We start from the raw sequence: 57671 nt of genomic DNA, 5'->3' as shown, positions 1-57671 counted from the left end.
ATCAAATTACTAATTCCGTGTGAACCTTCTGGGGTTTCAAATTCACCAAATGATTTTACTGCTTTTCCTTTATAATCATCATTATCAATTACAATGGAAAATAAATCCTTAACAGCAAAAAATTGATCTTTTACTGAAATTCCATCTTTTGAGAAAGTAAGTTTTCCATCAAAATTACCTTTTAATTCTGTTGATGGTTTTTTGAAATAACCATTCCAATAGGCCACAACTGTTGCCAAAAGTCCAATAAAAATGTAATAATACGTTTGATTTTTAAAAACTTTCAATTCTAAAAAAAGAAAGCTGATTACCGTAACAGCAAGAAAAGATAGAATCAATTTTACAATTTGCTTGTTGTTTTTTTTAGGTTTTTCGGGTACAAAAATTTCAAAACTATAATTATCCATGTGCAATTTCTTTACGAACTCTACTTAAACTCTCGGGCGTGATTCCTAAATAAGAGGCAATCATCCATTGGGGGATGCGAGAAAGTTGGTTGGGGTATAAACGCATAAACTCTAAATAGCGCGTTTTTGCTGAAGCACCAAGTAATAAATTGATGCGGTCTTGTAAACTACGTACATGATTCTGAATCAATTTGTTTTGTGCAGCTAAATAATTTGGGTTCAAACTAATAATTAGTTCATTCAATTTTTCATTTAACAATATCACTGTCGAGTCTTCAATTGCTTGAATGTAAAACTTAGATTTTTGTTTACAGAAAGCACTGTTTCGATCGCTTACAATCCAATTTTCTGTTCCAAATTGTAGTACATGTTCTTTCCCATTATCATCAATTGTGTAAGAACGAATAACACCCGATTCAACAAAATAATAGTCTTCAGAATATACACCTGGCTCTAAAATAAACTCATTTTTTTTATATTCTTTTACAACTAATTCATTTTCTATTTTTGACCATTGTTCTGTGGTCAAATCAATGATTGTTGATAAATGTTTTTTATAATTTTCCATACATATAGCAGTATGTTTACAAATTTAGCAGATTTTAATTAATAATAATGTATCAAAATTTGTTACATTTAAAATAAATGATTACTTTTGAAGTATTAAATCATTAAAATGAATAATTTAAGATTTGCAACAGCTATACATATTTTAGTTTTGGCTGAAAAATTTCAGGGGCAATTAATTACTTCTGATTTTATTGCAGGAAGTATCAATGTAAATCCAGTTGTTGTACGTCGTGAAATTAGGTTTTTGAAAGAAGCAGGTTATATCAATTCGAAGAAAGGGAAAGAAGGTGGAATTTTTTTGACGAAAAATGCAGCCGATATTTTACTTGGAGATGTTTATAAAATTGTAAATCACGAAAATATTTTCGGAAAAATGAATCAAACAAATCCTGAATGTCCAATTGGAAAACAAATGAACGCAAATCTTGAAGTTTTATTTAATAAAGCGGAATCTGACTTAATAAAAACATTAAATCATAAAACATTAAAAGAGTTTTCTGATGATTTTCAGTAAATTTTTTTTGAATTTAATTGTAACAATATTAATTACAATATATAATTAATCAAACAAATTATAAAAAATGAAAGTAGCAGTAATTGGAGCAACAGGTTTTGTAGGCTCACACATTGTAAAAGAGTTAGTGGATAGAAATCAATCTATTAAAGCATTTGCAAGAAATACAGATAAAGTTTTGGATAGCAAAAATGTAGCAAAAGTTGCCTTAGACGTAAATGATGTACAAGCTTTGTCTACAGACCTGAAAGGGGCGGATGTAGTTGTAAGTGCATTTAATGCTGGGTGGTCAAATCCATCTATTTATGAAGATTATATAAAAGGAGCAAAAGCAATTGAAGAGGCAACGAAGTTAGCAGGTGTAAAACGGTTGATAGTGATTGGTGGTGCAGGAAGTTTGTATGTGAATGACGAAAAAGAAGTACAAATTGTAGACGCTCCTGGTTTTCCAGAAGAAATCAAGCAAGGAGCTTTGGCTGCAAGAGATTATTACAATATCCTAAAACAAGATAATGAATTGGATTGGACGATGTTTTCTCCAGCACCAGAAATGCATCAGGGAACATCAGGAGAGCGAAAAGGAAAATATAGAGTTGGAAAAGATGTGCCTGTTTTTAATGAAGAAGGGCGTAGTGTTTTGTCTGTAGAAGATGTGGCGGTTGTCATTGCAGATGAAATAGAAAATGCGAAGTACATTAAAGAAAGATTTACTGCAGCCTACTAAGGGTGTGGTAAATGATAAATAATATCAAATTTTTAGGACAAAAAGATTGTTTTTGGTACGATTTGTGAAAAATACAAATCAAATGCAAGAATAATGAAATTGTCAATAGCAATAGGATGTTTACTCTTAAGTGTAGGTTTCGTTCTTTTATGCTCTTTCTTAAATCTTGAAATATTTTTTAACCTACTACTTGGAATAATATTTTTATTATGTAGTTTGTTAATGGGGTACTTAGGATTTAATTTTTTGTTCGATTATCTAAATCGCACAAGATTATTAAAAAAAGGTTTAAAAGTTAAAGCTCATATTATAGAAATTAAAAGAAGCTTATTAGGCGAAAATCATTTACCAGATTATGTTGTAGAAGTTTTTTACACACATCCTAACACAGAAAAAATTTATTATACAGAGTTCGAATATTTTGGTGATGTAAATGCGAACGAACGATTAAAAAAAGGAAAAGATGTTGATATTTTGATCGATCCGCAGAATCCAGAAAATATTTACTTCAAAAATGTCATATAAAAGGAACTAAATTTTTAGTTCCTTTTATTATTTTCTAATTTTTACTGATTAAAAATATTTTATTTTAAATGATCCAATAACATTTCGGCAGTAGCAGGGTTTGTAGCTAAAGGAATATTGTGTACATCACACAATCTCAATAACATATTAACGTCTGGTTCGTGAGGATGTTTTCCCATTGGATCTCTAAAAAAGAAAACCATATTTGTTTTTCCTTCTACAACACGAGCTGCAATTTGTGCATCACCACCTAAAGGTCCAGAAAGATAGCGTGTCACTTTCAATCCCGTTTGTTCAGCGTATTTACCTGTTGTTCCAGTTGCTATAAAAGCTATGTTGTTTTTATTTAACGCTTCTTTATGTTTCATTAAAAAATTTACCATTTCGGCTTTTTTACCGTCATGAGCGATCAATGCTATTTCCATATATTTTTTCTATTTAATCTAAAATCTTACTTTTGTACAAATTTAGCAGAACAATCTTAAATATTGAGTTGTTTTGAGAATTATAAATAGTAAAACGACTATGAAATTTAATTTATTAACGGTAAAAGAAATTGTAAAATTAACAGCAGATTCGGTTCAAATTACATTTGATGTTCCTGATGAATTGCAAGATCAATACAACTTTTTACCTGGACAATATATCACACTAAACATAAACGGAGAACGAAGAGATTACTCTTTATGTGCTTCTCCAAATGATAAAAAATGGAGTATAGGGGTAAAATCTCAACCAAACGGAAAAGTTTCGAATTATCTTTTCAATGATTTAAAAGTTGGAGATCAATTAGAAGTTTCGACACCAAGTGGTCGCTTTACAATTCCTACAAAACCCAACGAAAAACGTACATTATTGGCTTTTACTGCAGGTAGTGGAATTACACCAATTATGAGTATGTTAGAGTTTACGTTGCAAACAGAGGAGTGGGTGAACTTCCACATTTTTTATGTGAATAGAGACGAAAATTCGATTATGTTCAAAGAGCGTTTGACGGAATTGAAACAAAAGTATCCAAACAACGTTTTTATTCATCATTTTTTCACAAGACAAGAACAAGAAAATTTCATTTACAACGGACGAATTGATGAGAAAAAATTTGATTTAATCTTGAATCAAATCATCGATATCAATGAAGTTGATGAAGCAATGGTTTGTGGACCTGAGGAAATGATTTTGACTTTAGCTAAGAAAATAAACGAAGCGGGAATTATCGAAAAACATATTCATTTTGAAATGTTTAATCCATCTGTTAAAACAGAAGATATTTTTACTAAACACGATGAAGGTCCTCAAACGGTTCAAGTTACAGTAACACTCGATGGTGAAACATCTGAAGTGACTTGGGATAGAGGAAAAAATTTGGTTGATACCATGTTAGATGCTGGTATTGACGCACCTTATTCTTGTAAAGGAGGTGTTTGTTCTTCTTGTATGTGTAAGGTGATAGAAGGCGAAGTGCATATTGGAGACAACTATGTATTAACGGATTCTGATTACGAAGAAGGAATAACATTAGCGTGTATTTCTCGACCAAAATCGGCTACTTTATCAATTGATTTTGATGATGTTTAGAAATAAGATTAATAAAAAAATGGCGAACAGTAATGTTCGCCATTTTTTTTATGATTTGATTAATCTTCTTCATCAAACATTTCTTTGAATGTTATAATCTCTCTTCCTGGAAGGATTAAATTTAATGCAACACCAATGATAGACGCCAAAGCCATTCCTTCTAACGAAAATAAATCTCCAATATGAATTGCTGCTCCTCCAATTCCAATGATTAGAATAACAGAAGATATGATTAAGTTTCGTTTAACCTTGAAATCTACTTTATTTTCAATCAACATTCTCAAACCACTCGAAGCGATAATTCCGAATAATAAAATGGAAACTCCACCCATTACAGGTGTTGGAATTGTGCTTAATAGAGCTGAAATTTTTCCGCAAAATCCAAATAAAATAGCAAAACAGGCAGCGCCAACAAATACATAAATACTAAATGCTCTTGTTATAGCCAAAACGCCAATGTTTTCACCATATGTTGTATTAGGAGGTCCGCCCAAACACGCAGCAATCATCGTCGCAACTCCATCTCCTAACATCGATTTGTCTAAGCCAGGATCATCAATCAAATCTTTGTTAACTACTTTACTTAAGACTAATTGATGTCCAATGTGTTCAGCAATAGGTACAATTGTAACTGGAATCATCAGGAAAATAACATACCAAGATAGTGTAGGAGTATAATTGATAAATGGAATAGTAAAATCTGGAACCATAAACCATTTCGCTTGTAAAACAGGTTCTAAATTAACTACTCCCATTGCAATAGCAAAAAGATATCCACCAATAATCCCAACTAAAATAGGGATAACACTTAAAAATCCTCTACTAAAAATTGCGGTGATCACCGTAATAATCAATGTAACAAAACCAATGGTAACATATGTTAAATCATATTCTCCAGTAGGATTATTTGTCACCATTTTAATTGCTGTTGAAGCCAATCCCAGACCAATAACCATAATAACTGGACCTACGACAATTGGTGGTAAAAGTTTCATCAGCCACTTTGTACCTGCTGTTGCGATGATAAGCGAGACAATGGAATAAGTAACTCCGACTAAAAAACTTCCGACTAAAAAACTTCCGACTGCAATACCACTTTCAGGATTTGCTTCTAACGCTTTCATTGCTATAATTGGATTGATAAATGCGAATGAAGAACCCAAATAAGAAGGAACTTTTCCTCTTGTTATAAGGATGAAAACCAATGTTCCTATTCCGCTCGAAATTAATGCAATTGCAGGCGACATTCCTGTTAAGGCAGGAACTAATACTGTAGCTCCGAACATTGCAAAAAGATGCTGTATACTCAATAATATTCCTTGTCCTAACTTCGGTTTTTCGTTGATCGCTAAGACAATTTTTTGGTCATTTTGTTGACTCATTTTAAAAGAAATTGAAATTGTTTTTGTTTGAGTGCAAAAGTAGTTCAAAACGATTAATTAGTTGTGAAATCATATAACTATTTCACCTAATAATATAAATGGTATGCCGCAATTTAGTTCGAAATTTGTGAGTGTAAATCAATGAATGATGAAGACAAAAGAATTAAAATTCAAAACAAATATAAATTGCAACGGTTGTCTAAATAAAGTAAAGCCTTACTTAGATCAATTACAAGATTTAGAATCTTGGGAGGTTGACACGAATAATCCTGATAAAATTTTAACAGTTAAAGGTGTACGAATAACTAAAGAAGAAATTATTGATACAATCGAAGAAGTTGGTTTTAATGCAGAATTAATTAAAGAATAAAGGTTTTTAGGTAGAACGACTTATTTTTTGTGATAATTTAAGTCAATGTAATCCCAATCATTTACGAATGATTTGGGATTTTTAATACAAAATAATTAATAAAATTATTCTATTTTTCTCATAATGAGTCATTAACTTTGCAGCTTCAAAATTTGAAATGAACAGTAAACGCATCATAAAATTCGTTACCATTCTGATTATTTTTATTATTCAGTTTTTATTTCTATTCTCGATTATAAACGAGCGTATAGAACATGATCTTGTACCGTATATTATTGTTGCAATTTGTCTGCTTTTGCTGATTGTTTACCGCAAATTTCCTTTGCATCATCACGAATATTCCTTTGATCGAAAAACATTGGTTTTATGGATCCCAATCGCTGCAATAATTACCTATTTAATGAATAATAAATTAGGCTTAGGTGCAGTTTTTTCTGCGGGAATTATTGGTACTTTAGGTTCCTTTTTCACGAAGCTAAATCCACGTTCTGATTATTTAAAACAAGTTGCAGGACCTATTTATTGTGGAGCTTTTATTGGAATGACTTCCTTGGATGTTGAATATGTTTATTGGATGATTATTACAGCAGGAATTTTTACTGCGTTGTTATTTTTTGCCACAAAATCATTATTTGTTGGTGTAGGTGGAAAACTTGGTACTTTAGCTTTTATAGGCGTTTTATTGAGTATGTTATTGTTTAAATTAATCTTAGGCTAATGATTATTGAATTTTTAATATTAATGATGTGTTCAATTATTGCATCGTTGACAACTTTTGAATTAAACATTCGTTTTAAGCAAGGTCCAATTCGTTCATCTGCGGTGATAGCGATGATTATTGGTGGTTTTTTCTACTTTTTTCCAACCATTTTGCCTCAATTTTACACGGACAATATACCTCTTTACGTAATTGGTGGAACGTTCATCGGAATGGTTTCTTCGACAATTAATATCAGTTATTTTTCGTTGATTTTTTCGCCCATGTTATTTGCTATTTTATTGCATTACACGAGTCAGATTTTTAATGGTTATGGAGGTGCATTAGGCACAACAGCGTGTATTGCGTTGATGTGTACAATGGCTTTTCCTATCATCACAAAAAACAAAAAAGTAACCTATGGTTATCGCTTGTTACGTGTTATGTTTAAGAAGAGAAAACGTAAAAAAGTAATTAAATTAAAAGTTTAATATAATCCATTTAATTGCTTTATAATTAATAATATATATTTAAAATTATTTCATTGGTTTTTCTATTCTTCTGTCTGGGATTAACCAAATTAAAGCAATAATACCGTACACAACTATTCCAAATTCTGGTTGAATAAAAGCTAAAACAATACCTAAAATATAGCCAATACTTGATCCTTTTTCTTTTAGATTTTGACTTACCGATTTACCAATAATAGATTCTTTACCTTCTTGTTTTATAGCTGTTTTTTCGATGAGCATAAAGGCAAGGCTACTCATTAATAATACAAAACCATAAAATACAACTGGAAATCTTGAATGAAAGTTTTCGCCCATCCAACCCGTTGAAACAGGTAATAAAGATAGCCAAAAAAGTAAGTGTAAATTACTCCAAAGAATTCCACTATTCACTTTCTCGATTGCTTGAAAAAGATGGTGATGATTATTCCTATAGATTCCGACATAAATGAAACTAAATAAATAGTTTAAAAATTTAGGTAAATATGGTTTTAAACTCATTAAATCATCACCAATAGGAACTTTTAATCAAATACCATAATGCTAATAATGATAGCAAGAACGCCATCACTAAAGGCTTCTAATCGATTGGTTGTCATACTTTTTAATTTAATCTAATATATTAATTGTTAATCATAAAATAACATGTTTAATTTATTTTTTTGTAGTTGTAATTCTAAAATTTAGGTTTATTTTTAATCCTAAATGAACTAATTTAGTGTCAACAAAGTAGGTTATGAATACATTTATTGTGATTCTAAGAGGAATCAACGTTAGCGGAAAAAAAATCATCAAAATGGATGTTTTAACGAAGCTTTTAGAAGATTTATCTTTTGTGAATGTGACAACTTATGTTCAAAGTGGTAATGCGGTTTTTTCTTCAAAATTGACCAATCTCAAAGAAATAGCAGATTTAATTCATGATAAAATTGCTGAATCACTTGCTTTCGAAGTTCCAGTCTTAATTCTTACCATAGATAAATTAAAACGTATCATAGAGGAGAATCCTTTTCTTCACGATTCTACACTCGATAAAGAGTTTTTATATTACACTTTTTTGGGAAATCAACCAGCAGAATTTGATAAGGAGAAAATTGAACATATAAAAGCCGAAGATGAACAATACGAAATCAAGAATGAATTGGTTTATTTGTACTGTCCATTTGGATATGGAAAAACAAAATTGACCAATAATTTTTTCGAAAATTTACTACAAGTAAGTGCAACAACAAGAAATCATAATACCGCAACTTCTTTATTACAACTTGCTTCGATGAGAGAAAATTAGAAAAAGAATGACAATAAAAAAACGTCATTAATAATTAAATTAATGACGCTTTATATGTTTTTAGAATGAAATTATTCTGCAACTAATTGATCTAACAGATCATTAATTTCTTTATCGTTCCAATCTCTTGTTTTTGTTTCTTTTAATACAACTTCTCCTTTTTTATTTAAGATGTAAGTAGTTGGAAAAACTTTCGGTAACATATTATTTGATATTGGACTATTTGGCTCATAAACGGGCATTGTATAATTATTTTTTTCCAAAAATGGATTAAAAACTTTCGGTTTATCTTGAATTGTAACCAGTACAAATTTAACTTTTTGTCCTTTTGCCTCATATAATTTCTGAATAGTTGGCATTTCTGCAACACAAGGAGGGCACCAACTTCCCCAAAAGTTTAGAAAAACGACTTCCCCACTTTTTTTGAAATCAAGCAAGTTAGTATTTGTTGCTCCATTATATCCAATCAAATCAATATCATAATCACTTTCTGATAACTCTACATCAGCACCAGCAATGTGGCTATTATCTTCCATTTTATTTTTAAAAAATGTACCAACCGGTGTAAACATTATAGCAACTAAAGCAACTACTACAACGATAGCAAAAATAATTTGTTTATTTCCTTTCATATTTTTTTAAAAAAAATCTTACACAAAGATGCAAACAATTAACAAGTTGAACAAATTGAAAAACCTGATTAATTCGCGATATTTTCGTCGATTAAATCTAAAATTTCATTTACAATATCTTCTCCTTTGTTCTTGTTGTAAAAGTTTTGTAAATCTTCGTGAAATTCATCTGCTGAATATTTATCAGGATTATTTTTAAAACGAGCTAACATTTCCATTCCAGCTTTTGGACGAGGGCCAAAACGAAAAGCTTCTTCATTATCCTCATTTACACCAATAATAATTGGAATAGAAGCAGCTCCATTTGTTTTGTATTTTTCCATTAAATCCATATTCTCATCTCTGAAAATATAATGTGTAGAAACGTTTAAGGCATTTGCAAATCGCTCTACAACTGGTAAAATTTGAGAAGCGTCACCACACCATCCCTCTGTAATAATTAATAATTTAAAATTATTTGCAGTCGATTTTATACGTGTTTCTTGAGTAGGATTTAATTTAAACGTTTTATAAACTCTATTCATACGTTGTAATCCCAACGCATAATATTGCACATATTCTTTCGGATCATCGTTTTCGATTTCATTTTCTAATTCATCTTCTACACGTGTGATATAATCTTCGTACGTTAAACCTTTGTTGATGTATTCTTCTAATTTCATTTGTTTATTATTTTATACAAATATAAAGTAATTCTACGAGCTTATTTTGTAACATAGATGACATAGTTTGTCGTTAAAATTTGGTAAATTGCGACTTTCTAAAGTAGAAAAATGTATCAAAATCCATTAAAGAAAACCATAGAATATTTGAAGGGAGCTGGTCCTGAGCGTGCTAAAACACTGCAAAGTGAATTCAGAATTTTTAGATACGAAGATTTGATACAACATTTTCCTTTTCGTTATGTTGATAAATCGAAATTTTATAAAATTTCTGAAATTTCATCTACAGCTGCCGAAATTCAATTAAAAGGCAAAATTGTTCAGTTAGAAGAAATAAATCAAGGTAAAGTAAAGCGTTTAGTTGGGAAGTTTCAGGATGGAACAGGAACGTTGGAATTGGTTTGGTTCAAGGTTTCATCTTGGCAAAAAGAGAAACTAAAAAATGATCTTTTCAAAGAAGTTGTGCTTTATGGGAAACCAAATTTATTCAATAACAATCTTAGTATTACGCATCCTGAGATAGAATTAGTTGAAGATGCTAAGAATATTCCACTTGGTTTATTTCCTATTTATCCAAGCACAGAAAAATTAACGAAAAAAGGAATTACAAATCGAGTTCTTCAGAAAATGATGATGAACCTTTTTGCTGAAAAAATCGATATTCCTGAAAATTTACCTCAAAATGTAATTGATCATTATAAATTAGTTGGACGAAATGAAGCCTTAAAAGCGATTCATTTTCCAAAGGATTTAACAGAATTAAATGCTGCTATTCGACGTTTAAAATTTGAAGAATTTTTCTTTCTGAATTTAGCTAATCTTTCTCAAAAAGCAGTTAATAAACAAAAGAATAGAAGTAATTCTTTTCCAGAAATTGGTCATTATTTCAATAGGTTTTACAACGAATATTTACCTTTTGAACTGACAAATGCTCAAAAAAGAGTGGTTAAAGAAATTCGCTCTGATCTTCGTCAACCTGCACAAATGAATCGTTTATTGCAAGGAGATGTAGGTTCAGGAAAAACAATGGTTGCATTGTTAACGATGTTGATCGCAGTAGATAATGGCTATCAAGCTGCTTTAATTGCGCCAACCGAAATTTTGGCACAACAACATTATGAAAGTATTACAGAATTATTGAACGGCTTAGATGTTTCTGTTGAATTGTTAACAGGTTCGGTCACGAAAAAAAGACGTCAACCAATTCTTGAGAATTTAGAAAATGGAAATCTAAAAATCATTATCGGAACACATGCCTTATTAGAAGATAACGTTATTTTTCAGAATTTAGGATTAGCGATTATTGATGAACAACATCGTTTTGGTGTGGCTCAACGTGCTAAATTTTGGCGTAAAGCTAAACTTCCACCTCACATTCTAGTGATGACAGCAACGCCAATTCCTCGGACATTATCTATGACAATGTATGGCGATTTAGATGTTTCTGTGATCGATGAGTTACCAAAAGGTAGAAAGCCAATAAAGACTCTTCATAAAACAGATGCGCATCGGTTAAGTGTTTTTAAATTTATGAAAGATGAAATTGCCAAAGGTCGTCAAATATATGTTGTTTATCCGTTAATTGAAGAGTCTGCAAAATTAGAGTTAAAAGATTTGATGGATGGTTACGAAAGTATTTCGCGTGCTTTTCCTTTACCAGAATATGGAATTAGTATAGTACATGGAAGGCAAAAGCCTGCTGATAAAGAATTTGAAATGAATCGTTTCAAAAATCATGAAACACAAATTTTAGTTGCAACAACTGTGATAGAGGTGGGTGTTAATGTGCCTAATGCTTCGGTAATGATTATCGAAAACTCTGAACGATTTGGACTTTCTCAACTGCATCAACTTCGTGGACGTGTAGGGCGAGGTGCAGAGCAATCCTATTGTATTTTGATGACAGGAGGAAAATTGAATGACGTTTCGAAACGTCGCATTCAAACGATGTGTCAAACCAATGATGGATTTCAAGTTGCAGAGGTAGATTTGGAATTGCGAGGTCCAGGTGATATGATGGGAACGCAACAAAGTGGTGTTCTAAATCTTAAAATTGCTGATTTGTCAAAAGATAAAGAAGTGTTGTATGCAGCAAGAAAATGTGTTGAAATTATCTTAAATCAAGACGCAACTTTGTCATCACCAATTTATCAAAATACAAAAAAATATTTTATCGAAAATCATAAAGATAAAGTAGGTTGGAGTCAAATTTCTTAAAATTTAACATTAAATAAATAGGTAAAAATTTTTTTGGTATAATATGTGATGTTTTTAAATGAATTTATAAATATCGCGTATAATAGGAAACTTTTAATTTTATTAAGCATGTTAAAATGAATTAACAAAATAATTATTTTTTAACATAATATTAGCGTCAACCAAAAACACACACAGATTATGATGTACACAAATTTAGAACTTATTAGAACTCCGCAAGGGGTAGAGGTTGAAGGAAACTCATTATGGAAGTTTAATCAACATTTGAATGTAATGATTTTGATCGCTAATGAATCAATAAAAATAAAACCAACAGTTTCGTTTCAACGTTTCAGAAAATATTAATCCATATAATAGGTAAACCGCTGTATAGCGGTTTTTTTTATGAATTTTATAAATCAACAGTTCTGGTATAGTATTAATTTATTAATCTATTGTAAAATAATATATCTATGATTTGAGTTGACTAATTTGTTGAGACTTAATTATTATAAAAATTAATTATATCTAATAGATTTTATAGATTTGATTTATAGTTTGACTGGTTATAGTTTTGTGGTGTCTTAAAATAATAAATAAAGATTAAAACTATAATTATGATCAAAAGAAGTTTCGTACTAGGATTAGCTTTTCTATCTACTGTTGCATTTTCACAACAATTAACTACAAATACAGGGGCTCCTGTTGGAGATAATCAAAACTCTAAAACATTAGGCAATAACGGGCAAGTTTTATTAGAAGATATTCATCTCATTGAAAAATTAGCAGCTTTTGACCGAGAGCGTATTCCAGAACGTGTTGTTCATGCGAGAGGAGCTGGAGCTTTTGGTGAATTTGTAGCAGAGCAAGATTTTTCTGAGGTTACTATGGCTGATTTCTTATCACAAGCTGGAAAAAAAACACCATTATTTGTGCGTTTTTCAACAGTAACTCATCAACAAGGTTCACCAGAAACATACCGTGATCCACGTGGTTTTGCAGTGAAATTTTATACGGAGCAAGGTAACTACGATTTAGTTGGAAATAATTTACCAGTTTTCTTTATTCGTGATGCGATTAAATTTCCAGATATGGTTCATGCTTTCAAACCTTCTCCATTGACAAACGGTGCTTCTGACCCTAATCGCGTATTTGATTTCTTTTCTAATCTTCCAGAATCGACGCATATGTTAACGTGGTTATTTTCTGATTACGGAATACCTGCGAATTATCGTCAGATGGAAGGGAATGGTGTACATGCTTACAAATGGGTAAATAATAAAGGTGAAGTGACCTATGTAAAATACAAATGGAAGCCTCAACAAGAAGTGAAGAACTTAACACAGCAAGAAGCAAACGAAATTCAATCTACAGCTATTGAACATGCAACGTTGGATCTACATCAAGAAATCGAAAAAGGAAATTTTCCAAAATGGGATTTATATGTTCAAATGTTAAAAAGAGAAGATTTTGAACGTTTAGATTTCAATCCTGTTGATGTCACAAAAGTTTGGCCAGAATCTATAGCTAAATTAATTAAAGTTGGAACAATGACGCTGAAAGAGAATCCGACAAATTATTTTCAACAAGTGGAGCAAGCTGCTTTTGCGCCTGCTACATTAGTACCAGGTATCGAAGCATCAGAAGATAAATTGTTACAAGGTCGATTATTTTCTTACACAGATACACAGCGCCACCGTTTAACAGGGAATTTTCAACAAATTCCTGTAAATGCAGCAAAAACTCAAGTCAAAACATACAACCAAGATGGTTATATGTCATTACGTGAACAAAAAGGTGATGTAAATTATCAACCATCGACAAATGTTCCTGAAGTGGTAGATAACGCAAAATTCAATTATTCAAAATCAGTTTTTCCTGCAGGAACGACAACTACTCAGCATGTGATTGATAAAGAAAATAACTTTGCACAAGCAGGTGATTTGTATCAATCTTTTTCTAAGAAGGATCAAGAAAATTTAATTAAAAATTTATCAGGAGCATTAAATACAGTGAAAAATAAAGTTATCGTTCACAAAATGATTGCCCATTTTTATCAAGCAAATAATGAATATGGTACACGTTTAATGAAAGCAACCAATATTTCTATAAATGATGTAAAACAATACTTACCAAAATAATAAATTAATGGATTGGAGTCGATTGGTTTTGACTCCATGACTTTCTGAAAAATAAAATATATGAAAAAATTATTCTTAGCATTCGTCTTTTTTCTAACAACTTACACAGTAATTGCACAAGATTTATATACTGCGTCAAGAGAGAATGATATTGCATTAATCGAACAATTAATTACAAAAGGTGCAGATGTTAATCAGGCTAATGATAGAGGTTTTACTCCTTTGATTTTAGCGGTTTATAATGATAACAAGGAAGCGGTTTTGTCCTTGTTAAAAAATGGAGCGAATCCAAATGCTCAGGATAAATCGGGTAACAATGCCTTGATGGGAGCTGCGTTTAAAGGTTATCAAGAAATGGTAGATGTTTTATTAGCTCACCAAGCAGATGTAAACCAAGTTAATTTTAATGGAGCTACTTCATTAATTTTTGCAGTTACGTTTGGTAGAAATGATATTGCTAAAAAGTTGATTGAAAAAGGTGCAGATCTTAATATTAAAGACTTTAATGGAAAGACAGCAAAAGATCATGCGTTATTGCAAGAAAATAAAGAAATGATCGAATTGTTAACAACAATGTAATCAATAAGTTTAATTCATAAAAAAAAGCAGTAATCCAGAGATTACTGCTTTTTGAATAGTGAATGGAAAAAAAAATTATGAATTTGTAGAAGTAAAGGCTGCGCCGATACTTCTTCTTGTGAATTCATGTATTAGTTCGTCTAAAACAGACGCGTCTTCTATTGTAGAAGGAATTGTAAATGGTGTTCCATCTGCAATTTGAGTTAAAGTTTTACGCAAAATCTTACCACTTCGAGTTTTTGGTAAGCGATCAACTTTAATCGTTGTTTTATAGCATGCTATTCCTCCAATTTCTTTACGTAACAAAGCAATTAAATCTTTTTCAATTTCTTCTTCAGTTTTTGTTGCGTTTTCTTTTGTAACAATAAATCCGATTGGAACTTGACCTTTCAATTCATCTTTTATTCCAACAACAGCACATTCCGTTACATCAGGATGAGAAGAAACTAATTCTTCCATTGTAGCTGTGCTTAATCTGTGTCCTGCAACATTTATAATATCATCTGTTCGACCAGTGATAAAGACAAATCCATTTTCGTCTTTGTAACCACCATCTCCTGTTAGATAATGATCAGGAAATTGTTGAAAATATCCTTTAATAAATCGGTGTTCGTTTCGCCATAAACTTGCCATACATCCAGGAGGAAGTGGAAGTTTGATTACAATAGGCCCTTCTTCATTTATATCATTTTCGATTCCTTCCTCGTTTACGATTTTGATGTTGTATCCAAAAACAGGAAGTCCTGCAGCGCCAGGTTCTGGCATTATTTCTTGTAATCCTGTACATATACCTAACATTGGCCATCCACTTTCTGTTTGCCACCAATGATCAATAACGGGACGTTTCGAAATTTCTTTTAACCAATAATATGTAGAAGTATCGCATCGTTCTCCAGCTAAAAACAAACGTTTTAAACTCGTTGTATCATATTGTTGAAATAATTTTCCTTCTGGATCCTCTTTTCGTATTGCACGAATTGCTGTTGGAGCAGTAAATACATTTTTTATTTTGTATTCTTCAACCATTCGCCAAAACGCACCAGCATCTGGAGTTTTGATAGGTTTACCTTCATATATAACAGTTGTTACGCCATAAATCAAAGGAGCATATACAATATAAGAATGTCCAACAACCCATCCGATATCACTTGCTGTAAGAATCGTGTCACCAGGTTCTAAATCATAAAAATATTTCATGGTTGAATTTAGAGCGGTTGCGTAGCCACCTGTATCACGAACAACACCTTTAGGAGTTGAAGTTGTACCAGATGTATACAGAATATATAATGGATGTGTACTCGGAACTTCTATTGGTTCTACAGGTTCGTGTTTATACATTTCATCGTATGTATGTACATTAGCTGCAGATAAATCGTCGCTGTGATTTGGACGTTCGAAAATGATAATATCTTTTGGTTTATATATCGTTAAATTAATAGCTTCATCAATTAAAGGTTTGTAATTGATTTGACGGTTAACTTCTACACCATAAGAAGATGAAATAATGACATCTGGTTGAGCGTCATCAATTCTAATCGCTAATTCTGGAGCAGCAAAACCTCCAAATACCACCGAATGTATTACACCAATTCTTGAACATGCCAACATAGCTACAATAGCTTCAGGTATCATCGGCATATAAATAATGGCTGTATCGCCTTTCGTTAGTCCTAATGAAGTTAATCCACCTGCAAAACGACTAACTTTATCTAATAATTCGTTGTATGTTATTTTCTGTTTAACTCCAGTTACGGGTGAATCATATATTAACGCATTTTGTTCGCCACGACCAGCTTTAATATTTTCCTCTAAAGCCAAACGGCTCATGTTGATTTTTCCATCTACAAACCATGAATAATAGCCATTTTCATTTTTTCTTAAAATTTCTTCAGGGTAAGTTGACCAAGCCAATTTGTAAGCTTCCTCTTTCCAAAAGAGTTCGGGTTCTTCAATACTTTTTGAGTATAAAGTTTTGTAATCCATTTGTGTGTGTGTTGTGTTTTATTTGTTGCATTAAATTACGAATTGTTTTTATTTGATAAATTATTATTTGATTAATTATTTTAAGACAGCGAGGAAATTTATATTCTTAATAAATTTATAGACATTTGAATGAGTAAATGGGAAAAACGTCAGTTAAAAATCGTTAATTTTTGTCAAATTGATAGTATATGAAATACACATTAAAAATCTATTCATTGTTATTTTCTTAAATTTACAATTTAAATATGCAAAATAACAGATATATAAATAGAAAATATCGTATATTTATTTGAACAAAAGCAGATAAATAAAGGTTTGACTAACTTTTTTAAACAATAATATAAAATACTAACATTACCATAAATACAAATAAATGACGCCCCACGTTATTACAAATGAACAATTAGAAAAAGAGAACATCGAAATAACAAGACGTTATAAAGAGATGCTCCAAAATACATATGTTACGCTGTCCGATGACGATAAAAAATTAATTCGCAAAGCATTTGATTTGGCTGTTGATGCGCATAAAGACCAACGCAGGAAAACAGGTGAACCATATATTTATCATCCGATAGCTGTTGCAAAAATAGTTGCTGACGAAATTGGTCTTGGAGCAACCTCTATTGCTGCAGCCCTAATGCACGATGTAGTAGAAGATACAGATTATACTTTAGAGGATATTGAGAAACTTTTTGGGAAAAAGATTGCTAAAATTATTGATGGATTAACAAAAATTGCAATTTTAAATAAACAAGATGTTTCGATTCAATCAGAAAATTACAAAAAGCTTTTATTGACTTTGTCAGAAGATGTTCGTGTGATTTTGATTAAAATCGCAGATCGTCTTCACAATATGCGTACACTTGAGAGTATGCGAGAAGACAAACAATTGAAAATTGCTTCTGAAACCATTTTTATTTATGCACCTTTAGCTCATCGAATGGGATTATATAACATTAAATCTGAATTAGAAGATTTGAGTTTAAAATATACCAAACCAGATGCATACTACAACATTGAGCATAAGTTAACGGAAACTGAAGCAGAAAGAAAAAAATACATTGATGATTTCTGTAAATTAATCTCAGAAAAATTAGAAGCCGAAGGGCTGGAGTTTGAGATTAAAGGGCGTTCAAAATCGATTAATTCTATTTATAGAAAGACAATAAATCAAGGAATCCCTTTCGAAGAGGTGTTTGATTTATTTGCTATTCGTGTCATTTATCGTTCGGATAGAAAAAATGAAAAATTCTTAGCTTGGAAAATCTATTCTTTAATTACGGATATATTTATACCAAATCCTAAACGTATGCGCGATTGGATTTCTCAACCAAAAACAACAGGTTACGAATCGCTTCACGTGACTGTGATGGGACCACAAGCACGTTGGGTTGAAGTTCAGATTCGTTCCGAAAGAATGGATGAAGTAGCAGAGATGGGGATTGCTGCACATTATAAATACAAAGAAAATGTCTCAAACGATGAAACGAAAGTGGATGAATGGATTCACCAAGTTCGTGAAATGTTAGAGCAAGAAGATACAAAAGATGCAATTGAATTTATGGACAATTTCAAATTCAATTTGTATTCAAAAGAAATCTATGTTTTTACGCCAAAAGGAGATTTGCATTCGCTACCAAAAGGAGCAAGCTCGTTAGACTTCGCCTACTCAATTCACTCGAATGTTGGTGATCACTGTTTGGGAGCAAAAGTCAATGGAAAATTGTATCCTTTATCGCATCAATTACAAAGTGGAGATCAGGTAGAAATTATTACTTCGACGCAACAAAAACCAAAATTAGAATGGTTAGATTATGTCGTAACAAGTAAAGCGAGAAGTAAAATTAAAGCTTCTTTAAATTCGGATAAACGTAAAATTGCCGATGAAGGAAAAGAAATTATTCAACGTAAATTGAGACACTTAAAGGTTGATTTTAACGAAAATACAGTTAATCAGTTACAGCAATACTTTAAGTTAGGTTCAAGTATGGATGTATTTTATAATGTTGCTATGGGAATTATAGACAACAATGATTTACGTAAGTTTGCAGAACGCAATTCTGGTTTTACTGGTTTAATCAATCGATTTAGAAAATCAACATTCAATACAACGAAGAAAGAAGATATTCCTGTTGATAAAACAAAATTAGATAGTCTTGTTTTTGGAAATGATGAGGAACGTTTAGATTATGAATTAGCAAGCTGTTGTAATCCAATTGCAGGAGATAAAGTATATGGATTTATTACCGTTTCGAAAGGGATAAAAGTACATAAAGTTGATTGTCCTAACTCTGTTTCGTTACAAGCAAATTATGCTTATAGAATTATTAAGGCTAAATGGATTGATTCTTCTCAACAAGAATTTAAAGCACTGATTGAACTTCAAGGATTAGATCGTTCGGGAATGGTAAGTGATATTACATTGGTGATTTCGAAAAATAATTCCTTGAATATGCACAGTATTAATTTGTCTGAAGATGCAGGTATTTTTGATGGAAAAATTACAGTTTCTGTTAAAAATAAAGCAGAATTAGAAAAAATTATGATGGAATTAAAGAATATCGAGGGAATTCAATCTGTTAAGAGAACATATAAAAATTAGTTTTAGTCGAAATTAATCCAAATCGTTAAGATAGAAAGAGTAAAACAAAAAATCCAACTTAATGTTGGATTTTTTTATTTGCTGAGGTTACTAACAAAGGCACAAAGTTACACAAATCTTTTTGATAAAATCGCTTCATTTCTGTTGAATAATCTTGTTAATTTTACATCCCGAAAACAAACAACTCACGATGAACAGACAAAACTACAATCCGATCGAAGAAGTACTTGAAAGAATCAAAGAAAAAGGAGGTTGGGTTAATACACATTCACATTTAGACAGAGCTTATTCGTTAACTTCGGACACTTTCGCTTTATCAAATTCATATTTAAAAGAAAAATGGCACTTAGTTGATGACATGAAACGTAATTCATCTGTTGATGACATTTATTTCCGTATGGAAAAAGCAATTAACTTTATGTTAGAGCAAGGTTGTCAAGCAATTGGTTCTTTTATTGATGCAGATGAAGTGATCGAAGATCGTAGTATTCAAGCCGCTCAGCGCTTAAAAGATAACTACGGGAAAGACATCGAAATGCGTTTTGCAAATCAAGTGTTGAAAGGTGTTATTGAACCAAAAGCACGCGAATGGTTTGACATGTCTTCTGATTTTGTGGATATTATCGGTGGTTTACCAGCCAAGGATTTTGGTAGAGAAGAAGAGCATTTAGATATTTTATTATCTACAGCAAAGGCAAAAAACAAATTGGTACATGTGCATGTCGATCAGTTTAATACTGATGAAGAGATTGAAACAGAGCAATTAGCATTGAAAACAATAGAGCACGGAATGCAAGGAAAAGTTTCAGCAGTGCACTCTATATCTGTTGCGGCGCATCCCCGAAAATACCGTTATGAGTTATATGATTTAATCAAAAAAGCAGATATGCACATTGTATCTTGTCCAACTGCTTGGATAGATCACAATCGTACAGAGCGTTTAGCGCCCTCTCATAATTCAATTACGCCTGTTGATGAAATGATTCCAAGAGGAATTAATGTTGCATTTGGAACAGATAATATCAATGATATTTACAAACCTTTCTCTGACGGACATTTACTTACAGAATTGCGTGTAATGTTAGAATCTTGTCACTTCTATGATGTGGAACAACTTTCGAATATTGCAACTGTAAATGGCTTGAAAGCTTTAGGAATTAAAAAATAAAATGTATATTTATACAGAAATTAAATCTCGCTAATTGCGGGATTTTTTTTGAAAAAAAATAAAAAACCACAAAAAATATGCGATTAAATGTACAGAATGAAACGGCACAGCTACAAACTGTAGTTTTGGGTCGAGCAGAATCTAATGGAGTCAATCCAACACTTGATCAAACTTTCGATGCAAAATCTTATGAAACTGTAAAAAATAATGATTATCCCATAGAAGAAAAATTGATTGAGGAGATGTCAGAATTTGAACAAGTTTTAAAAAAATATGAAGTAGAAGTTTTACGTCCAACTTTAATAGAAAATTGTAATCAAGTTTTTTCTCGTGATGTCGGATTTGTGATTGAAGATGAATTTTTTATAGCGAATATTATTCCAGATCGTTTTGAAGAATTGCAAGCTTATCGCGATATTAAACGTTTGTTTAAAGGGAATAAAATCAATGCTTTACCTGAAGAAGTATATGTAGAAGGTGGAGATGTTATTTTGTACAACGATTATATTTTTGTCGGAACTTACAAACAAGCTGATTTTAAACAATTCAAAACTGGACGTACAAATGTTCAATTTGTAGAGTATATCAAAGCTAAATTTCCAAATAAGAAAGTCTTAGATTTCGAATTGAAAAAGAATGACCAAGATCCGTACGAAGGTATTTTGCATTTAGATTGCACGTTTAATCCTGTTGGAAAAGACAAAGCAATTATTTACAAAGAAGGATTCTTATTTGAACATGAATATCAGCAAATAGTTGGTATTTTTGGAAAAGAAAATCTTTTCGAAGTAACGAAAGAAGAAATGTATTGGATGAATCCAAATGTTTTTTCTATTTCTCCTGAAGTAGTCGTTTCTGAGAAAAATTTTACGCGTTTAAATGATCATTTAGAAAATGTATGGAATATAAAAGTTGAACGGATTAATTACCGAGAAGTCTCTAAAATGGGAGGTTTATTAAGATGTTCGACTATGCCTTTAATCCGAAAATAACATGAAACAAAAACAATATACATCAACTATTTTAATGGTTGAACCGACAGCTTTTTACTACAATCCAGAAACAGCTGTTAACAATTATTTTCAAACCGAAACAACAGAATCGCACGAAGATATTCAGAAAGAAGCTTTGTCAGAATTCCAAGGAATGGTTTCGGCTTTACGCTCAAAAGGTGTTAATGTCATTACGATAAAAGATACCGCTTCACCACATACGCCAGATTCGATTTTTCCAAACAATTGGATTTCTTTTCACGATAACGGAAATGTTGTCTTATACCCAATGTTTGCAAAAAATAGAAGAGAAGAACGTCGCGAAGAAGATGTATTGAGCTTATTAGAAGAGAAAGGATTTCACATCGAAGATGTGATTGATTTTACATCCGCTGAAGAGGATGAGATTTTCTTAGAAGGAACAGGAAGTATTATTCTTGATCGCGAAAATGAATTGGCTTATGCTTGTGTTTCTCAACGTACAGATGAGGATTTGTTAATTGAATTTTGTGAGGAATTAGAATATACACCAGTTATTTTTCAAGCCAATCAAACAGTTAACGGTGAGCGTAAACCTATTTATCACACTAATGTAATGATGTGTATAGCAGATAAATATGCGATTATTTGTTTGGATTCTATCGATGATAAGAAAGAAAAGAAAGCGGTTTGCGAGTATATTTTAGAATCTGGAAAAGAGATTATTCCAATTACAGAAACGCAAATGCATCAATTTGCTGGAAATATGTTGCAAGTTGGTGGTTTAGGACAATCATATTTGGTAATGTCGCAGACAGCTTATAATTCATTAACAGAAGATCAAATTTCTAAGATTGAAAACTATAATCCAATTTTACCTGTTAAGATTGATTTGATTGAAAAATTAGGAGGAGGAAGCGCTCGATGTATGATGGCAGAGGTATTCTTACCAAAAAAATAAATAGTTAAAAGGCTACAATTTGTAGCCTTTTTTAATTATACTCAGTTAAATTTTTCCAAAATCGCTTTGGCATCAATTGCATCTGTAATTTCGAGTTTTTTCTCGCCTCAATCGTTGTCGAATGAAAATAGGATTTCCATAATTCTTGGTACAAATTTTCATCCACATCAATGTATTCGGTAGGTAATGTTGTAGATTTTGGAGTGAAATTTAATTGTATTTGATGAACTTGTTTTGAATTTTTATCATAGTAAATTCCATATTTTCGAATACTATCGTAAATAATCCAATTTTGATCCGCATACCTTTTTCTAAAATGATGGATAATCAAAGGTAAAATATTGTATTTGGGTTCTGTTTTAGCAAAAAATAAATCTTGATTAATCTTTTCAAAACGGATAAATGCTTCATGATGATGCTTTTCGCGATGAACTGAACGATACATTTTCATTACATAAAGCACAAACTCATTTCCGTAATTTAATTGTATTGCAGTTGATTCATTAATTATTAAACAACAATAATGAAAGAGTTTTTCAAACGCTTCTTTTTCTTCTGACAAAAAAACGGCTTGTAAAGCTTTGTAACTTGTTGAATTTAATTTGTTTTTTAAGCTTTTATACACCCTTTCCGCTTTTTGTTCATCTGTAACTACTATATATTCATCGTCGAACATCGATGGTAAAAAATCCCTTTGCGAAACAATTTTTATTTGCTGAGGTTTTCGAACATAATAATCAAAAATTAATGTCAAAAATCCTTCGAAACTATTATCAAAAACATAGCGTTCCATTAGTCGAAAAGATTTAATTGATTAGGTTGATTTTTAAGGTATTTACTTTTACTCGTACTCAATATTCGATGTTTAATCTGAGATCCAAGTAAATCCTTTTGTTGGTATTGATCATCAGCGCATGTCATAAAAAATTTAACCCGGTTATAAGCAATTCCTAATTTTTTTAATTGATAAGCATAAATTTTTCCAAATCTTCGAGCAGTAATTATTTTCTTTGCTGATTGAACACCAATTCCTGGAATTCGTAGAATTAAATGATAATCTGCGGTATTAATATCAATCGGATAAAGATGTAAATTTCTTAAGGCATAACTTAATTTTGGATCAATATCCGTATCGAGATGTGGATTTTGTTGATTTAAAATTTCTTTGACATCAAACTGATAAAAACGCATCAACCAATCTGTTTGATAAAGTCGATTTTCTCTAAGTAATGGTGGTTGAGTACCAATAGAAGGTAGCATCTTATCATTGTGATTGATTGGAATGAATCCTGAATAATAGACACGTTTAAGTTTGAAATTATTGTAATATTGATTAGCCGTATACATAATTTCCATATCATTTTCGGGTGTCGCACCAATCACCATTTGTGTAGATTGTCCAGCGGGCACAAATGTTGGGGTTGACTTTATTAATTTTCGTTCTGCATTATATTCAGTCATTTGTTGTTGAATAAAGGCCAAAGGTTTTTTTACATCTTCGTGCGATTTTTCAGGTGCAACTAATTGAAGACCTTTTTCAGTTGGCATCTCCAAATTAATTGACATTCTATCAGCATACAATCCTGCTTCTTTTAATAACTCGTCACTTGCGCCAGGAATAGTTTTAAGATGAATGTAGCCATTAAAATTTTCTTCTAAACGTAATTTTTTTGCTATCAAAAGCAAACGTTCCATTGTGAAATCAGCATTTTTGAAGATTCCAGAACTTAAGAATAATCCTTCTATGTAATTTCGTCTATAAAAGTTAATAGTTAAATCTACCACTTCTTGTACAGTAAAAGCAGCTCGTTTTACATCATTACTTTTTCGTGATACACAAAATGCACAATCGTAAATACAGTGATTGGTCAACAGAATTTTTAATAATGATACACAGCGACCATCTTCTGTAAAAGAATGACAAATGCCAGATTGAGAAGCATTTCCTAATCCAATGCTTGTGTTTTTCCGTTTACTTCCACTCGATGAGCATGAAACATCATATTTTGCTGCATCAGCTAAAATACTCAACTTTTCATTAATCCGATCAAAATTCATTTTATTCAGCTTTTTGCAAAAAAAATAATTTAAACAGACATAAGATGTCGTTTATAAAAAAAATAACATCACGAATTATTCGTATTCCAAATTTATTAATAGTTCAGTTTTTAAACGGCTAATAAAATTGCAATCCAATTCGGATAAAAGAAAATCAATTAATTGAAACAAAAAATCTCGATGAATAAAGTTGAAAATAAACGTTTTTTCGTTGGTATAGAAATAAAAATCGTATCGTCTAAAATAACCTGAAATAGATATAACTTCAAGCGTTATCAATTCTTCAGGACGAAAATAGTCACTTAATTTAGCACGATAATCTTGAATTTTCCGCACTGAATTAGTTGTAGAATCGACATATTCTAAATTCAAATCTTCGATTTCGTCACTATAAAATTGTATTGCAAATTCATTTTTAGGATAATCATTTATGTACAAGTTGAAACGATTATCTTTTTGATACAATTGAAATAGTCGATTAAATTCTTGCACATTTTTTATCATAATAAAACGAGATAAATGGTTGATTAGAATAAAGTTAATAACATTTAGTTAAACAATCAAATAAAAAAGAGCCAAATTTATTGACTCTTTGTGTTATTCGTAACGAATTGTTCTTGTTGTGTTTGAAATTGGTTGATCAAAGTTTTTCACGTATTGTGTTCTTTTTGTCCAATTTTTGTGATTATCATATTGGTATTTGATTGTCGAAATATGCTTAACTTTTCCAGTTTCATCTAACATTACTTCTTCTGTCATGTTATTGTTGTCGTCAAATTTTCGGAGATATTTATTGACAGCTTTGTTATCTTTATCCAAATAAATTTCTTCAATCGGATTGCCTTTAGCATCGTTTTTATAATCTAATGTATAAGATCCTTGGTTATATTTTACCTGTGTTTTAACTAAAAAACCATTTTGATACAAATGATTTTTTTCGATAAAAATATCATTATCCTCCAATAAGTTCGATTCGTGTTCGTAAGTAATGTTTTGATTCTGATCTAATTTGTATTCTATTTTTACAACATTGACATCATTTTCACTTTTTGTCACAATGTAACCTTCGGGCGTATATTCGTAATCAAAGTTAAAAATCAAACTTTCATCCGTATTTTTTAATTCTCTCGAAGCTAATTTGTTGGTGTCGTTGTAATTAAAAGATTCTGAAAAAGATACATTTCCTTCTTCATCAAAATAATCACGTTTAGTTGGATTTCCTGCTGTATTGTAGGTTGATTTTGTATAATATTCTTGATCGTATCCTTCGATATGCATCATTCGAATTCGTGCTTTTTGCATAGATTCCTCAATGAAAATAGGATTTCCAAAGACGTCATTTTGTACTAATTCAGATTTTTGTGCAAAAGCAAAATTCGAAAATAGTAAAGCGATTAATGAAATATTTTTTAACATAATATTGTATTATTTAGTTCTTATTGATTAAAGTTGATTCAAAATTAATAGAAAAATCTTGATTTCTTGACCTATTTAAATGTCAACGTAAAAACAAGAACTTATATTTGAAAAAAAATATTAAATGAGCACAAAATTTAAATTATTAGGAAGTCAACCTGCTTTTATAGATGTATCCTTGTTATTCATTCGTTTGGCTGCTGGTGGATTTATGTTTACGCATGGTTTTGGAAAATTACAAAAATTAGTCAATGGAAATTTTGAATTTGGAGATCCAATAGGATTAGGTCCAGAAATTTCGTTAGGATTAACTGTTTTTGCAGAAATATTATGTGCATTTTTAGTTTTGGTTGGACTTTTTACACGTTTAGCATCAATTCCATTAATTATTACCATGTTGGTAGCTGTTTTTATTGTACATGCTGACGATGATTTTGGTAAAAAAGAATTAGGTTTATTCTATTTAATTAATTATTTCGTTTTATTTTTATCAGGTGCAGGAAAATATTCGTTGGATCGATTAATTCTAAAAAAATGATAAAAATAATTACGTTTGGTTTATTGATTTGTTCAACTGCATTATTTGCTCAATCTAAAAATATGAAGAATAAAACCTATAAACCTTTGACTGGAGCTGAAGTTACTTTAGTAAAAGAAAAAAAATCGTACGAAACATTTCGAGTTTTATTAACAACTTCTGATGAAGATCTTACTGTGTTGAAAGCCCAATCTATTGACATAGATACCAAAGATCCAAATATTAAACTATTGGCGGATCGTATGTATGCAACTGTGCAAGACGAGGCAAGTAAAGGTGTTGGGATTGCGGCACCACAAATTGGCATAAATAGAAATGCCGTTTGGGTACAACGTTTTGATAAAGAGGGTGAACCTTTTGAGTTTATCATCAATCCAAAAATTACGTGGTATTCGGATATTGTTCGTTATGGAAGAGAAGGTTGTTTGTCGATTCCAGATATTTTTGGAAAAGTACATAGAAGTTTAGTTCTTCGATTAGAATATTTTGATTTGGATGGGCATTTTCATGATGAAACAGTAGAAGGTTTTACTGCTGTAATTTTTCAACATGAATACGATCATTTAATCGGAACATTGTTTACAGATCGAATCAAAGAGCAAAAAAAGCTGAATTATGTAAAAGCAGAAGTCATGAACGATGTTTTTTATTTAAAGAAAACATCAACAGACGTTGACACAGAAGATGATGAAGATTAAAAATATCTTAAAGTTATCAAAAGTATTATGCTTAGCATAGTTTTTAGTTTAATTTTGCAGTTCTAAATTACGTATAAATTGTTAGCACACACTACATATACTCATCCCACAAGTGCAGAATGGGTCACTTTTGTTCATGGAGCAGGAGGAAGTTCAACGATTTGGTTTAAACAAATTCGTGAATTTCGTAAGCATTTTAATGTTGTTCTTTTGGATTTGAGAGGACATGGTCGTTCGAAAAATAACCTTAAATCGCTTTTTGAAAAACGCTATACGTTCGAATCTGTAGCGAAAGATGTGATTGATGTATTGGATCATTTAAAAATTAAACAAACACATTTTGTTGGAATGTCTTTGGGAACAATTGTTATTAGACAGTTGGCAGAAGATTATTCAGAACGTTTCAAATCGATGATTATGGGTGGAGCAATCATGAAGATGAATTATCAAAGTCGCTTTTTAATGACCGTTGGTAATATGTTCAAACATATGATTCCGTATTTAGTTTTGTACCGTATTTTCGCTTTTGCCATTATGCCGAGAAGTGCACACAAAGAATCGCGCAATTTATTTATTAATGAAGCGAAGAAACTCTATCAAAAAGAATTTCTAAAGTGGTTCAAACTAACAGCAGATATCAATCCGTTGTTAAAATGGTTTAGAGAAGTAGAGCTTAATATACCTACACTTTATATTATGGGTTCAGAAGATCATATGTTTTTACCGTCAATTGAAAACTTAATAAAATCACACACCAAAAATTCTGAATTGATTGTCATTGAGGATTGTGGACATGTTGTGAATGTTGATCAACCTCAGATTTTTAACGAAAAAGTTATTGCGTATATTAATACGATAAAATAAAAGCTTCAACTCAGTTGAAGCTTTTATTTATTTAACAACTTTTTATACTCCAATTTCAAAATCCAATTAATTTGTATTTAGTGTAAACTCAATAATTTATATATAAACACAATCATTTTATAATATGTTCATTTCTAATTGATTTGGTCTGTTTTTTGGTGAAGGAAAATAGTTAGGTTGTTTTTTAAAAATTTTAATTTATTGTTAAATTTTTTAAAAAAAACACAGTTAGTTCTGTTTTAACCGAACTAACTTGTATATATTTGCAGCGTTTTATAGACTAAACACATTATGAATATAGATAATCATGCAGGTAACATGGACTTATTCTGTAGTTTTAGTGCTTTTTTAGAGAAAACGTATAAGTTTCCTCCTTTAACAGCAAAATTGCAGGCATATATGGTTTTAGAATCAAATGAAGAAGGGTTTACTTTTGAAGAACTTTTAGAAGTTTTTAACGTAAGTAAGAGTTCTTTGTCTAATTCGATTAACTACTTGCTATCGATGAAACATATTGAATATATAAACAAGATTAATTCTCGTAAAAGATATTTTAGATTAAATTTTAATTATTTGATAGAGAAGTTAGATTTTTTATATGATATGATTTCACAGGATATTGTTTTTACAGATCGTATAAAAGAACATAAAATGTTAAATAACTCGCTTTCGAAAAATATTGAAAACAGGGTAATTGATATTTATTTAGATCATTTAAATCAGACGAAGTCTTTGTTAGGCGAAACAATAGAAAAAATTAATAAAATTCAACTAGAAAATAAGTAAAAGTAATATGAAAAACGTTAACGTTATGATGGTTGGTGCTTTGGCTATTGCGCTAAGTTCTTGTGGTAAAAAGGACAATGCAAGAGCACAAGCACAAGGTCCGACACCTTATCCAGTTGTTGATGTACCAACAAGAGTGGTGACAAGTTATGATGAATATCCGACAAATATTGAAGGAGTTGTGAATAACGAGGTCCGTGCGAAAATTCAAGGATACATTACAGAAGTTTATGTTGATGAAGGTCAATATGTACAAGCTGGTCAACCTTTGTTTAGATTAGAAACAAATGTATTAACTCAAAACGCTGATGCTGCAAGATCAGGAGTTGGAGCAGCGCAAGCGAGTGTAAAGTCAGCACAAGCAAATGTAAATGCAGCTAAAGCATCTGTTAATGCTGCGCAAGTGGAAGTGGATAAATTAACTCCTCTTGTTCAGAAAAATATTATAAGTAATGTACAATTAGAAACAGCAAAAGCAAATTTAGCAAAAGCTCAGGCAAGTTATAATCAGGCTTTGGCAGCTGTGGGACAAGCTCAAGCAGGTGTTACACAAGCTCAAGCAAATTATAAAGGTGCTCAAGCAAATGTAGATTATTCTGTTGTACGCGCTCCAATAAGTGGAGTATTAGGTTCTATTAACTTCCGTCAAGGAACATTAGTAGGTCCTACAGATCAAACTCCTATCACAACAGTATCAAAAACAAATCAAGTTTATGCTTACTTTTCGATGAATGAGAAAGAATATTTAAATTTTATTACAAAATCTGAAGGATCAACTTTAAAAGATAAATTAAACAAAATTCCAGCAGTTGAATTAGTATTAGCTAATGGGGATGTTTATCCTGAAAAAGGTAAAATACAAACTGTAACAGGTCAAATTAACCCAACAACAGGTACAATTGATTTCCGTGTTACGTTTAACAACGAGGCTAAACTTTTGGCAAATGGTAATTCAGGACGTATTCGTGTTCCAAAAACTTATGTTGATGTATTGGTTGTGCCAGAAGCTGCAACGTTTGAACAGCAAGGTATGACTTATGTTTACAAAGTAACAAAAGATACAGCTTACGCAACTCCAATTACTGTTGTAGAAAGAGCGAATAATATTGCAGTTGTAAAAGATGGAGTGAAAAAAGGTGATAAAGTTGTTGCACAAGGTGTAGGTAAATTGAGAGATAAGACTGCCGTTAAACCAATGCCAGCAAACTTTGATACAATCGTAAATTCTACAAAAACAGTATTCTAATTGGATAAATTATGTTAAAAACCTTTATTGAAAGACCCGTACTGTCTACGGTTATTTCTATTATCATACTTATATTGGGTATTCTGGGGCTTACTGCGCTACCAGTTACTCAATATCCAGACATTGCGCCAGCTACTGTAAAAATTTCTGCTTCATATCCTGGAGCGAATGCGAAAACAGTAATGGAGTCTGTAATTATTCCGATCGAGGAACAGGTGAATGGGGTTGAAGGAATGGATTATATTCAATCTACAGCTTCTAACAATGGATCTGCATCTATTGATGTAGTTTTCAAACCTGGTGTTGATGGGGATATCGCGCAAGTAAACGTTCAAAATCGTGTTGCACGTGCTACACCTTTATTACCTTCAGAGGTAACTCGTTCTGGTGTTGTTACACAAAAGCAACAAACTTCGGCATTGATGTTTACATCTTTCTATTCAACTAATCCTAAGTATGACGAAATATACTTACAAAATTACTTGAATATTAATATTATTCCTGCATTAAAACGTGTAAATGGTGTAGGTGATGCTCAAGTTTTTGGAGCGATGACTTATTCTATGCGTATTTGGTTAGACCCTTCTCGTATGGCAAGTTATGGCTTGATACCTTCAGATGTTTCTGCAGCATTATCTCAAGAATCTCTTGAAGCTGCTGCTGGATCTTTAGGTGAAAATTCTGGACAATCTTTCCAATATACGATTACCTATTCTGGACGTTATAAAACAGAAGATCAGTATCGTAATATCATCATTAAATCTTTACCTAATGGAGAAGTTTTAAAATTAAAAGATGTTGCGAATGTAGAATTTGGTGCTCAATCTTATGCTGGACGTTCGACTATGAATGGAGATCCTTCTGCAGTTTTTGCTGTATACCAAACGCCAGGATCGAATGCCCAAGAAATTATTGTTAACTTAAGAGAAGAGTTAAAGAAAGCTGAATCTCAATTACCAGAAGGAATAAGTTATACTATTTTGATGGATACTAATACATTCTTAGATGCGTCTATCGAGAAAGTAGTTACTACGATGATCGAGGCATTTATCTTAGTATTTATCGTGGTATATATTTTCTTACAAGATTTCCGTTCTACATTAGTTCCGTTAATTGCGGTTCCTGTGTCTATTATTGGTACATTCTTCTTCCTTAATGTAGCAGGATTCTCGTTAAACTTATTAACGTTATTCGCATTAACGCTCGCCATAGGTATTGTGGTGGATGACGCGATTGTAGTGGTGGAAGCCGTTCACGCTCGTATGGAAACACACCACGAAACTCCGATGGATGCTACTAAAAATGCGATGGATGAAATTTCTGGTGCCATTGTATCGATTACATTAGTTATGTGTGCCGTATTCGTTCCAGTAACATTTATATCCGGCCCTACAGGAGTTTTCTATAAACAGTTTGGTATAACCTTAATTGTAGCGATTTTAATTTCTGCCGTTAATGCCTTGACATTATCTCCAGCATTATGTGCGTTATTCTTAAAACCACATCAAGAAGGAGAAGTAAAACGTAATTTTGTTCAACGTTTCTTCGATGCATTTAATGCAGCGTTTAATCGTATGACACATAAATACGGAAATTCATTCAAGTTTTTAGTTAAACACAAATGGATTTCTTTTATCATTATTATTGCAAGTGCTGTAGGAATTTATGGCATAGGAAAAATGATGCCAACTGGATTCGTTCCTGCTGAGGATAATGGATTCATTATTGGTAATGTCGAATTACCTGCAGGAGCTTCTATGGACCGTGTGTATGAAGTTGAGAAACAATTCCAAGAAAAAATTAAAAATATTCCAGGAATTGATAAAGCGACTATTATTTCGGGTAACTCTATTATTTCAGGTGCAGGTTCTAACTACGGTATGATGTTCGTTAAATTGAAATCATTCGAAGAACGTACAACCCCAGATTTATCTATTCAAGCAATTATTGGGCAATTATTTGGTGCAGCTGCACAAATTCCTGATGCACAGATGATTTTCTTCCAACCACCAGCAATTCCAGGTTTTGGTATGTCTTCTGGTTTCGAATTAAAATTATTAGATAAAACAGGTGGAGATATTGCTGATTTTGATAAAGTTGCAAAAGAATACATTGGAGCATTAATGCAACGTCCAGAAATTCAGTATGCACAAACTTCATTCAATACGAACTTCCCTCAATATGAAATTGATGTTAATATTGAAAGAGCAAAACAATCAGGAGTTTCTGTAAGTTCAATTTTCTCAACATTACAAGGTTACATTGGAGGTTTATATGCAGCAGACTTTACACGTTTTGGTAAACAATACCGTGTGTATATTCAGTCTTCTCCAGATGATCGTATCAATGAAATGAGTTTAAATAAAATGTTTGTGAAAACATCAACAGGAGCTATGGCACCCGTATCACAATTTGTTTCATTGAAACGTGTATATGGTCCTAACTCTGTAAACCGTTACAATTTATTTACATCTGCTAACATTACAGGAGCTGTAAATCCAGGTTTCTCTACGGGAGATGCGATTTCAGCAATTAATCAAGTAACAGAACAAACATTGTCAACTTCTTATGGAACTGACTTTACAGGTTTAACACGTGAAGAGATTAATTCTGGTAATCAAACTGCAATGATTTTTGCATTATGTATTGTTTTCGTATACTTTATTTTATCTGCTCAATATGAGTCTTACGTTTTACCACTTTCAGTTTTATTATCTGTTCCATGTGGTGTGATGGGAGCTTATTTATCTCAATGGTTAGCGGGATTAGAAAATAATATTTATTTCCAAATTGCCTTAGTCATGTTGGTTGGTTTATTAGCCAAGAATGCCATTCTGATTGTAGAGTTCGCTTTACAAAGACGTGCGCATGGAATGACAATTGTACAAGCGGCAATTGATGGAGCAAAAGCTCGTTTACGTCCAATTTTAATGACATCTTTTGCCTTTATTTTAGGTTTAATGCCATTAGTATTTGCGACAGGAGTTTCTTCTGCAGGTAACCGTTCAGTTGCAACTGGTGCTGCATTCGGATTATTAATTGGTACAGTTTTAGGTATTTTCGTAATTCCTATTTTGTTTATTGTTTTCCAAACATTACAAGAAAAAATTAAGCCAATGAAATTTGATCGTCCACAAGAAGAAATTGAACATAATAATTCAATCTAATTATGAAAAAGTACAGAATTTTAAATATTACTTTAATCGCAGCTGGATTGTTTGCTGTTCAATCTTGTTTCGTAGCAAAAGACTATAACCGTCCTGAAGCTGTTGTAAATGAAGCAAACTTCAGAACAGATGTTATTGCAAAAGACAGTGCAAATGTTGCAACTGTTTCTTGGAAACAAATTTTTACAGATTCGCAATTACAAGCTTTGATTAATCAAGGTTTACAAAATAATTTAGACATACGTTCGGCTCTGCAAAATATTGCAGTAGCTGAGGCGTATGCCAAACAAGGTAAAGCGGGTTATTTACCAACTTTATCTGTTGGACCAAAATACTCTTTTACAGAAAGTTCTAAAAATACACCATTTGGTGCAATGATGACGGACAGAAGTCAAAATCAATACGAGCTTTCAGGTAATTTAAGTTGGGAAGCAGATATTTGGGGTAAAATCAGAAGTAATCAACGTGCATCTGCTGCAACTTATTTGCAAACTATAGAAGCACACAAAGCGGTTAAAACTCAAATTGTAGCATCTATTGCGAATGCTTATTATAATTTATTAGCATTAGATGAGCAAAAAAGAATTTTAGACAAAACGTTGATCAACCGCGAACAAAGTTTAGAAACAACAAAAGCTTTAAAAGAAGCTGGTAGTGTAACAGAAGTTGCTGTTAATCAAACAGAAGCTCAGTTGTATAGCGTGAAATCTATGTTGGTTGATGTTGAAAACGGAATTAAATTAAACGAAAATGTGATGAGTATTTTGTTAGGAACAAATCCTCAATCAATTAATCGTACAAATTTAGCTTCTCAACAAGTTAACCAAACTTTATCAGTTGGTGTGCCAGCGCAATTGTTAGAAAATCGTCCTGATATCAAAGCTGCAGAGTTTGGATTGATGAATGCTTTTGAGAATGTAAATATAGCAAACGCAAGTTTTTATCCTTCTTTAACTATATCAGCAACAGGTGGTGTACAAGGAATTGATATTGATAAATTATTTAATGCGCAATCATTATTTGCATCTGTTATTGGAGGCTTAACGCAACCACTTTTACAACAACGTAGATTACGTACACAAAAAGAAGTAGCTTTAGCGAATCAAGAAAATGCTTTAATTAATTATAAAAGTAAAATCTTGAACGCAAGTAAAGAGGTTTCTGATGCATTGTATACGTATGATGCGGCGACTAAGAAAGTTGAATATAAACAGAAAGAATATCAATTATATAATCAAGCAATTACCTATTCTGAAGAATTGTTAAACTACGGTATGGCAAATTATTTAGAAGTAATTACTGCAAGAGACAATGGATTGAATGCAGAGTTGAATGTAGTTGATGCGAAGTTAACGTCTTTATCATCAATGGTCGAGTTGTATCGTGCTGTTGGAGGTGGATGGCAATAAACTTATCTATCTAATCATAAAAAAACCACTTCAATCGAAGTGGTTTTTTTTGTACATTATATTTTTATTCTGTTTTTAATATCGAATCAAAAAATTCTTGTGAATCGTTATCAAAAGTTGGTTTTTGTAATAATAATTGAGAGATTTTTACAATCTTATCAAAATCTTGTTGTGTAAAGTATTCGCCAAAATGTTCGTTACAAAAATCACCTATATTTCCTAAAACAACATTTACTTCTCCTTCGCTTAACTCTCCTTTTTGTTTCCAACGTTCACGAAACAAACTTGCAGCTAAATAAGAAGAAATATCAATCAAATCATCTATTGAGATATTAGATCCATTACGCAATTTAGCCATAATCATGGTGTCCATATCACGATAAATCACTTCTCGTATTGTCAATTCTTTATTTTCCATTGTATATATTCTTTCACAAAATTAAATATTAAAATTTGGATCCACTTGGAATTTCATCACTTCTTTTGTTTTAGGATGTGTAAATTCTAATGTCTCGGCATGAAGATGCAATCGATTTGCTTTTTTCCCGTACAAATCATCCCCAATAATTGGAGCGTTTAGTCCTAAAATGTGCGAGGCATGCATGCGTAATTGATGTGTTCGTCCTGTAATTGGATAAAAATAAATCAACGTTTTGTTCGCTTTTCTTTCGATAACTTCATATTTCGTTTGTGCAGTTTTTCCATGTTCATAGCACACCATTTGACGTGGTCTATCATCCAGATCTACACGTAACGGTAAATCTAAATATCCAGAAGGATGCTCAACAATTCCATCTAAAAGTGCAATATATCGTTTTGCAACTTTACGTTTTATGAATTGTTGTTGTAAGTGTTTATGACTTTCTTTATTTAATGCTAACACCAAAATACCAGAAGTAGACATATCCAAACGATGTACAATTATCGGTCCTGTTGCATGTGGAAATTGTTGTTGAATTCTTATATAAACAGAATCTTTGATTTCTATTCCAGGAACAGAAAGAAATTCTTCAGGCTTATTAATGACAGCTATATCTTCGTCTTGGTACAAAATTTCTAATTCTTTAACAGTAGTATTTTGTTTTAATAATAAATTTTCGTTCAAATCAATTCCTGTTAACATATGTCCCAAAATAGGTTCGCATTTACCCGTGCAAGCAGGATAAAATTGACCATGTTTTCTCACTTCAGATTTAGGCGAATCTCCCCACCAAAATTCAGCCATACAAATTGGATCTAAATTATTTTGAAATGCATATTGCAATAATTTCGGTGCAGCGCATTCACCAGCCGCAGCAGGAGGTTGTTGAAAAACAGATGTAGAAAAGATATCCAATAAACTTTTTTCTTGCTTAAACTTATTCAAGAACTGATATTGGTTAAATAATTGATTTTGAAGAGAATTAGATTTTAATTTTCGTTCTTCTTTTAATGCGTTTATTTCCTCTTCAAATGTTTTAATTTGATTTGAAAATTGATTTCGTTCAAGTTCAATTTGTTCGTTTAGAACTCTAAATTCATATTTATCGCGCAAACTTTGTTTGATTAAATCATCTTCAAAAAGTTGTATTTCATCTTGAGATAAAGTTGAAGAAATATTTTCGCGTTGTTTTTTACGATCTTTTTTATTTGATTTTAAAAGTTGTTTTCCTTCATTAATTCTTGCTGTTGCATTCAATTCAAATTCATGAAAATCATCTTTCAATTGAAGAAATTTTTCATCTGATTCTAACTTTTCTAAAATTCGATTTATCTCATTTAAGCGTTCTTCTTGTTCCAAGAAAAATCCATTTTTGTTTAACATATCAAAAACTGGTGGAACGAAAAGTTTATGTTGATTGGTATTGGCTAATTTTCCTGAAACAGCAGCTATATAGCCAATTTCATCTTTACTATTTCGAACAACCAAAACACCAAACATTTTACCAATTGGAGTAGAAGAGTGGTTTTTTTCTTTTTCTAAACCAAAATTATGTTCAAAATCGGTTTGGTTTTTTAAATAGTCTTGAACTTCTTGACATGCTAATTTTGCAATTTCAGTAGGTTCATAATAAAATGGATAATCAAACTTAGTGGGTAGTTCGTAAGTTGAGATTGGTTGCTTAAAATATTGAAAGTAGTTGGACATTTTATTTTTTGAAATCCTTGCAAAGGTACATGATAAGCAATAAATTTTGAAATGATATTTATAAATCATAAAAGAGATTGAAAATCAAGCTCTTTTATTTAATCATCTATGGAATCTTTTTGAATAACTTTTGTGTTGTTAGGGACTTTTCCGTACAAAAAGTCGAGGTAAATTTTGCTGTATGAATTAAATAATTGAAGTAATTTAAAATAATTAACATCATTCAATTCTATTTTAGATTCAGTGTTTTTCAGTGCGTTATCTATGAAATCTCTGATTTTAAATTTCGGAATTTTTAAATCATTTATAAAATAATCTTCGCCAAAATAATTTTTTATTTTTGTGATTTTATCGTATTTACTTTCGTAATCTATCAATGCTTTTCGTTGTTTAGCTTTTCCTGTAAACACATCGTACAAACGACCAATATCCAAACGAGTTAGTGAAATATCACCATCTAATAGACCCGCTCTTAAAGCAGAAGTATCCTTTATTGGCTTGATATCTGGATTTACACCAAGACTTTTGTAAAGGTTTGTAACTACATCTTGTTTTTTTCCATTTTTGACATCTTTTTCAAGAATTCCAGTTAGTTTTTGACCGATAAAAGCAGTGTTTAATTGAATGGTTTGTACCGCCAAATGCACAACAATAGTGGGTTTACTAAATAGATTAGGTTTTAAAATAATCAATCGATTTTCATACCAATCAGATTGTATTTTCAAGGTGTCATTTACTTGTGCTTGAATAAGGAAAGTGCCTGTAAAATTGGAAATCGTAGTATGGTTTGTACGCAAATTCGTTACATAAATTCCTTCGGCAGTATCATCAGAATCATCGATAATAATATTTCCTTGTATCCATTTTTCTTGTCCAAAAATGAACTGTGAAAACAATAAAATTAGAATGGTAAATAGTGATTTCAATTGTTTATTATTATGTTTAATTATTTGCACGAATATAAGTCTAAAAAATATAGCGATTAACGTGTTAACATTTATTGGCGAAACTTTAATATGGTATTGTGAATATTTAGTTTTTAGATTGATTTAATTCAGTCAAATATTCTTTTGCATAAGATTCTAAATCAATCATAATTGTTCCGAATTGTCTGCTCAAAACTTTGTCTTGAAGTGGATAACGTGCGTTAACATAATATAAAAATTCTTCAATTTTGTAAGAAGGTATATTCAATTGATTGGTGTAGAATTCGGTTGGGTAATAGTTTTTAACCTCTTGAATTAGAGATAGTTTTGTTTCGTAATTACGAACACGACGTTGTTCGCGGTAAAAACCATTCATATGACCAATTAATCGTACAGGATTTAAAACATCCATCGGTTTGAATTTTGCAATATCTCTTTTAGGTTCTAAATCTCTTAATCGTTGATCAAGCCCCATTTTATCATATAGATCTGTTTTATTGTCTTTGTGATATTTAGGTTGCAAAGGTCCTTTACCGATAGTTGCACCTGTTAATTCGATTATTTCAATATCCAAATGAGCTTGTAAAAATCCTTTGTCGTAGATATTTTGATTGACAACGATTTTTCTTGGAACTAAAAAATTGGCTTCAAACAAAATTGTATCACCCACATTTGCTTGTATTGAATAATAACCTGAAGAACTTGTATAAGTTTTACTTTCAGATGTTACATTTTCGACACGAGCTCCAGAAATAGCAGAGAAATATTCGTTACCTTCATCAACCACGACCGAACCAGTAATCAGTTTGCTTTGTGCAAAATTGATCAAAGGCAAAGTGATAAGAAGATATGTAAACCAATAGCGCATTTTAGTTTTAAACTTTTATTTTTTGTTTCATTTTAGACCAACGATAATTTCGAATAAATTTTTCTTGTTCCCGATTGACCATTTTTTTTGTTCCATTAGATTTTGCTTCAAAAAAACCTTTCAAATAATAGAATATATAGGATGGTTTCTTTTTACGCAACGCCAATTTTGTACCAGCAATTGTGGTAATCCAAAAACCATAACCTAAAGCATAATAAGCTGCTCCTTGTTTGTAAAGTGCTGATTTGTTATAACTTGCGCCAGTAGGTTTTAGATGTTTTATATGTAATGATTCGTTTGTCACAACTTTCCAACCATAATATTTACACAATAGTTCGTCTACAGTGTCCCAACCCATATGTGCACGTAAACCTCCAATTTTTTCATAACATTTTTTTCGATAAGCTTTAAATGCACCGCGAATATGGTCTTTATCGGTTAGATTTTCTAAAACCCATTCTCCATTTTTTTCGATGTACGCAAACCCACCTGCCATTGCAACTTCATCATCTTGATTGAAATGGTGTAAAATTGTTTCGAAATAATGATTTGGAATATCTAAATCTGCATCCAATTTAACAATAATATCGTAATTCGGATCAATTTGTTCATAACCTTTTAGAAAAGCTTGAATGACTTTACTGCCTGGTTGATGTTCTCCTTTCGAAAGAATATTTCTTAATTTTATAAAAGGATACTTGGCTGTAAATTCTTCTACAATTTGTTGTGTTCTATCGGTTGAATGATCATTCACAACAATTACTTCGTACGGTAAAACTGTTTGATTAACGATAGATTGTAATGTTATTGCAATAAAATCTTCTTCGTTATGTGCAGGTATAACAATTGAGTAGTTAGAAAGTAAAGTCTTTTTTTCGTTCTGCGTAAACAGCATAATATCTTGGTGTAATTCTTCTTAATAAGGGTCTAATTCCCAGTTTATTTGATGGATGTGTCCATTTGTGACGATGAATAACTGTCCATCCAGCTTTTTCCATTAACATATCAAATTGCCAATCTTCAAACTCATGGTAATGCACATCTCTTGAGTCATTTTGACTACGATAAGCAGATGAAAACCATAAACGCATTGGGATAGATGCTAATAGTTTATCACCAGGTAAGTTTCTTAAAACTTCCATCGGATTAACCAAATGCTCTAAAATTTCTAAAGCTGTGACAAAGTTAGCATCATAATTTTGCAAATCCTTATAATAATAATCTAAATCATCGCCATTTGTATTTTTTACATCAAAACCATTTTCAAGCATTACTTCTGAAAAAGGATTTTTAATTCCTAAATCTAAGATTTTGTCAGTAGGTGCAGCAAACTGTTTCAGTAAAGCTAATGTCTCGTTATATCTTTTTTGCGGATAAACCTTATACATTGTGTTAGTTGTTTTCGGATGATAAATGTAATCATCTATTTTAATATTGTTCGTTTCTATTTTAAAATATTTTATTGCAAATTTGCCAAATGAAAACGATCGGATATTATCGATTACGAAATAAAAACAAAATAGAAGGTTATGCAAAAGAAATGAATGGAGTAACCTATTTTAAGGGATACAATGAATTTACTTGGCATGAAACATCTTTACCCTTTGATACAATTGATATCGGAATAGGTGTTAAGGATAAACGTAATCGACGATTATTTACAAATGATATTGTGTTGTATAAAGTTTCTTGTAAACCTTTTTTACGTTCGGGTTTTGTTGCGTACGAACCTAATAAAAGAGAGTTTGGAATTATAGATCAACAGAGTTTTCATTTTACCCCATTTTATATCGATAATTTTTGCCTATTCGACAAGGATAAATTAGAAGTAATCTCGCATTTGTTTACAAAAAAAGAAGTTAGTAAAGGTTTGTAAATTTTTTTTTGGAACGTTTTTAGATAGTTAAACGATAAAAACCATCTAAAAATCACAAATTATGGGAAATCTTGTTTATACAATTGCTATCATCCTACTTATACTTTGGGCAATTGGTTATTTCGGATTTGGTGAAGCAGTAGGAAGTTTTATCCATATTTTATTGGTTTTGGCCGTTATTGCAATCTTATATCGATTGATAACAGGTCGAAAACCTTAAAGTTTCTCCCGCAAGGGAGAAACTTTAGTTTTTAATTATATAGTACTATTTATACGTTTTCTATTTAAATATTTTCTAACATCAAGATAATTTCACTTTCGATACGTTGCATCATTTCAGTTGAAATCTCAATTTGATGTTTTACATTCTCAATTGTATGATAGTTTAATTCTCCAGTTTTCAAATTCAAAATATACTCAATTTGTCCTTCCCAAGAATTACTTGATTCGTAGAACGTGACGGTTTCAAAAGGTAATCGAGGCAAAAGTTCACCAAAATATTCTTCCAATTTTATTTTATTTTCCTGAGAAAATGTTAGTTTTTCCATGATTTAATGATCATTGCATTAGCAGAAGTTTCGTAAAATATAATTGCTAAAAGTTGTAAAAATTCAGCATGATTTAATTTCCCATTAACTACTTCATCTAAATTTGTTTCGTAATATTCTTCAATAGTTTTTGAAATCAGTGCTTTAAAATTATCCAACTTAATGTTTTGATCTTTTAATTCTTTCATCAAATAATTATCCGAAACTAAAAAGTCTGGACGAGTTGTAAAAATTGGAGATTTTCGGATATTCAATGCATTGTGCATCGTTTGCGAAATCAAAACACCTCGTTCTAATTCTTCAAATTCCCAACCTTTGCGAATTCGTCTCGGATTATTTTCGTAAAAAACATGGTTGTGAAAAGCATGTATGTGTTTCGCAATATCAGTATTCGTATGCAAATAAAGGAATTGTAAAATAGAACTAAACAAATGATTTGCATTCAGATTTGCAGGATAATAAGTGTACAACAAAGGATAATGAAATAATGTCGTATACAAAGGCGAAAAACTATCTATAATGTTAAGATTAAGAAGATTTATTCCTTCAAAATCTATTTTTTGATGAGTTTGATAATATGTAATTCCTGCCAAATAAATATCTTCATGACTTAATTCAAATTGATTTAAATATGCACCAATTTGTTTGAAGAAAGAAGTGTTTAAATTGTGATTCGTAATTAACTTATATGTTTTACCTTCAAATTTTTCAATGAAATCTAACTTAAATGTCGACTTTAAATTATCGTTTATAATTGATTCAAAATCAAATGATTTGTTTCTAATTTTGTTAACGTAAATTTCGTTGTATGTATAAATAATTTGTTTGATCGGTGTTATGTCTAATGCTTCAAATGGATTGATTTCAGCACTTGACGAAGCATACAATGTAAACAATCGACGGAATTCTTGTTGAATTTTTTCTTCTTCTACAAACATATTCATCAATTGATTGGTATTTGCAGCAATTATACTTTCTCCTAAAAAGAATAAAATACCAGCTTTTAAATCATCATCAAAACCACATCTTTCAAGGGTTTGATCAAAGTAAGTTTTGAATGGACTTTCAGTATTTTGGTTCATATCGACTTCTTTATTTTATTATTTAAAGGGTAAAAGTATTGAATTTTTGAGGATATAAACTTGTATTAACAAAAAAAACACTTCGTAAAGAAGTGCTTTTTTTAAAGTTTATAATTGATCACTTTAGTTACAAACTGCTGTTTTTCTAAAGTAGAAAGCAAATACTTTTGTTCAGCTATTGCTTGTTCTTTTTTCTGATAATTTTTTTCATAACCTGTCTGTATATCATTTAACGAATTAATTTCTTCATTTTCTAATAAATGATTCTGAAACTTTGTATATCTATCCGCTAATTTTCCAAAAACATCTTTGCTATTAATGTCTGCTTCATAAATATCTGTTACATAAACCTCATTATCTTGTCCATAAGCTATGGAAAAAAAATAATAAGTTTGATTACCCTTTGTTTGACTGAAAACCACCCCAGCAACAAAGAATAAAAATAAGACTAAACCTTTTCTCATTCTACCAAATTTTGAAGGCGCAATTTAACTAAAAATTTTATTGAAGTATGGTGTATTGTGTTATTTTATATTATTCGATATAATTTTTTTATATTTGCGTTCTAAAATTGACTCAAAATGTTTCAAAATCTTCAGGATAAATTAGATAAAGCATTACATACCTTAAAAGGAAAAGGACAAATTACAGAAATTAACGTTGCTGAAACTGTGAAAGAGGTGCGTAGAGCGCTTGTTGATGCTGACGTTAGCTACAAAGTTGCGAAAGACTTTACGAATGTTGTAAAAGAAAAAGCATTAGGAGAAAATGTAATTACTTCGTTAAATCCAGGACAATTAATGGTTAAAATCGTTCATGACGAATTAGCTAAATTAATGGGAGGAGAGGTAACAGAATTAAATATAGATGATAACCCTACGATTATTTTGATTGCAGGTTTGCAAGGTTCTGGTAAAACAACTTTTTCTGGTAAATTGGCAAACTTCCTTAAAACAAAGAAAAACAAAAAAGTATTATTAGTTGCTGGTGACGTTTATCGTCCTGCTGCAATTAATCAACTTCAAGTTTTAGGAGAGCAAATTGGTGTTGATGTCTATGCTGATTTAGAAAATAAAAATCCTGTAGAAATTGCACAGGCCGCAATTGTACAAGCAAAACAAAACGGAAACAATGTAATTATTGTCGATACAGCAGGTCGTTTAGCAATTGATGAACAAATGATGGATGAAATTCGTCGTGTACATCAAACAGTAAATCCTACAGAGACTTTATTTGTTGTAGATTCTATGACAGGGCAAGATGCTGTAAATACAGCAAAAGCTTTCAATGATGTATTGGATTATAACGGTGTTGTTTTAACAAAGTTAGATGGTGACACACGTGGTGGAGCTGCTTTAACGATTAGAACAGTTGTCGATAAACCAATTAAATTTATTTCTACAGGTGAAAAGATGGAAGCGTTAGACGTTTTCTATCCAGAACGTATGGCGGATCGTATTCTTGGAATGGGAGACGTTGTTTCGTTAGTAGAACGAGCTCAAGAGCAATTCGATGAAGAGGAAGCTAAACGTTTGCAAAAGAAAATTGCTAAAAACAGTTTTGATTTCGACGATTTCTTGAAACAAATTCAACAAATCAAACGTATGGGTAATATGAAAGATTTGGTTGGAATGATTCCTGGTGCTGGAAAAGCATTGAAGGATGTAGAGATTGATGATAACGCATTCAAAGGTGTTGAAGCGATTATTCATTCAATGACGAAAAAAGAACGTCAAAATCCAACGATTATTGATAACTCTCGTAAAAAAAGAATAGCAGCAGGGTCGGGGACTTCCTTACAAGAAGTGAATCAATTGTTGAAACAATTCTCTGAAATGGGAAAAATGATGAAATTTATGAATTCTGCGAATGGTAAAAAGATGATGGAAACAATGTCTAAAAATATGCCAGCAGGAGGATTCCCAGGAATGCCAAAAATGTAATTAGTTATATATTATAATATTTTAAACGTTTGAAAACGTAAAATGCTCCAAACTAAGATGTTTTTTTGGAGCATTTTTTTTCTAACTATAGTATAAAATACTAATTAACTCACTTTAAACAAAAAAATCTATATATCACAAATTTTATCAAAAAAATCAGATTATTCGTAATAATAACCCGTAAATTTGCAATCGATTTCAGACTTCGAAATCAATAGAATTTAAGCAATGATTATAGAAACAGAGGAAGAGTTAATCGGAATGAAAAAAGTCAGCGAAGCTGTAGCCGTTACTCTTAAAGAGATGAAAGATTATGTAAAACCAGGAATGTCAACAAAAGAATTAGACGATTTTGGAGCTACCATTATGAAGAAATTCGGTTGTAAATCGGCACCTTTTGAGACTTATCAATTTCCTGGTTATACATGCTTAAGTGTAAATGAAGAAATTTGTCACGGAATTCCAAGAGCAGATAAAATCCTTAAAGATGGAGATGTTATCAATATTGATGTCTCTGGTGAATTAGGTGGTTTTTGGGCTGATAACGGTGGGTCAATTGTTGTTGGTGAGGATGTAAACGGTTATCAAAAAATTGTAGATGCTTCAATTTCGGCTCTTCAAAAAGCAATTGGTGCGGTTAAATCTGGCGTTAAAATTGCAGATATTGGTGGTATAATCGAGAAAGAAGCAAAAAAACATCATTATCATGTGATCGAAAATCTGACAGGTCATGGTGTAGGACGTTCTTTACACGAAGAACCTTTAGATTTATTGAATTTTAGAGATATAGATGATAAACGTCGTTTCCGTAAAAATTCGGTTATTGCTTTAGAAACGTTTATTTCAGAAAACTCTTACGAGGCAATAGAACAAGCTGATGGTTGGACAATGATTGGAAATGCACCAGGAGTGTTTGCGCAACATGAACATACTGTTTTGGTTACTTCTGAAGGTCCAATGATTCTAACACATATGAATGGTAATTGGTAAAATTATATGAAGAAAAACGAATATATTAAAATTGACCGTGAAGTGGTCAAAAAGATGAGCGAAGATATACAAGCTTATTTAGTAGAAAATAACCTTGAACATGTTAAAACAAAAGACATGATGCCTTTCTTAATTGAAAAAGGATATTTTCCTCATGATCGCAAAAAAGGATATCCTTTGCGTCAAATTTTAACTGATCTTAAAAAGTCAGAAGAGTTACATTTATTACCTCAAGCTTTTCCAGAATATTTGGAAATTGAAAATAAAAAAGCTTCTACATATTGGTATTTTAGTCCAGTAAAATAAAGCATAAGCACTTCGAAAGAAGTGCTTATTTATTTTGTATTAATTTGATTTTCAAGTGATATTGGAATATTAATTGATGCTGTTTAAAAAGACGTTTATAAATGTAACAAGAAATAGCTCATTTCTTACCTTAAGTCAATGAAATACGGATGTGACCTAAGTTACCTTTGCAGTATCAATAATTAATAAAAGATCAAAAATAGTCAAAATGAAAAAATTATTATTCACTTTAATGTTATCAGCAGCATCAATCTCTGCATTTGCTCAAAACTATACAAATGATAAAGCACATTCAAAATTAGGGTTTTCTGTATCTCACATGACGATATCTGATGTAGAAGGACAATTTAATAATTTTGATGCTCATTTAAACTTTACAAAAGAAGATTTAAGTGATGCTAAATTTCATGTAATTGCTGATGTTAATTCGATCAACACAGGTATCGAAGCGCGTGACAATCACTTGAAATCAGCTGATTTCTTTAATACAGCTAAAAATTCTAAATTAGAGTTTTCTTCAAAAGGAATTACACGCGTTAAAGGAAATCAATTTAAAATGACTGGAGATTTAACATTGAATGGTGTTACAAAACCAGTTGCTTTAAAATTAGTGTACAACGGAAGCATTAACAATAATGGTGTTAAAACTTACGGATTTACAGTAAAAGGTAATGTAAAAAGAAGTGATTTTAATGTTGGAGGAAACTTTCCAGAAGCTGTTGTAGGTGATGTCGTTACATTAACATCTAATCTTGAATTTGCTACACCAAAAGCAAACTAAATTTTTAAAAAAAATAAACTATAAAAATCTTGAATTTCAATACGTTAAAATCTGTTACTTCAAGTTTTAGTCAAACAGAAAAAATGCCAGTATTATTTTTAGGTCATGGTTCACCAATGAACGCCATCGAAGAAAATATATTTGTTGAAGGATGGAGAAATATTGGAAAAACAATCCCAAAACCAAATGCTATTTTATGTATTTCGGCGCATTGGGAAACAAAAGGAACGAAGGTGACTGCTATGCGACAACCTAAAACCATTCACGATTTTTATGGTTTTCCTCAAGCTTTATTCGACGTTCAATACCCAGCAGCAGGAAGTCCTGAATTAGCAAATGAGATTAAAAATTTAATTAAAACGACACCAATCGATTTAGATCACATATGGGGTTTTGATCATGGTTCTTGGAGTGTAATTAAATTTTTGTATCCAAATGCGGATGTTCCGATGATAGAACTAAGTTTAGATGTTTTTAAAACGCCAAAAGAACATTACGAATTAGCAAAAGAGTTAGATGCTATGCGAAGTAAAGGAGTTTTAATTGTAGGAAGTGGAAATGTTGTTCATAATTTAAGAACTTTAAATTGGAACGAACCAACCGCTGGCTATGATTGGGCTTATGAGGTAAACGATACCTTCAAAAATATTGTTCAATCAGGTAATCATGATGAATTATTTCATTTCGTGCAAAAGGGAACTGCTTATAATATGGCGATTCCTTCGATGGAACATTATTTACCAGCTGTCTACGCATTAGCATTGCAAGACAAAAAAGAAGAGGTAACAATTTTTAACGATCATTTAATTTATGGTTCATTGGGAATGTTATCTTTTAAAATAGGTTAAAGAAATTTAACAATTTAAATAACAATAAAAACAATTTATTATGACAAAATGGAATTTAGATCCGTCTCATTCAGAGGTTCAATTTAAAGTAAAACATATGGTGATTTCTACAGTAACTGGAAATTTTGATCATTTTGAAGCAGATGTAGAAAGCAACAGCGATAATTTTTCAGAAGCAAAATTTGCATTTGATGCAAAAATTGATTCTATAAATACAAGAAATGCCGATCGTGATGGACATTTAAAATCAGTTGATTTTTTTGCAGCAGATCAATTTCCAGAATTAAAATTTAAAAGTACTTCAGGAATTAAAAATGGTAAAATTGAAGGAATTTTAGAAATTCGCGGAGAGAAAAAACCTATTACGTTAGATGCAGATTTTGGAGGTGTAATCAAAGATCCTTATGGTTTAACTCGTGCTGGATTCGAATTTACAGGAGAAATAAATCGTAAAGATTTCGGATTAGGATGGAGTCAAGTTACAGAAGCAGGAGGATTAGTTGTATCTGATAAAGTAAAATTATTGGTAAACTTAGAGTTTACTCAAGCCCAATAATCTATAAGTTTTAATAGCAAAAAAAGCCACTTAATTAAGTGACTTTTTTTTATTCAGTTTTATTTTTATTCTCCCAGAAAGTGGCATTTTTAATACCTATTTCTAATGGATTAAAATCTGGGTTTTGAATACCTTTTTTACGTTTGTCTTTGTAATCTTTCCAAACTTTAAGTCCAACACCGCTCAATAGTAAAATTGCAATAATATTTACCCAAGCCATTAGTCCAACACCAATATCACCAATAGCCCAAGCTGTTTCAGCTGTTTTAATTGTTCCATAATATGTTGCACCTAAAAAACAAACTCTCAAAATCCATACATAAACTTTACGATTTCCTTTTTTGAAAATATACATAATATTGGTTTCAGCGTAATAATAATACGCCATAATCGTAGTAAAGGCAAAAAAGAAAAGAGCTATCGCTACAAAGCTATTTCCAAATGTAGGGAAATGACTTGAAACAGCAGCTTGCGTAAAGCCAGTATAATCAACACCAGGGATATTTTGCGTAATAAAATTCCCCGCTTTTTCGGGATGACTTACATTATATTTACCTGTAAATAAGATCATAAAAGCTGTGGCTGTACACACAAATAAAGTATCGATATAAACAGAGAATGCTTGAACTAAACCTTGTTGAGCAGGATGATTAACTTCGGATGCTGCAGCAGCATGAGGAGCAGTACCCTGTCCAGCTTCATTTGAATAAATCCCTCTTTTAATTCCCCAAGCTATAGCAGAACCAAAAACTCCACTGTAAAGAGATTCTTGATTAAATGCTGAAGAAATAATTAACCGTAGAACAGAAGGAATTTGATGAAAATTCATCCCAATAATTACAATAGCCATTAAAATATAAGCACCAGCCATAAATGGAACGATAAATTCGGATGCTTGTCCTAAACGCTTTACACCTCCAAAAATGATTAATGCTAATAAACCAATAATACTAATACCAATAATATTGATAGGTATTCCAATAACGTTAAATGCAGGAATATCAAAAGCATTGTTTAAAGCAGAAGAAATACTGTTTGATTGCACTCCAGGTAACAAAATACCACAACTTACCATCGTAATAATAGCAAATAAAATTGCATACCATTTTATACCTAATCCTTTTTCGATGTAATACGAAGGTCCTCCACGGTATTCACCATCTATTTCTTGTTTATAAACTTGTCCTAAAGTTGATTCGATAAAAGCAGATGCGCTTCCTAAAAATGCAATAAACCACATCCAAAAGATTGCTCCCGGGCCTCCCATAGCGATTGCTGTTGCTGCACCTACAATATTTCCTGTACCAACACGTCCCGAAATAGCTAATGAAAAGGCTTGAAATGGTGTAATTCCTTTATCTGATTTATTACCACTAAAAAGTAAACGCACCATATCTTTTAAGTAAGTAATTTGTAGAAAACCTGTACGAATCGAAAAGTAAATTCCAGTTAATGCGCAAAGTCCAATCAAAGCATACGACCAAACGTAGCCACTTACGATATTTATAATATCATCCATTGAATAAAAATTTGTTCTTGTGTTTATTTGTGATGCTAAAATGCTAAAAAAATCTTAATAATAATCTCTAATCTATTTATTTATTCAAAAAAATTATTAATTCGAAGAAATATATTCTAAATTTTGAAGATAATGCAATTAAATATTTAGTTTAGCTAATATTGATTAAATAATTGATTTTCAAATAAAAAAGACTACAGATTATATGTAGTCTTTTCATTATCAATGTATTTATCGAATTACTTTTAGCTTAGCAAAATTTAAAAGCAATTTCTTTTCTCCAGCATTATCAAAATGTATAATTGCTTTCATATCCGAAGGTTCTCCTTGTAAATCTTTTACAACTCCACGCCCAAAACGATCGTGAACAACGACTTGTCCAATTTGTAGACCTTGTGCGTTAGCAGGTGAAGTTCCGCTACTTTTAGTTTGATTTACAGGTTTGAAATTTGCACGAGGCTGCGCAGGTTCAACCCTTGCACGTGGATTTTGTCTTGCCACAGATTTTTCTCTTTGTTGATAGGGTTGAGGTGTTGGTTCGTCACCAAAAAGATCTGCGGATAAACCACTATTGTTACTTGCTCTTGCAGAAATATGTAAATTTTTCCATTCTAAGAAACGATCATCAATTTCTTCTAAGAAACGAGATGGTTCGCAATCAATAATTTTTCCCCATCGAAAACGAGAAACGGAATAGGTCATATATGCAACTTTCTCCGCTCGTGTTAAAGCAACATAAAATAATCGACGTTCTTCTTCCAATTCAGCACGCGTGTTCACACTCATCATAGAAGGAAAAAGGTTTTCTTCTAGTCCCGCAATAAAAACGACAGGAAATTCTAAACCTTTTGCTAAGTGAACAGTCATCAAATTTACTTTGTTATCATCGTCTTCTTCGTTATCTGCATCGGTTGCTAAAGCAATGTTTTCTAAAAAACCTCCTAATGACGCATCTCCTTCGTCTAATTGTTGTTGTTCTTCAACATATCCTTGAATAGAGTTTAATAATTCTTGCACGTTTTCTAAACGCGAAACACCTTCTGGCGTTGAATCTTCTTTTAGTGCATTCAATAATTGTGTTGTTTTCGCCATTTCCATTGTTACTTCGTAAACGTCATGTGATTTTAACATGACTTGGAAACGTTTAATCATCAATACAAAATCATTTAATTTATTGGATGTTCCAGCATTAATACCAATCGTTGGCGCATACATCGCTATATTTTCAATTAATGAAAATAAACTCATTTGATGCTGATCAGCTGCCACTAAAAGTTTAGAAATCGTCGTTTGACCAATACCTCTTGCAGGATAATTAATTGTACGTAATAAAGCTTCTTCATCATTCTGATTGATCAATAGTCGCATATAGCCAACCATATCTTTAATCTCTTTACGCTGATAGAAAGAAGTTCCTCCATAAACACGGTACTGAATTCCTTTCTTTCGTAAAGCTTCTTCTAAAGCACGAGATTGCGCATTAGTACGATATAAAATAGCAAAATCTTTCGGCTGTAAATGCTCATTGATTTGTCTTTCCCAGATTTGAGTTGCAATAAAACGAGCTTCATCTGCATCTGAAAGACCTCTATAAATGGTAATTTTTTCTCCAGTTTCGTTTGCAGTCCAAACGTTTTTCTCTAATTGGTCTTGATTCTGTTTAATAATTTGATTCGCCGCTTCGACAATCATTTGTGTAGAGCGATAATTCTGTTCCAACGGATACATTTTCGCATCTGGATAATCAGATTTAAAGGATAATATATTTCGAATGTTAGCACCACGGAAAGCATAAATTGATTGAGCGTCATCACCAACTACACATAGGTTTTCATAACGAGATGCTAATGCTTTTACAATCAAATATTGCGAATGATTAGTATCTTGGTACTCATCCACCATTATATATTTAAAACGTTCTTGATATTTTGCTAAAACTTCTGGAAAACGCGTCAAAATTTCGTTGGTACGCAACAATAAATCGTCAAAATCCATTGCGCCAGATTTGAAACATCGGTCGACATACGCTCTGTAAATATCACCCATTCGAGGTCGCATTGCTTCGTTATCTGCTTCAATTAATGCTTGATTGTTGTGATATGCTCTTACCGTAATCAAGTTATTTTTGTATTGTGAAATACGTCCTAAAACTTGTTTTGGTTTATAAATATCTTTATCTAAATGCAATTCGTTAATAATCTTTGTCATTACCGAAACAGCATCTTGTTGATCGTAAATTGTAAAATCTGATGGATAACCTAATAATGGTGCTTCTACACGAAGAATTCTTGCAAAAACAGAGTGAAAGGTACCCATCCAAAGCGACTTGGCATTTGATTCTCCTACAACTTGTCCAATACGTTCTTTCATTTCACGTGCTGCCTTATTGGTAAAGGTTAATGATAAAATATTAAACGCATCAACACCTTTGTTTAATAAATGAGCAATTCGATAGGTTAAAACTCTTGTTTTTCCAGAACCTGCACCTGCAATAACCATTACAGGACCTTCAGTTGCTTCTACAGCTAATCGCTGCGGTTCGTTTAGTTTTTCTAAATAATTTTGTTCCATCGTGTACAAAGTTAACCTTTGTCGTGTAAAGGATAAAATAATTTTAAAAGATTATATATCTTTCTGAATAGGGATGTTGATATAATATTTGTATTTATAAAATTAAGTTATAATGAGATAGATAATAGAAACTATTTGTAGGGATTATCGTTGTTTTCATTTAGAAATAATCCCTATATTTACACAAATTTTTTATATGACAGACGAATCAGTAAAATTAAGTAATTACGAAGTAGTAAAGCAAGTGTTTACGAATTTCTTGGAAGAACATGGACATCGTAAAACACCTGAGCGTTATGCTATTTTAGAGGAAATTTATTTTACAGATGATCATTTTGATATAGATATGTTGTATATCAAAATGAAAAATAAGAAATACCGCGTAAGCCGTGCTACATTATACAATACAATTGAATTGTTGATGGATGCTAAATTGGTTCGTAAACATCAATTTGGAGATCAACAAGCACATTACGAAAAATCATATTTCGATAAAAATCATGACCACATAATTTTGGCTGATACGGGAGAAGTTTTAGAATTTTGTGACCCAAGAATTCAATCAATTAAACAAACAATTGAAGAGGTTTTTGATATCAAAATTGATAATCATTCATTGTACTTCTACGGGACAAGAAATAAAAAATAAACTTGATTTTAAAGACATATACCAAGACCTTTTATTTGATAAAAGGTCTTTTTTAATTTTGTGAAAAGTTTAAGTAATCAGACGCTTTATAACTATATAAATAATTTTTTGGACTAAAAAAATAATACTAATTTTGGCTAACACTTTTTTGAAGTGAACGAAAGATTAAATTAAAACAGAAGTAATTGTTAATTAACTATATCAATATAAATAAAACAGGAATAAAAGTAGCTTTTTTACTATCATGTTTTATGGCGTTAAGTGTTTTTGCGCAACAAAAACCGAAAAAAGAAAAAGTTGTTTTAAAACACGCTGATTTAACAGAACGTAATCCGAAATTATTTGAGGGTAACGAATTTCTATCAGGTAATGTTGTCATCGAATATAAAGGTGATGTGATTTCTGCTGATAGTGCGGTTTTATACCGTGATAAAAATTTAGCTGTCGTATGGTCGAATGCACGTTTAGTGAGTAAAGACAAAACAATTACGGCACATAAAATGGAATATGATGGGAATACAACTGTTGCAAAAGCTTTTACAGACGTTGTATTAACAGATCCAACTTCTCGTATTACCGCAGATTATATGGACTATAATCGAACAACGGAAATCGCAACTGGGATTGGAAAAGTAGAAGTAAAAACACCTACACAACAAATTAGTTCCGAAAAAATGATTTACGAACGATTGACAGGTAATATCATTGTGAATGATAATTATAAAACAATTGGTTCTGACGGTACATTAGTAGAAGGAAAGAATGTTGTGTATAATGTAAAAGAAAAATCAGCTACATTTGGTTCAGAAGTTTTTATTACGAATAAAGATTATACCATTTATTCGAGAAAAATGACGACGAATGATATAACTGGAATTACAACTTTCCGTGATTATTCTAAAATTACTCGTCGAAACGATCCATCACAATACATTATTACTTCGGACGGAGATTTTAATAAACAGACAGGAGAAGCTTGGCTAAGAGAAAACTCGAAAATATATTATCAAAATAAAACCTTAACTGCAAAAAATCTATATTTTAACGATAAAACTGGTTTTGGAAAAGGAGAAGGTGATGTATTTTTAGATGATCCATTAGAAAAAAGATTCTTGAAAGGAGATTATGGAGAAGCATTCAAATATTTAGATTCTGCGTTTGTAACAAAAAATGCTTATGCTGTAAAAGCGTTTGATAAAGACTCACTTTACATTAGTGCCGACACTTTGTTAGCTGTAAAACGTCACGATGTTGATTCGACATCATTAGTTAAAGCTTTTCATAAAGCTCGTTTTTATAAAACGAATGCGAACGGAAAAGCTGACTCATTGGTGTATAATCAAACAAAAGGTTTAATGCAATTCTATAAAGATCCTATTCTTTGGTCGGATGACAATCAAGTAACTGGTGATTTTATCGAAGCATATACCAATGCTAAAACAGAGAAAATCGATTCGATGAAAGTGTTCAACAATGCATTTGTAATTGCAAAAGTTGATACTATTTCAGAAAATGAATTTCATCAAATTAAAGGGAAATATTTAACCGTTCTTTTTCAAGATGATAAAATAGATTTTATCGACGTCGAAGAAAATGCAGTAGCTCTAACTTATATGGACGATACTGATCCGAAAACAAAAGAAAGAGAACGATATGGTGTTAATATTTCGTATTGTGGAATTATTGAAGCTGATGTTGTTGGAAATGAAGTAGAGTTGGTAGCTTGCCGAATTAAATCAGATGGAAAAATGTATCCTTTGTCTAAATTTCCTGAAGAAATGCGTTATTTACCCGATTTTAAATGGCGAATTTCTGAGCGTTTAAACAAATGGCAAGACATTTTTATCAAATCGAAATAATCTTTTCTTAAATTATTCGTTTAATCTCTAAAATTATAAATGAAAACAACATCTATTATATTATCTCTCGTTTTACTAACAAGTTGTTATACTTACACTGCTTTTGATCCTGAAGAATATGCTGCTGAGATGGCAAAAAATGCTAATCAGCCAACAAATCTAAAAGAAAGAAGTCGTGTTAGAGCAGAACTCTCTCAATCGAAAAGAGCAAGACAAGATCCAAATCAAGATGCAAACAGTTCAACAGCAAGAATTAGTAAAACAGAAATGGATGAATTCAAATCAAATCAAAAAACATCAACTGAAGATAAAATAGCGATAGATCCTTCTACAATAAAGATTACAGATGTGATTAAACCTGATAATTTTTATAAAGTTGCTGCACAAGGAAAAGAGTATACAATTGAGGCTAAACAATGGAAAGCTGATACTTTATATGCTGTTGTAAAAGGAACAGAAAAAGAATTAAAATTTCATAAAAACGATATTTCTACATTCAAAATAAGAAAATTTTCAAAAGGTAAGTCAGACGCTTTAACTGTTGCATCGTACGCAATAGGAGGAGCAGCTGCACTTTTATTATTAAAATAAAATGGGAACATTAAAAGAAGAATTTTTTCAATACCAAGCGCAAACAACAAATTTCGCTTCTGGTTTTGAAGTTGATTACGCAAAAGGCTCTTATATCTATGGAAAAGATGGAAGAGCCTATCTTGATTTTGTAGCTGGCGTTTCTGTCAACACGCTTGGTCATAGCCATCCGCGAATCAATCAGGCGATCATCAATCAAGTGAATAAATATATGCATGTTGCTGTTTATGGAGAATATGCACAAGAAAAACCAGTAGAATTATGTAAACGTTTGGTCGATTTAACACCAAAAGGTTTAGATCAAGTATATTTGGTTAATTCGGGTACAGAAGCAATCGAAGCTTCGTTAAAATTAGCAAAACGCTATACAGGACGACGTCAATTGGTGTCTTTTCGAAATGCTTACCATGGGAATACTCATGGATCGTTAAGTGTATCTGGTGACGAACGTAAAAAAGCAGCGTTTCGACCATTATTACCTGAAGTTTATTTCATAAATTTTAATAATGAAGAAGATTTACAAAAGATAACAACTGAAACAGCAGGTGTAATAGTTGAAAGTATTCGAGGTGCTTCTGGTTTTCGTTTGCCTGAAAACGACTTTTTTATTAAATTAAAAAAACGTTGTGATGAGGTCGGTGCTTTGTTGATAATGGACGAAATTCAGCCAGGTTTTGGTCGTACTGGAAAATTGTTTGGTTTCGAGCACTTTGGTGTCGTTCCAGATATTGTAGCAATGGGAAAAGGAATGGCAAGCGGACTACCTGTTGGTGCGTTTATGACATCGAATGAAATTATGAGTTCTCTAAAACAAAATCCTCAGTTAGGACATATCACGACTTTTGGTGGAAATCCAGTAATTGCTGCAGCAGCTTTAGAACTATTAAATGTATTGGAAGAAGAAAATTTAATGGATGATATCGCACGCAAAGAACAATTGTTTAGAGATAACTTGAAACATCCTAAAATTAAGAAAATTCATGGTAAAGGCTTGATGTTAGCACCAGAATTATCTTCACCAGAATATACTTTAAGAGTTCAACAAGAATGTATGAATCGTGGTTTGATTCTTTTCTTTTTGATGTATAGTATAGAAAATTTAAGAATTACGCCTCCAATTAATATTTCAGATGAAGATATTATCAAAGGATGTGAGATTTTGAAATCTGTTTTAAACGATTTAGATTAATTAATATACTAAAAAGCTTCAGAAAATTCTGAAGTTTTTTTAGTATTATTTATTTCGTTTTTCTAACAAATCTGGACAACGTTCTTTCGTACGTTCAACTGCTTTATCGTGTAGCCCACCATTGATATACGTCGCGTTGTTTTCTTCTGTAATTTCAGTCGTTTGATTCTCAGGTTTATCTTGATTTCCTGATTTGGATTCGCACGAAAGCATAAAGGCAAGTAGAAGTAGAGGAAGTCCTTTTAATGTATTAATAGTAATTTTTGTTTTTGTATATTTTTGTACAGAACGTATTAAAGATTTGGCTAAATCTTCAACTTTTAGAGGTTTGTATTTTTTAAATAAACTGATAGAATTGAAAAAGCCAATTACTTTTACACCTAAAACTTCAATTTTAATTGATAATCATAATCTATAATCCGTTGTTTTTCTTTGCTTCCGGCATCTTTTAAAGTTGCGCCTAAGCATGAAAACGCAACATCATCAATGATGTATTCAGAATAATTTTCTAATTGATCAAAATCAACAATAATTTCTTGCATTTTAGGATGTGAAATATTCGTTTTACGACGAACAAGAATTACAATTTCAAGATAATTAGAATCATTAATTAATTCTTGAACTAAAATTTTCCTGTAGCGCCAGTAGCTCCAATAACGATAGCAATCATAGTATTTTAGATTCAATTAAAAATTAAAAATAGTAATTTGTAGGTTTAAAAAATAACACCAATATTAAATGATAAAAATTGATTATTTTGTTCTAAAATAGTAGTATTTAAATAATCAGCTGAAATAAATAATTTTGGAAGATTTTTTAACTCAAAATCATAACGAATAGTCGCTCCAAATTCAGATATATTACTTGATAAATAATTATACTCTGACAGAACTAAATCTTTTATCGATTGCTTATAATCCTCAGAGAAAACAGCATCTTTATTTGTTACTTTTTTGTAAGAAAATACAGGTTTTACAGAAAGTACATGCTGCTCATTAATCTGGTATTTAAGATCAGTTTTTAATCCAATTAAAATACTATTCCATTTTTGTCCATTAAATGGACCTATACGTTTTTCTACAAATTGTTCGTAGTTGGCAAAAGGGATTAGCGTAACATTTACTTTACGAGAATTGTATTGATAAAAAAGCTCTGCTGAATAATTTGTAATGTCTTTTTTATACGATTTTTGTTTATCTAAGTTCAACAAATAAGTGCAACTCAAATTAAATCATTGGGGGCTAGCCCCCAATGATTAGCCAAGTGCTAAATTTGATTTGTGAAAAAAATATATAAACAACTCGACCAGGAACAAAGATACCAAATTGGAATACTTTTGACAGCAGGAAAAAGCAAAAAAGATATTGCTGATTTAATAGGCGTACATAAATCTACCATCACGCGTGAATTACAAAGAAATATTGGCAAGCGTGGTCTACACGCAGGTAGCTATATTCCTGATTTGGCGCAAGAAAAAACAAGTTTAAGGCACAAACAAAAAAACAAGGCAGTAAAATTCACAGAGTCGCTTAAAAATCAGGCAGCTAATTGGTTAAAGAATGAACAACTAAGTCCAGAATTGATTGCTGTAGAATGGAAGTGCATGGGCGTTCAGGGTGTTTCTCTAGAATGCATCTATCAATGGATATGGGACTGTAAAAAGAGTAATCGCAGAGCTGACGCGCCCTATAAAAATCTGTATAAATTTTTAAGACATGGCAGACGCAGATTCAAAAGAGGCAACTATAAACAAACCCGAGGTATAATCAAAGACAGAGTATCCATTGAGAAACGTCCAAA

Annotated in this window: 63 protein-coding genes (1 of these 63 running past the window's edge); 36 read left to right on the top strand and 27 right to left on the bottom strand. The window is 31.4% G+C overall.

The genetic code is table 11. From position 1 onward, the window contains the following. Positions 1-407 carry the 5' portion of a hypothetical protein gene (locus IF125_RS09840; protein WP_225542362.1) on the bottom strand. Its footprint begins 193 nt before the window's first position, so only the first 407 of its 600 coding nucleotides appear in the window; the start codon lies at positions 405-407; the stop codon falls past the left edge of the window. Further along, positions 400-975 (bottom strand): Crp/Fnr family transcriptional regulator, encoded by a 576-nt coding sequence (locus tag IF125_RS09835; RefSeq protein WP_225542361.1) that lies wholly within the window; start codon positions 973-975, stop codon positions 400-402. The genes IF125_RS09840 and IF125_RS09835 overlap by 8 nt, the downstream gene beginning before the upstream one ends. A 108-nt stretch (positions 976-1083) precedes the next feature. On the opposite strand from IF125_RS09835, the gene IF125_RS09830 reads away from it, so the two are divergent. From IF125_RS09830 to IF125_RS09820, 3 genes are all read left to right on the top strand, one after another. Continuing rightward, positions 1084-1491, top strand: coding sequence for an RrF2 family transcriptional regulator (locus IF125_RS09830; protein ID WP_171622038.1), 408 nt, complete (start codon positions 1084-1086; stop codon positions 1489-1491). Positions 1492-1558: 67 nt separating this feature from the next. Further along, positions 1559-2215, top strand: a complete 657-nt coding sequence (locus IF125_RS09825; RefSeq protein WP_225542360.1) for an NAD(P)-dependent oxidoreductase — start codon at positions 1559-1561, stop codon at positions 2213-2215. 222 nt (positions 2216-2437) lie between these two features. Next, positions 2438-2740, top strand: coding sequence for a DUF3592 domain-containing protein (locus IF125_RS09820; protein ID WP_171622040.1), 303 nt, complete (start codon positions 2438-2440; stop codon positions 2738-2740). Positions 2741-2799: 59 nt separating this feature from the next. Here the strand turns inward: IF125_RS09820 and IF125_RS09815 are convergent, their stop codons facing one another. Next, a complete protein-coding gene (locus tag IF125_RS09815; RefSeq protein ID WP_171622041.1) occupies positions 2800-3165 on the bottom strand; it encodes a methylglyoxal synthase in 366 nt (121 codons plus the stop codon). Between the two features lie 100 nt (positions 3166-3265). On the opposite strand from IF125_RS09815, the gene IF125_RS09810 reads away from it, so the two are divergent. After that, a complete protein-coding gene (locus IF125_RS09810; RefSeq protein WP_225542359.1) occupies positions 3266-4315 on the top strand; it encodes a 2Fe-2S iron-sulfur cluster-binding protein in 1050 nt (349 codons plus the stop codon). 59 nt (positions 4316-4374) lie between these two features. Here the strand turns inward: IF125_RS09810 and IF125_RS09805 are convergent, their stop codons facing one another. Continuing rightward, entirely contained in the window at positions 4375-5697 is a 1323-nt protein-coding gene (locus IF125_RS09805) for a solute carrier family 23 protein (protein WP_225542358.1), read from the bottom strand. A gap of 148 nt (positions 5698-5845) precedes the next feature. Between IF125_RS09805 and IF125_RS09800 the strand changes: the two genes are divergently transcribed. The 3 genes from IF125_RS09800 to IF125_RS09790 all read left to right on the top strand — a co-directional run bounded on the left by IF125_RS09800 (position 5846) and on the right by IF125_RS09790 (position 7255). After that, the gene (locus IF125_RS09800; protein WP_225542357.1) at positions 5846-6067 is read left to right on the top strand and encodes a heavy-metal-associated domain-containing protein; all 222 of its coding nucleotides are present in this window, start codon (positions 5846-5848) and stop codon (positions 6065-6067) included. Between the two features lie 157 nt (positions 6068-6224). After that, positions 6225-6785, top strand: a complete 561-nt coding sequence (locus tag IF125_RS09795; protein WP_225542356.1) for a hypothetical protein — start codon at positions 6225-6227, stop codon at positions 6783-6785. Beyond that, entirely contained in the window at positions 6785-7255 is a 471-nt protein-coding gene (locus tag IF125_RS09790) for a hypothetical protein (RefSeq protein ID WP_171622046.1), read from the top strand. Before IF125_RS09795 ends, IF125_RS09790 begins: the two co-directional genes overlap by 1 nt. 45 nt (positions 7256-7300) lie before the next feature. On the opposite strand, the gene IF125_RS09785 is transcribed toward IF125_RS09790, so the two are convergent. Together IF125_RS09785 and IF125_RS14350 are read right to left on the bottom strand one after the other, a co-directional pair. After that, the gene (locus tag IF125_RS09785; RefSeq protein WP_317197137.1) at positions 7301-7774 is read right to left on the bottom strand and encodes a TMEM175 family protein; all 474 of its coding nucleotides are present in this window, start codon (positions 7772-7774) and stop codon (positions 7301-7303) included. A 23-nt stretch (positions 7775-7797) separates the two neighbouring features. Beyond that, the gene (locus IF125_RS14350; RefSeq protein WP_394369885.1) at positions 7798-7872 is read right to left on the bottom strand and encodes a TMEM175 family protein; all 75 of its coding nucleotides are present in this window, start codon (positions 7870-7872) and stop codon (positions 7798-7800) included. A gap of 137 nt (positions 7873-8009) precedes the next feature. On the opposite strand from IF125_RS14350, the gene IF125_RS09780 reads away from it, so the two are divergent. Continuing rightward, the gene (locus IF125_RS09780; protein ID WP_225542355.1) at positions 8010-8561 is read left to right on the top strand and encodes a DUF1697 domain-containing protein; all 552 of its coding nucleotides are present in this window, start codon (positions 8010-8012) and stop codon (positions 8559-8561) included. A gap of 71 nt (positions 8562-8632) precedes the next feature. Here IF125_RS09780 and IF125_RS09775 read toward each other — a convergent pair whose 3' ends face one another. Both IF125_RS09775 and IF125_RS09770 read right to left on the bottom strand, forming a co-directional pair. Then, positions 8633-9193, bottom strand: coding sequence for a TlpA family protein disulfide reductase (locus IF125_RS09775; RefSeq protein ID WP_171622049.1), 561 nt, complete (start codon positions 9191-9193; stop codon positions 8633-8635). Between the two features lie 68 nt (positions 9194-9261). Continuing rightward, on the bottom strand, positions 9262-9855 hold the full coding sequence (locus IF125_RS09770) for a thioredoxin family protein (RefSeq protein WP_171622050.1): 594 nt from the start codon (positions 9853-9855) through the stop codon (positions 9262-9264). Positions 9856-9966: 111 nt separating this feature from the next. On the opposite strand from IF125_RS09770, the gene recG reads away from it, so the two are divergent. The 4 genes from recG (at position 9967) to IF125_RS09750 (ending at position 14771) form a co-directional block, all read left to right on the top strand. Beyond that, positions 9967-12072 carry an ATP-dependent DNA helicase RecG gene (gene recG / locus IF125_RS09765; protein ID WP_171622051.1) on the top strand — a complete coding sequence of 702 codons (2106 nt, stop codon included), beginning with the start codon at positions 9967-9969 and terminating at the stop codon, positions 12070-12072. A gap of 180 nt (positions 12073-12252) precedes the next feature. Beyond that, positions 12253-12417 (top strand): hypothetical protein, encoded by a 165-nt coding sequence (locus IF125_RS09760; protein WP_188319997.1) that lies wholly within the window; start codon positions 12253-12255, stop codon positions 12415-12417. Positions 12418-12668: 251 nt separating this feature from the next. Next, a complete protein-coding gene (locus IF125_RS09755; RefSeq protein ID WP_225542354.1) occupies positions 12669-14192 on the top strand; it encodes a catalase in 1524 nt (507 codons plus the stop codon). A gap of 60 nt (positions 14193-14252) precedes the next feature. Next, a complete protein-coding gene (locus tag IF125_RS09750) occupies positions 14253-14771 on the top strand; it encodes an ankyrin repeat domain-containing protein (protein ID WP_225542353.1) in 519 nt (172 codons plus the stop codon). 75 nt (positions 14772-14846) lie between these two features. On the opposite strand, the gene IF125_RS09745 is transcribed toward IF125_RS09750, so the two are convergent. Next, entirely contained in the window at positions 14847-16754 is a 1908-nt protein-coding gene (locus tag IF125_RS09745) for an AMP-binding protein (protein ID WP_225542352.1), read from the bottom strand. Between the two features lie 373 nt (positions 16755-17127). Here IF125_RS09745 and IF125_RS09740 point away from each other — a divergent pair, with 373 nt between their 5' ends. The 4 genes from IF125_RS09740 (at position 17128) to ctlX (ending at position 22459) form a co-directional block, all read left to right on the top strand. After that, positions 17128-19359 (top strand): RelA/SpoT family protein, encoded by a 2232-nt coding sequence (locus IF125_RS09740; protein ID WP_225542351.1) that lies wholly within the window; start codon positions 17128-17130, stop codon positions 19357-19359. Positions 19360-19549: 190 nt separating this feature from the next. After that, a complete protein-coding gene (locus IF125_RS09735) occupies positions 19550-20527 on the top strand; it encodes an amidohydrolase family protein (RefSeq protein ID WP_188320001.1) in 978 nt (325 codons plus the stop codon). A 77-nt stretch (positions 20528-20604) separates the two neighbouring features. Beyond that, positions 20605-21519, top strand: a complete 915-nt coding sequence (locus tag IF125_RS09730; protein ID WP_225542350.1) for a dimethylarginine dimethylaminohydrolase family protein — start codon at positions 20605-20607, stop codon at positions 21517-21519. A 1-nt stretch (position 21520) separates the two neighbouring features. Continuing rightward, a complete protein-coding gene (gene ctlX / locus IF125_RS09725; RefSeq protein WP_171622059.1) occupies positions 21521-22459 on the top strand; it encodes a citrulline utilization hydrolase CtlX in 939 nt (312 codons plus the stop codon). A gap of 31 nt (positions 22460-22490) precedes the next feature. Here the strand turns inward: ctlX and IF125_RS09720 are convergent, their stop codons facing one another. From IF125_RS09720 to IF125_RS09705, 4 genes are all read right to left on the bottom strand, one after another. Continuing rightward, on the bottom strand, positions 22491-23252 hold the full coding sequence (locus IF125_RS09720; RefSeq protein WP_225542349.1) for a TIGR03915 family putative DNA repair protein: 762 nt from the start codon (positions 23250-23252) through the stop codon (positions 22491-22493). After that, positions 23252-24517 carry a putative DNA modification/repair radical SAM protein gene (locus IF125_RS09715; protein WP_225542348.1) on the bottom strand — a complete coding sequence of 422 codons (1266 nt, stop codon included), beginning with the start codon at positions 24515-24517 and terminating at the stop codon, positions 23252-23254. Before IF125_RS09715 ends, IF125_RS09720 begins: the two co-directional genes overlap by 1 nt. Positions 24518-24592: 75 nt before the next feature. Next, positions 24593-25021, bottom strand: a complete 429-nt coding sequence (locus tag IF125_RS09710; RefSeq protein WP_225542347.1) for a hypothetical protein — start codon at positions 25019-25021, stop codon at positions 24593-24595. Positions 25022-25114: 93 nt separating this feature from the next. After that, on the bottom strand, positions 25115-25933 hold the full coding sequence (locus IF125_RS09705; RefSeq protein ID WP_225542346.1) for a hypothetical protein: 819 nt from the start codon (positions 25931-25933) through the stop codon (positions 25115-25117). A 124-nt stretch (positions 25934-26057) separates the two neighbouring features. Here IF125_RS09705 and IF125_RS09700 point away from each other — a divergent pair, with 124 nt between their 5' ends. The 7 genes from IF125_RS09700 to IF125_RS09670 all read left to right on the top strand — a co-directional run bounded on the left by IF125_RS09700 (position 26058) and on the right by IF125_RS09670 (position 34641). Beyond that, entirely contained in the window at positions 26058-26471 is a 414-nt protein-coding gene (locus IF125_RS09700) for a DoxX family protein (protein ID WP_171622064.1), read from the top strand. Next, positions 26468-27169 (top strand): peptide deformylase, encoded by a 702-nt coding sequence (gene def / locus IF125_RS09695; protein ID WP_225542345.1) that lies wholly within the window; start codon positions 26468-26470, stop codon positions 27167-27169. Before IF125_RS09700 ends, def begins: the two co-directional genes overlap by 4 nt. A 78-nt stretch (positions 27170-27247) precedes the next feature. Further along, positions 27248-28033 carry an alpha/beta fold hydrolase gene (locus tag IF125_RS09690; protein ID WP_171622066.1) on the top strand — a complete coding sequence of 262 codons (786 nt, stop codon included), beginning with the start codon at positions 27248-27250 and terminating at the stop codon, positions 28031-28033. Positions 28034-28324: 291 nt separating this feature from the next. Beyond that, positions 28325-28819, top strand: a complete 495-nt coding sequence (locus IF125_RS09685) for a transcriptional regulator (RefSeq protein ID WP_225542344.1) — start codon at positions 28325-28327, stop codon at positions 28817-28819. 7 nt (positions 28820-28826) lie between these two features. After that, positions 28827-30065 (top strand): efflux RND transporter periplasmic adaptor subunit, encoded by a 1239-nt coding sequence (locus IF125_RS09680; RefSeq protein WP_225542343.1) that lies wholly within the window; start codon positions 28827-28829, stop codon positions 30063-30065. A gap of 11 nt (positions 30066-30076) precedes the next feature. Further along, positions 30077-33232 (top strand): efflux RND transporter permease subunit, encoded by a 3156-nt coding sequence (locus IF125_RS09675; RefSeq protein ID WP_225542342.1) that lies wholly within the window; start codon positions 30077-30079, stop codon positions 33230-33232. A 2-nt stretch (positions 33233-33234) separates the two neighbouring features. Continuing rightward, a complete protein-coding gene (locus IF125_RS09670) occupies positions 33235-34641 on the top strand; it encodes an efflux transporter outer membrane subunit (protein WP_171622070.1) in 1407 nt (468 codons plus the stop codon). 64 nt (positions 34642-34705) lie between these two features. On the opposite strand, the gene IF125_RS09665 is transcribed toward IF125_RS09670, so the two are convergent. The 6 genes from IF125_RS09665 to IF125_RS09640 all read right to left on the bottom strand — a co-directional run bounded on the left by IF125_RS09665 (position 34706) and on the right by IF125_RS09640 (position 39951). Continuing rightward, positions 34706-35059: a hypothetical protein gene (locus IF125_RS09665; RefSeq protein ID WP_171622071.1), complete on the bottom strand. Its 354-nt coding sequence runs from the start codon at positions 35057-35059 to the stop codon at positions 34706-34708. Between the two features lie 21 nt (positions 35060-35080). Continuing rightward, a complete protein-coding gene (locus IF125_RS09660; RefSeq protein ID WP_225542341.1) occupies positions 35081-36769 on the bottom strand; it encodes an RluA family pseudouridine synthase in 1689 nt (562 codons plus the stop codon). Between the two features lie 98 nt (positions 36770-36867). Beyond that, positions 36868-37695, bottom strand: a complete 828-nt coding sequence (locus IF125_RS09655; RefSeq protein ID WP_225542340.1) for a hypothetical protein — start codon at positions 37693-37695, stop codon at positions 36868-36870. Positions 37696-37801: 106 nt separating this feature from the next. After that, positions 37802-38563, bottom strand: a complete 762-nt coding sequence (locus IF125_RS09650) for a hypothetical protein (RefSeq protein ID WP_225542339.1) — start codon at positions 38561-38563, stop codon at positions 37802-37804. A gap of 7 nt (positions 38564-38570) precedes the next feature. Then, positions 38571-39458 carry a glycosyltransferase gene (locus tag IF125_RS09645; protein WP_225542338.1) on the bottom strand — a complete coding sequence of 296 codons (888 nt, stop codon included), beginning with the start codon at positions 39456-39458 and terminating at the stop codon, positions 38571-38573. Further along, positions 39418-39951 (bottom strand): class I SAM-dependent methyltransferase, encoded by a 534-nt coding sequence (locus IF125_RS09640; protein ID WP_225542337.1) that lies wholly within the window; start codon positions 39949-39951, stop codon positions 39418-39420. The genes IF125_RS09645 and IF125_RS09640 overlap by 41 nt, the downstream gene beginning before the upstream one ends. Positions 39952-40040: 89 nt before the next feature. On the opposite strand from IF125_RS09640, the gene IF125_RS09635 reads away from it, so the two are divergent. Together IF125_RS09635 and IF125_RS09630 are read left to right on the top strand one after the other, a co-directional pair. Further along, on the top strand, positions 40041-40439 hold the full coding sequence (locus tag IF125_RS09635) for a hypothetical protein (protein WP_171622076.1): 399 nt from the start codon (positions 40041-40043) through the stop codon (positions 40437-40439). A gap of 61 nt (positions 40440-40500) precedes the next feature. Beyond that, the gene (locus IF125_RS09630; RefSeq protein WP_171622077.1) at positions 40501-40659 is read left to right on the top strand and encodes a lmo0937 family membrane protein; all 159 of its coding nucleotides are present in this window, start codon (positions 40501-40503) and stop codon (positions 40657-40659) included. Positions 40660-40723: 64 nt separating this feature from the next. Here IF125_RS09630 and IF125_RS09625 read toward each other — a convergent pair whose 3' ends face one another. From IF125_RS09625 to IF125_RS09615, 3 genes are all read right to left on the bottom strand, one after another. After that, positions 40724-40987 carry a hypothetical protein gene (locus tag IF125_RS09625; protein ID WP_171622078.1) on the bottom strand — a complete coding sequence of 88 codons (264 nt, stop codon included), beginning with the start codon at positions 40985-40987 and terminating at the stop codon, positions 40724-40726. Next, the gene (locus IF125_RS09620) at positions 40975-42069 is read right to left on the bottom strand and encodes a hypothetical protein (RefSeq protein ID WP_225542336.1); all 1095 of its coding nucleotides are present in this window, start codon (positions 42067-42069) and stop codon (positions 40975-40977) included. Before IF125_RS09620 ends, IF125_RS09625 begins: the two co-directional genes overlap by 13 nt. Positions 42070-42170: 101 nt before the next feature. Then, on the bottom strand, positions 42171-42533 hold the full coding sequence (locus IF125_RS09615; RefSeq protein ID WP_225542335.1) for a hypothetical protein: 363 nt from the start codon (positions 42531-42533) through the stop codon (positions 42171-42173). Between the two features lie 117 nt (positions 42534-42650). On the opposite strand from IF125_RS09615, the gene ffh reads away from it, so the two are divergent. From ffh to IF125_RS09585, 6 genes are all read left to right on the top strand, one after another. After that, positions 42651-44012 (top strand): signal recognition particle protein, encoded by a 1362-nt coding sequence (gene ffh, locus IF125_RS09610; protein ID WP_225542334.1) that lies wholly within the window; start codon positions 42651-42653, stop codon positions 44010-44012. Positions 44013-44240: 228 nt separating this feature from the next. Continuing rightward, a complete protein-coding gene (gene map, locus IF125_RS09605; RefSeq protein ID WP_171622082.1) occupies positions 44241-45002 on the top strand; it encodes a type I methionyl aminopeptidase in 762 nt (253 codons plus the stop codon). A 6-nt stretch (positions 45003-45008) separates the two neighbouring features. Continuing rightward, entirely contained in the window at positions 45009-45308 is a 300-nt protein-coding gene (locus IF125_RS09600) for a hypothetical protein (protein WP_225542333.1), read from the top strand. Positions 45309-45516: 208 nt separating this feature from the next. Then, on the top strand, positions 45517-46089 hold the full coding sequence (locus tag IF125_RS09595) for a YceI family protein (protein WP_225542332.1): 573 nt from the start codon (positions 45517-45519) through the stop codon (positions 46087-46089). A gap of 29 nt (positions 46090-46118) precedes the next feature. Further along, a complete protein-coding gene (gene ygiD / locus IF125_RS09590; protein ID WP_455424163.1) occupies positions 46119-46937 on the top strand; it encodes a 4,5-DOPA-extradiol-dioxygenase in 819 nt (272 codons plus the stop codon). 37 nt (positions 46938-46974) lie between these two features. After that, positions 46975-47493 (top strand): YceI family protein, encoded by a 519-nt coding sequence (locus IF125_RS09585; protein WP_225542364.1) that lies wholly within the window; start codon positions 46975-46977, stop codon positions 47491-47493. A gap of 49 nt (positions 47494-47542) precedes the next feature. On the opposite strand, the gene IF125_RS09580 is transcribed toward IF125_RS09585, so the two are convergent. Continuing rightward, a complete protein-coding gene (locus tag IF125_RS09580) occupies positions 47543-49012 on the bottom strand; it encodes an alanine/glycine:cation symporter family protein (protein WP_225542330.1) in 1470 nt (489 codons plus the stop codon). 231 nt (positions 49013-49243) lie between these two features. Next, a complete protein-coding gene (locus IF125_RS09575) occupies positions 49244-51583 on the bottom strand; it encodes an ATP-dependent helicase (protein ID WP_225542329.1) in 2340 nt (779 codons plus the stop codon). A gap of 196 nt (positions 51584-51779) precedes the next feature. On the opposite strand from IF125_RS09575, the gene IF125_RS09570 reads away from it, so the two are divergent. From IF125_RS09570 to IF125_RS09555, 4 genes are all read left to right on the top strand, one after another. Continuing rightward, the gene (locus IF125_RS09570) at positions 51780-52232 is read left to right on the top strand and encodes a Fur family transcriptional regulator (RefSeq protein WP_171622088.1); all 453 of its coding nucleotides are present in this window, start codon (positions 51780-51782) and stop codon (positions 52230-52232) included. A 185-nt stretch (positions 52233-52417) separates the two neighbouring features. Continuing rightward, on the top strand, positions 52418-54091 hold the full coding sequence (locus tag IF125_RS09565) for an OstA-like protein (protein WP_225542328.1): 1674 nt from the start codon (positions 52418-52420) through the stop codon (positions 54089-54091). Between the two features lie 39 nt (positions 54092-54130). Continuing rightward, positions 54131-54682 carry a hypothetical protein gene (locus IF125_RS09560; RefSeq protein ID WP_225542327.1) on the top strand — a complete coding sequence of 184 codons (552 nt, stop codon included), beginning with the start codon at positions 54131-54133 and terminating at the stop codon, positions 54680-54682. Position 54683: 1 nt separating this feature from the next. Beyond that, positions 54684-55871, top strand: a complete 1188-nt coding sequence (locus IF125_RS09555; RefSeq protein ID WP_188320023.1) for an aspartate aminotransferase family protein — start codon at positions 54684-54686, stop codon at positions 55869-55871. A 45-nt stretch (positions 55872-55916) separates the two neighbouring features. On the opposite strand, the gene IF125_RS09550 is transcribed toward IF125_RS09555, so the two are convergent. The 3 genes from IF125_RS09550 to IF125_RS09540 all read right to left on the bottom strand — a co-directional run bounded on the left by IF125_RS09550 (position 55917) and on the right by IF125_RS09540 (position 57078). Then, positions 55917-56084: a hypothetical protein gene (locus IF125_RS09550; protein ID WP_225542326.1), complete on the bottom strand. Its 168-nt coding sequence runs from the start codon at positions 56082-56084 to the stop codon at positions 55917-55919. A gap of 167 nt (positions 56085-56251) precedes the next feature. Further along, positions 56252-56557: a Rossmann-fold NAD(P)-binding domain-containing protein gene (locus IF125_RS09545; RefSeq protein WP_225542325.1), complete on the bottom strand. Its 306-nt coding sequence runs from the start codon at positions 56555-56557 to the stop codon at positions 56252-56254. Positions 56558-56586: 29 nt separating this feature from the next. Beyond that, positions 56587-57078, bottom strand: coding sequence for a DUF6850 family outer membrane beta-barrel protein (locus IF125_RS09540; protein ID WP_225542324.1), 492 nt, complete (start codon positions 57076-57078; stop codon positions 56587-56589). 72 nt (positions 57079-57150) lie between these two features. Here IF125_RS09540 and IF125_RS09535 point away from each other — a divergent pair. Continuing rightward, on the top strand, positions 57151-57671 hold a 521-nt coding region (locus tag IF125_RS09535), incomplete at its 3' end, for a helix-turn-helix domain-containing protein (RefSeq protein ID WP_225542323.1).

Source organism: Empedobacter stercoris, assembly GCF_020281205.1.
In the GTDB taxonomy this organism is placed as follows: domain Bacteria; phylum Bacteroidota; class Bacteroidia; order Flavobacteriales; family Weeksellaceae; genus Empedobacter; species Empedobacter stercoris.
The sequence above is the reverse complement of the archived record's forward strand: the minus strand, read 5'-3'. Positions and strand labels throughout refer to the sequence as shown.

What these genes read in the sequence shown, in the direction of transcription:
- IF125_RS09570 (WP_171622088.1), top strand. Translation starts at nt 51,780, where the DNA reads ATGACAGACGAATCAGTAAAATTAAGTAATTACGAAGTAGTAAAGCAA.
- IF125_RS09830 (WP_171622038.1), top strand. Translation starts at nt 1,084, where the DNA reads ATGAATAATTTAAGATTTGCAACAGCTATACATATTTTAGTTTTGGCT.
- IF125_RS09685 (WP_225542344.1), top strand. Translation starts at nt 28,325, where the DNA reads ATGAATATAGATAATCATGCAGGTAACATGGACTTATTCTGTAGTTTT.
- IF125_RS09780 (WP_225542355.1), top strand. Translation starts at nt 8,010, where the DNA reads ATGAATACATTTATTGTGATTCTAAGAGGAATCAACGTTAGCGGAAAA.
- IF125_RS09770 (WP_171622050.1), bottom strand. Translation starts at nt 9,855, where the DNA reads ATGAAATTAGAAGAATACATCAACAAAGGTTTAACGTACGAAGATTAT.
- map (WP_171622082.1), top strand. Translation starts at nt 44,241, where the DNA reads ATGATTATAGAAACAGAGGAAGAGTTAATCGGAATGAAAAAAGTCAGC.
- IF125_RS09815 (WP_171622041.1), bottom strand. Translation starts at nt 3,165, where the DNA reads ATGGAAATAGCATTGATCGCTCATGACGGTAAAAAAGCCGAAATGGTA.
- IF125_RS09595 (WP_225542332.1), top strand. Translation starts at nt 45,517, where the DNA reads ATGAAAAAATTATTATTCACTTTAATGTTATCAGCAGCATCAATCTCT.
- IF125_RS09795 (WP_225542356.1), top strand. Translation starts at nt 6,225, where the DNA reads ATGAACAGTAAACGCATCATAAAATTCGTTACCATTCTGATTATTTTT.
- IF125_RS09805 (WP_225542358.1), bottom strand. Translation starts at nt 5,697, where the DNA reads ATGAGTCAACAAAATGACCAAAAAATTGTCTTAGCGATCAACGAAAAA.
- IF125_RS09660 (WP_225542341.1), bottom strand. Translation starts at nt 36,769, where the DNA reads ATGTCCAACTACTTTCAATATTTTAAGCAACCAATCTCAACTTACGAA.
- IF125_RS09560 (WP_225542327.1), top strand. Translation starts at nt 54,131, where the DNA reads ATGAAAACAACATCTATTATATTATCTCTCGTTTTACTAACAAGTTGT.
- IF125_RS09750 (WP_225542353.1), top strand. Translation starts at nt 14,253, where the DNA reads ATGAAAAAATTATTCTTAGCATTCGTCTTTTTTCTAACAACTTACACA.
- IF125_RS09810 (WP_225542359.1), top strand. Translation starts at nt 3,266, where the DNA reads ATGAAATTTAATTTATTAACGGTAAAAGAAATTGTAAAATTAACAGCA.
- recG (WP_171622051.1), top strand. Translation starts at nt 9,967, where the DNA reads ATGTATCAAAATCCATTAAAGAAAACCATAGAATATTTGAAGGGAGCT.
- IF125_RS09745 (WP_225542352.1), bottom strand. Translation starts at nt 16,754, where the DNA reads ATGGATTACAAAACTTTATACTCAAAAAGTATTGAAGAACCCGAACTC.
- IF125_RS09700 (WP_171622064.1), top strand. Translation starts at nt 26,058, where the DNA reads ATGAGCACAAAATTTAAATTATTAGGAAGTCAACCTGCTTTTATAGAT.
- IF125_RS09790 (WP_171622046.1), top strand. Translation starts at nt 6,785, where the DNA reads ATGATTATTGAATTTTTAATATTAATGATGTGTTCAATTATTGCATCG.
- IF125_RS09680 (WP_225542343.1), top strand. Translation starts at nt 28,827, where the DNA reads ATGAAAAACGTTAACGTTATGATGGTTGGTGCTTTGGCTATTGCGCTA.
- IF125_RS09665 (WP_171622071.1), bottom strand. Translation starts at nt 35,059, where the DNA reads ATGGAAAATAAAGAATTGACAATACGAGAAGTGATTTATCGTGATATG.
- IF125_RS09755 (WP_225542354.1), top strand. Translation starts at nt 12,669, where the DNA reads ATGATCAAAAGAAGTTTCGTACTAGGATTAGCTTTTCTATCTACTGTT.
- def (WP_225542345.1), top strand. Translation starts at nt 26,468, where the DNA reads ATGATAAAAATAATTACGTTTGGTTTATTGATTTGTTCAACTGCATTA.
- IF125_RS09760 (WP_188319997.1), top strand. Translation starts at nt 12,253, where the DNA reads ATGATGTACACAAATTTAGAACTTATTAGAACTCCGCAAGGGGTAGAG.
- IF125_RS09580 (WP_225542330.1), bottom strand. Translation starts at nt 49,012, where the DNA reads ATGGATGATATTATAAATATCGTAAGTGGCTACGTTTGGTCGTATGCT.
- IF125_RS09675 (WP_225542342.1), top strand. Translation starts at nt 30,077, where the DNA reads ATGTTAAAAACCTTTATTGAAAGACCCGTACTGTCTACGGTTATTTCT.
- IF125_RS09715 (WP_225542348.1), bottom strand. Translation starts at nt 24,517, where the DNA reads ATGAATTTTGATCGGATTAATGAAAAGTTGAGTATTTTAGCTGATGCA.
- ctlX (WP_171622059.1), top strand. Translation starts at nt 21,521, where the DNA reads ATGAAACAAAAACAATATACATCAACTATTTTAATGGTTGAACCGACA.
- IF125_RS09630 (WP_171622077.1), top strand. Translation starts at nt 40,501, where the DNA reads ATGGGAAATCTTGTTTATACAATTGCTATCATCCTACTTATACTTTGG.
- IF125_RS09735 (WP_188320001.1), top strand. Translation starts at nt 19,550, where the DNA reads ATGAACAGACAAAACTACAATCCGATCGAAGAAGTACTTGAAAGAATC.
- IF125_RS09600 (WP_225542333.1), top strand. Translation starts at nt 45,009, where the DNA reads ATGAAGAAAAACGAATATATTAAAATTGACCGTGAAGTGGTCAAAAAG.
- IF125_RS09615 (WP_225542335.1), bottom strand. Translation starts at nt 42,533, where the DNA reads ATGAGAAAAGGTTTAGTCTTATTTTTATTCTTTGTTGCTGGGGTGGTT.
- IF125_RS09775 (WP_171622049.1), bottom strand. Translation starts at nt 9,193, where the DNA reads ATGAAAGGAAATAAACAAATTATTTTTGCTATCGTTGTAGTAGTTGCT.
- ffh (WP_225542334.1), top strand. Translation starts at nt 42,651, where the DNA reads ATGTTTCAAAATCTTCAGGATAAATTAGATAAAGCATTACATACCTTA.
- IF125_RS09710 (WP_225542347.1), bottom strand. Translation starts at nt 25,021, where the DNA reads ATGATAAAAAATGTGCAAGAATTTAATCGACTATTTCAATTGTATCAA.
- IF125_RS09785 (WP_317197137.1), bottom strand. Translation starts at nt 7,774, where the DNA reads ATGAGTTTAAAACCATATTTACCTAAATTTTTAAACTATTTATTTAGT.
- IF125_RS09640 (WP_225542337.1), bottom strand. Translation starts at nt 39,951, where the DNA reads ATGTATAAGGTTTATCCGCAAAAAAGATATAACGAGACATTAGCTTTA.
- IF125_RS09620 (WP_225542336.1), bottom strand. Translation starts at nt 42,069, where the DNA reads ATGAACCAAAATACTGAAAGTCCATTCAAAACTTACTTTGATCAAACC.
- IF125_RS09645 (WP_225542338.1), bottom strand. Translation starts at nt 39,458, where the DNA reads ATGCTGTTTACGCAGAACGAAAAAAAGACTTTACTTTCTAACTACTCA.
- IF125_RS09705 (WP_225542346.1), bottom strand. Translation starts at nt 25,933, where the DNA reads ATGTTAAAAAATATTTCATTAATCGCTTTACTATTTTCGAATTTTGCT.
- IF125_RS09670 (WP_171622070.1), top strand. Translation starts at nt 33,235, where the DNA reads ATGAAAAAGTACAGAATTTTAAATATTACTTTAATCGCAGCTGGATTG.
- IF125_RS09650 (WP_225542339.1), bottom strand. Translation starts at nt 38,563, where the DNA reads ATGCGCTATTGGTTTACATATCTTCTTATCACTTTGCCTTTGATCAAT.
- IF125_RS09835 (WP_225542361.1), bottom strand. Translation starts at nt 975, where the DNA reads ATGGAAAATTATAAAAAACATTTATCAACAATCATTGATTTGACCACA.
- IF125_RS09800 (WP_225542357.1), top strand. Translation starts at nt 5,846, where the DNA reads ATGAAGACAAAAGAATTAAAATTCAAAACAAATATAAATTGCAACGGT.
- IF125_RS09555 (WP_188320023.1), top strand. Translation starts at nt 54,684, where the DNA reads ATGGGAACATTAAAAGAAGAATTTTTTCAATACCAAGCGCAAACAACA.
- IF125_RS09635 (WP_171622076.1), top strand. Translation starts at nt 40,041, where the DNA reads ATGAAAACGATCGGATATTATCGATTACGAAATAAAAACAAAATAGAA.
- IF125_RS09550 (WP_225542326.1), bottom strand. Translation starts at nt 56,084, where the DNA reads ATGCTTTCGTGCGAATCCAAATCAGGAAATCAAGATAAACCTGAGAAT.
- IF125_RS09730 (WP_225542350.1), top strand. Translation starts at nt 20,605, where the DNA reads ATGCGATTAAATGTACAGAATGAAACGGCACAGCTACAAACTGTAGTT.
- IF125_RS09820 (WP_171622040.1), top strand. Translation starts at nt 2,438, where the DNA reads ATGGGGTACTTAGGATTTAATTTTTTGTTCGATTATCTAAATCGCACA.
- IF125_RS09720 (WP_225542349.1), bottom strand. Translation starts at nt 23,252, where the DNA reads ATGGAACGCTATGTTTTTGATAATAGTTTCGAAGGATTTTTGACATTA.
- IF125_RS09575 (WP_225542329.1), bottom strand. Translation starts at nt 51,583, where the DNA reads ATGGAACAAAATTATTTAGAAAAACTAAACGAACCGCAGCGATTAGCT.
- IF125_RS09740 (WP_225542351.1), top strand. Translation starts at nt 17,128, where the DNA reads ATGACGCCCCACGTTATTACAAATGAACAATTAGAAAAAGAGAACATC.
- IF125_RS09625 (WP_171622078.1), bottom strand. Translation starts at nt 40,987, where the DNA reads ATGGAAAAACTAACATTTTCTCAGGAAAATAAAATAAAATTGGAAGAA.
- IF125_RS09825 (WP_225542360.1), top strand. Translation starts at nt 1,559, where the DNA reads ATGAAAGTAGCAGTAATTGGAGCAACAGGTTTTGTAGGCTCACACATT.